Annotated in this window: 57 protein-coding genes, 1 pseudogene and 1 riboswitch (2 of these 59 only partly in view); of the genes and pseudogenes, 14 read left to right on the top strand and 44 right to left on the bottom strand. The window is 62.1% G+C overall.

Translation table 11 applies throughout. From position 1 onward, the window contains the following. The 8 genes from NPS58_RS16515 to glcD all read right to left on the bottom strand — a co-directional run. Window positions 1–691, bottom strand: the 5' portion of a protein-coding gene (locus NPS58_RS16515; RefSeq protein ID WP_274116425.1) for a bifunctional GNAT family N-acetyltransferase/nucleoside diphosphate kinase regulator. The gene continues 272 nt to the left of window position 1, outside the view; only the first 691 of its 963 coding nucleotides appear in the window; the start codon lies at window positions 689–691; its stop codon lies off the left edge, out of view. 78 nt (window positions 692–769) lie between these two features. Continuing rightward, window positions 770–1471 carry an arsenical resistance protein ArsH gene (gene arsH, locus NPS58_RS16510; RefSeq protein WP_274116424.1) on the bottom strand — a complete coding sequence of 234 codons (702 nt, stop codon included), beginning with the start codon at window positions 1469–1471 and terminating at the stop codon, window positions 770–772. Window positions 1472–1483: 12 nt separating this feature from the next. Continuing rightward, on the bottom strand, window positions 1484–1954 hold the full coding sequence (locus NPS58_RS16505) for an arsenate reductase ArsC (protein ID WP_274116423.1): 471 nt from the start codon (window positions 1952–1954) through the stop codon (window positions 1484–1486). A gap of 72 nt (window positions 1955–2026) precedes the next feature. Next, the gene (locus NPS58_RS16500) at window positions 2027–2374 is read right to left on the bottom strand and encodes a metalloregulator ArsR/SmtB family transcription factor (protein WP_274116422.1); all 348 of its coding nucleotides are present in this window, start codon (window positions 2372–2374) and stop codon (window positions 2027–2029) included. Between the two features lie 188 nt (window positions 2375–2562). Beyond that, on the bottom strand, window positions 2563–3147 hold the full coding sequence (locus NPS58_RS16495; protein ID WP_274116421.1) for a hypothetical protein: 585 nt from the start codon (window positions 3145–3147) through the stop codon (window positions 2563–2565). Window positions 3148–3342: 195 nt separating this feature from the next. After that, window positions 3343–4560: a glycolate oxidase subunit GlcF gene (gene glcF / locus NPS58_RS16490; RefSeq protein ID WP_274116420.1), complete on the bottom strand. Its 1218-nt coding sequence runs from the start codon at window positions 4558–4560 to the stop codon at window positions 3343–3345. A gap of 2 nt (window positions 4561–4562) precedes the next feature. Then, on the bottom strand, window positions 4563–5621 hold the full coding sequence (gene glcE / locus NPS58_RS16485; protein ID WP_425313081.1) for a glycolate oxidase subunit GlcE: 1059 nt from the start codon (window positions 5619–5621) through the stop codon (window positions 4563–4565). 5 nt (window positions 5622–5626) lie between these two features. Further along, on the bottom strand, window positions 5627–7126 hold the full coding sequence (gene glcD / locus NPS58_RS16480) for a glycolate oxidase subunit GlcD (protein WP_274116418.1): 1500 nt from the start codon (window positions 7124–7126) through the stop codon (window positions 5627–5629). 252 nt (window positions 7127–7378) lie between these two features. On the opposite strand from glcD, the gene glcC reads away from it, so the two are divergent. Both glcC and NPS58_RS16470 read left to right on the top strand, forming a co-directional pair. Continuing rightward, complete coding sequence (gene glcC / locus NPS58_RS16475; RefSeq protein WP_274116417.1) at window positions 7379–8152, top strand: transcriptional regulator GlcC; 774 nt, start codon at window positions 7379–7381, stop codon at window positions 8150–8152. Between the two features lie 72 nt (window positions 8153–8224). Further along, a pseudogene (locus NPS58_RS16470) lies at window positions 8225–8647 on the top strand (hypothetical protein). Between the two features lie 6 nt (window positions 8648–8653). On the opposite strand, the gene NPS58_RS16465 reads toward NPS58_RS16470, so the two are convergent. Next, window positions 8654–10864, bottom strand: coding sequence for an LTA synthase family protein (locus NPS58_RS16465; protein WP_274116416.1), 2211 nt, complete (start codon window positions 10862–10864; stop codon window positions 8654–8656). Window positions 10865–11100: 236 nt separating this feature from the next. On the opposite strand from NPS58_RS16465, the gene NPS58_RS16460 reads away from it, so the two are divergent. Continuing rightward, on the top strand, window positions 11101–12033 hold the full coding sequence (locus tag NPS58_RS16460; RefSeq protein ID WP_274116415.1) for a hypothetical protein: 933 nt from the start codon (window positions 11101–11103) through the stop codon (window positions 12031–12033). Between the two features lie 65 nt (window positions 12034–12098). Here the strand turns inward: NPS58_RS16460 and NPS58_RS16455 are convergent, their stop codons facing one another. From NPS58_RS16455 to NPS58_RS16445, 3 genes are all read right to left on the bottom strand, one after another. After that, window positions 12099–13136: an ABC transporter substrate-binding protein gene (locus NPS58_RS16455; RefSeq protein WP_274116414.1), complete on the bottom strand. Its 1038-nt coding sequence runs from the start codon at window positions 13134–13136 to the stop codon at window positions 12099–12101. A 350-nt stretch (window positions 13137–13486) separates the two neighbouring features. After that, window positions 13487–13711: a hypothetical protein gene (locus tag NPS58_RS16450; protein ID WP_274116413.1), complete on the bottom strand. Its 225-nt coding sequence runs from the start codon at window positions 13709–13711 to the stop codon at window positions 13487–13489. Between the two features lie 67 nt (window positions 13712–13778). Continuing rightward, window positions 13779–13988, bottom strand: coding sequence for a hypothetical protein (locus NPS58_RS16445; RefSeq protein WP_274116412.1), 210 nt, complete (start codon window positions 13986–13988; stop codon window positions 13779–13781). Window positions 13989–14194: 206 nt separating this feature from the next. Between NPS58_RS16445 and NPS58_RS16440 the strand changes: the two genes are divergently transcribed. Next, window positions 14195–14599 carry a hypothetical protein gene (locus tag NPS58_RS16440; RefSeq protein ID WP_274116411.1) on the top strand — a complete coding sequence of 135 codons (405 nt, stop codon included), beginning with the start codon at window positions 14195–14197 and terminating at the stop codon, window positions 14597–14599. Window positions 14600–14613: 14 nt separating this feature from the next. On the opposite strand, the gene yghU is transcribed toward NPS58_RS16440, so the two are convergent. Continuing rightward, window positions 14614–15453 carry a glutathione-dependent disulfide-bond oxidoreductase gene (gene yghU, locus NPS58_RS16435; protein ID WP_274116410.1) on the bottom strand — a complete coding sequence of 280 codons (840 nt, stop codon included), beginning with the start codon at window positions 15451–15453 and terminating at the stop codon, window positions 14614–14616. A gap of 225 nt (window positions 15454–15678) precedes the next feature. Between yghU and NPS58_RS16430 the strand changes: the two genes are divergently transcribed. Continuing rightward, window positions 15679–17127, top strand: coding sequence for a sensor histidine kinase (locus tag NPS58_RS16430; protein WP_274116409.1), 1449 nt, complete (start codon window positions 15679–15681; stop codon window positions 17125–17127). A gap of 12 nt (window positions 17128–17139) precedes the next feature. On the opposite strand, the gene NPS58_RS16425 is transcribed toward NPS58_RS16430, so the two are convergent. The 6 genes from NPS58_RS16425 to NPS58_RS16400 form a co-directional block, all read right to left on the bottom strand. Further along, window positions 17140–17814 (bottom strand): polysaccharide lyase family 7 protein, encoded by a 675-nt coding sequence (locus NPS58_RS16425; RefSeq protein WP_274116408.1) that lies wholly within the window; start codon window positions 17812–17814, stop codon window positions 17140–17142. A 126-nt stretch (window positions 17815–17940) separates the two neighbouring features. Continuing rightward, window positions 17941–19293, bottom strand: a complete 1353-nt coding sequence (locus NPS58_RS16420; protein ID WP_274116407.1) for a glutamine synthetase family protein — start codon at window positions 19291–19293, stop codon at window positions 17941–17943. A gap of 23 nt (window positions 19294–19316) precedes the next feature. Then, window positions 19317–19874, bottom strand: a complete 558-nt coding sequence (locus tag NPS58_RS16415) for a helix-turn-helix domain-containing protein (protein WP_274116406.1) — start codon at window positions 19872–19874, stop codon at window positions 19317–19319. Between the two features lie 12 nt (window positions 19875–19886). After that, the gene (locus tag NPS58_RS16410; protein WP_274116405.1) at window positions 19887–21176 is read right to left on the bottom strand and encodes an NAD(P)/FAD-dependent oxidoreductase; all 1290 of its coding nucleotides are present in this window, start codon (window positions 21174–21176) and stop codon (window positions 19887–19889) included. Between the two features lie 81 nt (window positions 21177–21257). Then, on the bottom strand, window positions 21258–21941 hold the full coding sequence (locus NPS58_RS16405; RefSeq protein WP_274116404.1) for a S24 family peptidase: 684 nt from the start codon (window positions 21939–21941) through the stop codon (window positions 21258–21260). Window positions 21942–22012: 71 nt separating this feature from the next. Further along, on the bottom strand, window positions 22013–22462 hold the full coding sequence (locus tag NPS58_RS16400) for a multidrug/biocide efflux PACE transporter (protein WP_274116403.1): 450 nt from the start codon (window positions 22460–22462) through the stop codon (window positions 22013–22015). 92 nt (window positions 22463–22554) lie between these two features. Between NPS58_RS16400 and NPS58_RS16395 the strand changes: the two genes are divergently transcribed. Then, window positions 22555–23418 carry a LysR family transcriptional regulator gene (locus NPS58_RS16395; RefSeq protein WP_274116402.1) on the top strand — a complete coding sequence of 288 codons (864 nt, stop codon included), beginning with the start codon at window positions 22555–22557 and terminating at the stop codon, window positions 23416–23418. A 37-nt stretch (window positions 23419–23455) separates the two neighbouring features. On the opposite strand, the gene NPS58_RS16390 is transcribed toward NPS58_RS16395, so the two are convergent. The 3 genes from NPS58_RS16390 to NPS58_RS16380 form a co-directional block, all read right to left on the bottom strand. Continuing rightward, window positions 23456–24646, bottom strand: coding sequence for a GGDEF domain-containing protein (locus tag NPS58_RS16390; RefSeq protein ID WP_274116401.1), 1191 nt, complete (start codon window positions 24644–24646; stop codon window positions 23456–23458). Between the two features lie 94 nt (window positions 24647–24740). Beyond that, entirely contained in the window at window positions 24741–25961 is a 1221-nt protein-coding gene (locus NPS58_RS16385; RefSeq protein WP_274116400.1) for an amidohydrolase family protein, read from the bottom strand. Window positions 25962–26064: 103 nt separating this feature from the next. Beyond that, entirely contained in the window at window positions 26065–26754 is a 690-nt protein-coding gene (locus tag NPS58_RS16380; protein ID WP_274116399.1) for a GntR family transcriptional regulator, read from the bottom strand. A gap of 495 nt (window positions 26755–27249) precedes the next feature. Between NPS58_RS16380 and NPS58_RS16375 the strand changes: the two genes are divergently transcribed. Together NPS58_RS16375 and NPS58_RS16370 are read left to right on the top strand one after the other, a co-directional pair. Next, window positions 27250–28779, top strand: a complete 1530-nt coding sequence (locus NPS58_RS16375; protein ID WP_274116398.1) for an NCS1 family nucleobase:cation symporter-1 — start codon at window positions 27250–27252, stop codon at window positions 28777–28779. A 24-nt stretch (window positions 28780–28803) separates the two neighbouring features. Then, window positions 28804–29532 carry an aspartate/glutamate racemase family protein gene (locus NPS58_RS16370; RefSeq protein ID WP_274116397.1) on the top strand — a complete coding sequence of 243 codons (729 nt, stop codon included), beginning with the start codon at window positions 28804–28806 and terminating at the stop codon, window positions 29530–29532. Between the two features lie 62 nt (window positions 29533–29594). Here the strand turns inward: NPS58_RS16370 and NPS58_RS16365 are convergent, their stop codons facing one another. Beyond that, entirely contained in the window at window positions 29595–30017 is a 423-nt protein-coding gene (locus NPS58_RS16365) for a glycine zipper domain-containing protein (protein ID WP_274116396.1), read from the bottom strand. 53 nt (window positions 30018–30070) lie between these two features. Then, the gene (locus NPS58_RS16360; RefSeq protein ID WP_274116395.1) at window positions 30071–30316 is read right to left on the bottom strand and encodes a hypothetical protein; all 246 of its coding nucleotides are present in this window, start codon (window positions 30314–30316) and stop codon (window positions 30071–30073) included. A gap of 284 nt (window positions 30317–30600) precedes the next feature. Between NPS58_RS16360 and NPS58_RS16355 the strand changes: the two genes are divergently transcribed. Continuing rightward, window positions 30601–30846 carry a DUF6021 family protein gene (locus NPS58_RS16355; RefSeq protein WP_274116394.1) on the top strand — a complete coding sequence of 82 codons (246 nt, stop codon included), beginning with the start codon at window positions 30601–30603 and terminating at the stop codon, window positions 30844–30846. Here NPS58_RS16355 and NPS58_RS16350 read toward each other — a convergent pair whose 3' ends face one another. Next, window positions 30847–32184: a sensor histidine kinase gene (locus NPS58_RS16350; RefSeq protein WP_274116393.1), complete on the bottom strand. Its 1338-nt coding sequence runs from the start codon at window positions 32182–32184 to the stop codon at window positions 30847–30849. Further along, entirely contained in the window at window positions 32181–32891 is a 711-nt protein-coding gene (locus NPS58_RS16345; protein WP_274116392.1) for a response regulator, read from the bottom strand. Before NPS58_RS16345 ends, NPS58_RS16350 begins: the two co-directional genes overlap by 4 nt. Before the next feature lie 164 nt (window positions 32892–33055). Here NPS58_RS16345 and NPS58_RS16340 point away from each other — a divergent pair, with 164 nt between their 5' ends. Next, a complete protein-coding gene (locus NPS58_RS16340; protein WP_274116391.1) occupies window positions 33056–33379 on the top strand; it encodes a hypothetical protein in 324 nt (107 codons plus the stop codon). Then, the gene (locus NPS58_RS16335) at window positions 33372–34079 is read left to right on the top strand and encodes a DUF3313 domain-containing protein (protein ID WP_274116390.1); all 708 of its coding nucleotides are present in this window, start codon (window positions 33372–33374) and stop codon (window positions 34077–34079) included. The genes NPS58_RS16340 and NPS58_RS16335 overlap by 8 nt, the downstream gene beginning before the upstream one ends. Here the strand turns inward: NPS58_RS16335 and NPS58_RS16330 are convergent. Next, window positions 34051–35880, bottom strand: coding sequence for an SLC13 family permease (locus NPS58_RS16330; RefSeq protein ID WP_274116389.1), 1830 nt, complete (start codon window positions 35878–35880; stop codon window positions 34051–34053). The genes NPS58_RS16335 and NPS58_RS16330 overlap by 29 nt on opposite strands. 135 nt (window positions 35881–36015) lie before the next feature. Here NPS58_RS16330 and NPS58_RS16325 point away from each other — a divergent pair, with 135 nt between their 5' ends. Both NPS58_RS16325 and NPS58_RS16320 read left to right on the top strand, forming a co-directional pair. After that, a complete protein-coding gene (locus tag NPS58_RS16325) occupies window positions 36016–36408 on the top strand; it encodes a hypothetical protein (protein ID WP_274116388.1) in 393 nt (130 codons plus the stop codon). A 66-nt stretch (window positions 36409–36474) separates the two neighbouring features. Continuing rightward, the gene (locus NPS58_RS16320) at window positions 36475–36825 is read left to right on the top strand and encodes a hypothetical protein (protein ID WP_274116387.1); all 351 of its coding nucleotides are present in this window, start codon (window positions 36475–36477) and stop codon (window positions 36823–36825) included. Window positions 36826–36828: 3 nt separating this feature from the next. On the opposite strand, the gene NPS58_RS16315 is transcribed toward NPS58_RS16320, so the two are convergent. From NPS58_RS16315 to NPS58_RS16285, 7 genes are all read right to left on the bottom strand, one after another. After that, window positions 36829–37521, bottom strand: coding sequence for a YoaK family protein (locus NPS58_RS16315; protein ID WP_274116386.1), 693 nt, complete (start codon window positions 37519–37521; stop codon window positions 36829–36831). Between the two features lie 19 nt (window positions 37522–37540). Then, window positions 37541–38626: a PAS domain S-box protein gene (locus NPS58_RS16310; protein ID WP_274116385.1), complete on the bottom strand. Its 1086-nt coding sequence runs from the start codon at window positions 38624–38626 to the stop codon at window positions 37541–37543. Between the two features lie 147 nt (window positions 38627–38773). Next, window positions 38774–39745, bottom strand: coding sequence for a PDR/VanB family oxidoreductase (locus tag NPS58_RS16305; protein ID WP_274116384.1), 972 nt, complete (start codon window positions 39743–39745; stop codon window positions 38774–38776). Window positions 39746–39804: 59 nt separating this feature from the next. Beyond that, entirely contained in the window at window positions 39805–41253 is a 1449-nt protein-coding gene (locus NPS58_RS16300) for an NAD-dependent succinate-semialdehyde dehydrogenase (RefSeq protein WP_274116383.1), read from the bottom strand. 51 nt (window positions 41254–41304) lie between these two features. Then, window positions 41305–42426 carry an aromatic ring-hydroxylating oxygenase subunit alpha gene (locus tag NPS58_RS16295; protein ID WP_274116382.1) on the bottom strand — a complete coding sequence of 374 codons (1122 nt, stop codon included), beginning with the start codon at window positions 42424–42426 and terminating at the stop codon, window positions 41305–41307. Window positions 42427–42593: 167 nt separating this feature from the next. Next, complete coding sequence (locus NPS58_RS16290) at window positions 42594–44192, bottom strand: BCCT family transporter (protein ID WP_274116381.1); 1599 nt, start codon at window positions 44190–44192, stop codon at window positions 42594–42596. Between the two features lie 194 nt (window positions 44193–44386). Then, window positions 44387–45478, bottom strand: a complete 1092-nt coding sequence (locus NPS58_RS16285; RefSeq protein ID WP_274116380.1) for a tartrate dehydrogenase — start codon at window positions 45476–45478, stop codon at window positions 44387–44389. Between the two features lie 97 nt (window positions 45479–45575). Between NPS58_RS16285 and NPS58_RS16280 the strand changes: the two genes are divergently transcribed. Then, window positions 45576–46493, top strand: a complete 918-nt coding sequence (locus tag NPS58_RS16280) for a LysR substrate-binding domain-containing protein (RefSeq protein WP_274116379.1) — start codon at window positions 45576–45578, stop codon at window positions 46491–46493. Window positions 46494–46567: 74 nt separating this feature from the next. Here the strand turns inward: NPS58_RS16280 and NPS58_RS16275 are convergent, their stop codons facing one another. The 10 genes from NPS58_RS16275 to NPS58_RS16230 all read right to left on the bottom strand — a co-directional run. Next, on the bottom strand, window positions 46568–48709 hold the full coding sequence (locus NPS58_RS16275) for a TonB-dependent receptor (protein ID WP_274116378.1): 2142 nt from the start codon (window positions 48707–48709) through the stop codon (window positions 46568–46570). A gap of 107 nt (window positions 48710–48816) precedes the next feature. Then, window positions 48817–49022, bottom strand: a riboswitch (cobalamin riboswitch). A 41-nt stretch (window positions 49023–49063) separates the two neighbouring features. Beyond that, on the bottom strand, window positions 49064–49621 hold the full coding sequence (locus tag NPS58_RS16270) for a GNAT family N-acetyltransferase (RefSeq protein ID WP_274116377.1): 558 nt from the start codon (window positions 49619–49621) through the stop codon (window positions 49064–49066). Window positions 49622–49704: 83 nt separating this feature from the next. Then, window positions 49705–50049, bottom strand: a complete 345-nt coding sequence (locus NPS58_RS16265) for a carboxymuconolactone decarboxylase family protein (RefSeq protein ID WP_274116376.1) — start codon at window positions 50047–50049, stop codon at window positions 49705–49707. A gap of 170 nt (window positions 50050–50219) precedes the next feature. Next, window positions 50220–51119 carry a lipid A hydroxylase LpxO gene (gene lpxO / locus NPS58_RS16260; protein WP_274116375.1) on the bottom strand — a complete coding sequence of 300 codons (900 nt, stop codon included), beginning with the start codon at window positions 51117–51119 and terminating at the stop codon, window positions 50220–50222. 137 nt (window positions 51120–51256) lie between these two features. After that, on the bottom strand, window positions 51257–52156 hold the full coding sequence (locus tag NPS58_RS16255) for a MurR/RpiR family transcriptional regulator (RefSeq protein WP_274116374.1): 900 nt from the start codon (window positions 52154–52156) through the stop codon (window positions 51257–51259). 88 nt (window positions 52157–52244) lie between these two features. Beyond that, on the bottom strand, window positions 52245–53009 hold the full coding sequence (locus NPS58_RS16250) for an ABC transporter ATP-binding protein (protein WP_274116373.1): 765 nt from the start codon (window positions 53007–53009) through the stop codon (window positions 52245–52247). Between the two features lie 16 nt (window positions 53010–53025). Continuing rightward, complete coding sequence (locus tag NPS58_RS16245; protein ID WP_274116372.1) at window positions 53026–54138, bottom strand: succinylglutamate desuccinylase/aspartoacylase family protein; 1113 nt, start codon at window positions 54136–54138, stop codon at window positions 53026–53028. A gap of 1 nt (window position 54139) precedes the next feature. Then, window positions 54140–54847, bottom strand: a complete 708-nt coding sequence (locus NPS58_RS16240; protein ID WP_274116371.1) for an ABC transporter permease — start codon at window positions 54845–54847, stop codon at window positions 54140–54142. Between the two features lie 13 nt (window positions 54848–54860). Next, the gene (locus tag NPS58_RS16235; protein WP_274116370.1) at window positions 54861–55550 is read right to left on the bottom strand and encodes an ABC transporter permease; all 690 of its coding nucleotides are present in this window, start codon (window positions 55548–55550) and stop codon (window positions 54861–54863) included. A 23-nt stretch (window positions 55551–55573) separates the two neighbouring features. Next, window positions 55574–55925, bottom strand: the 3' end of a protein-coding gene (locus NPS58_RS16230; protein WP_274116369.1) for an ABC transporter substrate-binding protein. 425 nt of this gene lie beyond the right edge of the window; the window shows 352 of its 777 coding nt (coding positions 426–777); the start codon falls outside the window, past its right edge — the gene reads right to left on this strand; it ends in the stop codon at window positions 55574–55576.

Genomic DNA, 55925 nt, shown 5'->3' with positions numbered 1-55925 from the left:
CGACAATGGCTCGCTCAAGCTCATGTTCGAGTTCAACCGCGGCCGGGCCTTGCTCGAGCGCGATTAGACTCTCGAGCCTGGCCTTGTCGATTTCAGTGATGTAGATCTCAGTGGAGTCGCTAGTGGCACCTTCACGCAAGAACCGCAGATAGCGCGCTGCCGTCATGGAAAATGACTTCAATGCCGGCGTTTCGCTCTCAAGCAGAAAGCCGCTGCGCAGAAAGGCTTTCAGCGAGCGCGCGTTGTCCGGGTGGATCTTGGCGATGAGCTTCTCGGCCCGCATGTCGAGGAAGGCCAGTTTCATGCCTTCGCGGATCGTACTGGCGCCAAGGTTACGGCCCCATTTGTCGCTGTCTCCGATGACCAGCACTATCTCGCAATTCGGGCCAGTCTTGATGAGACGAACAAAGCCCACGGGGGCGTCATGCCGGTCATAGGCCATGAAGAATCGGCCGCCCCGGTTGAATAGATGGGTCAGGATTGGCAATTGAGTCCGGTCGATGACTTGCTCGATGGAGCGGGAGACATGACGCGAATCGCTCAGATAGCAGGTGACGCGCTCATCCTCCAACCAATCCATCAACGTCAGCGCGTGTGCCCGAGTAATTTCAGGGCACAGCGAAATGAAAGGCTTGTTCATCTTCACCACACTTATTCGTAAAGGATGAAAGCCCTTCATGGCTATGGCCATGACGGTTCTTTCGGCAACCGGCTATTTTAAGATAAAACGCGCAGCCGAGGAACTCGTCACGGGGGTTTGACCCTCACCTCAGATTGAACGCTGGTTCACGCGCGTCATGAGCTGTTCGGCGCTTTCCTTGCGTTCCGAGTAGCGATCCACCAGAAAATCCTGGCGGTCGCGCAGCAGAAGGGTGAACTTCACCAGTTCCTCCATCACGTCGACCACTCGATCGTAGAACGCCGAGGGCTTCATCCGGCCAGCTTCGTCGAACTCCATATAGGCCTTTGGCACTGAGGATTGATTGGGGATGGTGAACATGCGCATCCAGCGACCCAGCACACGCAGCTGATTGACCACGTTGAAAGACTGCGATCCTCCGCAGACCTGCATCACCGCCAGAGTTTTGCCCTGTGTCGGGCGAATGGCACCGAGCGCAAGGGGTATCCAGTCGATCTGCGCCTTGAACACGGCTGACATCGCGCCATGCCGTTCGGGCGAGCACCAGACCTGACCTTCCGACCACAGCACCAGATCACGTAGTTCCTGCACCTTGGGATGATCCACTGGTACATCGTCGGGCAGTGGTAAACCGGAGGGGTTGAAGATGCGGGTTTCTGCGCCGAAGTGCTGCAGCAGACGTGCGGCTTCTTCGACCAGCAGACGGCTGAACGAGCGTTCGCGAGTCGAACCATAAAGCAGCAGAATGCGCGGCTTGTGATCGCCCGTGCGAGGCGGGATCTGTGCGTCGTCGAACAGGGAAAGGTCGAGGTTGGGCAAATGTTCTGACATATATCCTCCTGCTCAAAGAGCGCCTATCTGGTCCAACTCGCTTTTGAGTTCATCGCGGCTGAGCTTGTCGAAGGGTAGGGCGAGGAAGGCGTTGCAGCGTTGTTCGATGCGCGCCAGTGTGGCACGGAACGCAGCGTCAACCGCTGCTTCGTCACCCACCACATCGGATGGATCTTCCAGACCCCAGTGGGATTTCACGGCGGGGCCGAAATACACCGGGCAGCTTTCGCCGGCGGCCTTGTCGCACACGGTAATGACAATATCCGGCAGGTTGTTTTCAAAGACGTCATTACCCTTGCTGCTCAAGCCTTCGATGGAGATGCCGGCCTGCTGCAGTGTGGTCAGGCTGCGGGGCAGCACTTGTCCTTTGGGAATGCACCCGGAGCTCACCGCTTCGAAACCCTGTGGCGCCAGGTGATTGAGCATGGCTTCTGAAAGGATGCTGCGGCAGCTGTTGGCCGTGCACATGAATAGGACTCGCATGAATTACTCCGTGGCAAAGCGGCCGATAGAGGATTTCCGGACCGGGGTCGCAGCTGATTACATTGGCATGGGTCAGCAGCAGGCAGTATCGCGGACAGGGCGCCCGTCCATGTTCTGCAGGCGGGAAGCGTTGTTCTGTAGCCATTGCGCGTTGGCCAGCAATGTCACTTGCAGCATCTCGTGCACCCAGGCAGGAAGATCCGGATTGAGGCGGTAGTAAACCCACTGTCCCTGGCGGCGATCCAGCAGCAGGCCGCTGCTGCGCAGTTGGGCAAGGTGGCGACTGACCTTCGGCTGGCTGTCGTCGAGGGCACACATCAGTTCGCAAACGCAAAGCTCACCTTGGTTGGCAATCAGTAAGGTGGCGCGGGCGCGAGTTTCGTCGGCCAGGCTTTTGAATACTTCAGGAGGCGTGATCACGCTATGCGTCCTATGAATGTGGATAGTCGAATATACGGATATTCATATGTAATGGGCAAGTCGTTTGCGGGTGAACGACCACTTCTGGCCGAAAGGTGACTGTCGTGGCGCCCTGGCGTCGACATTCCTGGCGTTGTTCGACCCCTACAAGGTTTTCAAGCAGCGAGCATCGAGGTGGCTCCCCCTTTTTATCCAATCGCCCAGGCCTTCATGATGTTTTCTTTGAGCTTGAGGTAAATGAGAGGCGTACTTCCGGCCCACGTCGAGCCTCGGAAATCCTTGTTTATAAATGAGGCTTGAGCAAATTGGCCTACCCACTTTGGATTTAATTTTCCTCTGTGCGATAGGGGTAAGTGACTTGCATTTGTCATTCTGTTTGGATTGCCCGTCACTTTCGGATAAAACCCCATTTTTATATAAAATCCTTCGCTCCCGGTAAGCGGTGACAGCAGGGTGGTCCGCACATTCTGCTCATAGCCGAATTTCATCGCCGCGAAAACCAAAAGCTGCCCCAGCCCGACATATTGGTTTGGGTTATTTTTGGTGGGGTTGTTTTCATTGCCTTCGACGTACAGTGCGGAGATCAGCATGTAGTCGCTGCCGTCGGGCTCCCTGTAGATGGAGCAACGACCCGCCGCAACATCCTCGCGCCACTCGGTAGTCAATGAGAAATTCATTGCGGAGTGATCATGTTCAGGAGGGAACTCTTTGTCTTCGTTCAATACAAGCGTGAGGGGGGAGGCACGCTGGGGATATTTTTCAATGAAACGCATGGCAGTACCAAGTGGTTGGAGTTATTGAGCGTCGAGAAAACCATGCCAGACTTCCAGTGTCAGCAGTTACCGCTGGTTTACACCGGCAACCTACCTCCATTATCCAGGCGTTACAAATAGGTAACTAATACATCTCTTTGCAAGTCAGTCTCTTATCCTCCGGGAATGTTGTGCCCTTCGCTGTCGAGGGTCCAATTAACCCAGGGCTTCTTCGACCAGTTCGATCCAGTGCCGCACCGGCGTGCGACTGGCGCCGTCGAGGTGGGTTTGGCAGCCGATGTTGGCCGTGGCGATCACCGCCGGCTTGCCGCTTTCCAGAGCATCGAGCTTGTTGTCGCGCAGCTGCCTGGAAAGCACCGGCTGGGTCAACGAATAGGTCCCGGCCGAACCGCAGCACAGGTGGCTGTCGGGTACAGCGGTGAGCGCGAAACCGAGGCGAGTGAGCACGCCCTCTACCGCGCCGCCGAGCTTCTGTGCATGCTGCAGGGTGCAGGGGCAATGGAACGCCAGGCGCAGATCGGTGCGTACACCGAGTTGCTCCAGTGGTTCGGCGCCGAGCACCTCGACCAGGTCCTTGGCCAGGGTACTGACGCGCCGGGCCTTGTCGGCGTAGGCCAGGTCTTGCGCCAGCAGTTGGGCGTAGTCCTTGACGAAGGCACCGCAACCGCTGGCGGTTTGCACGATGGCTTCGGCGCCTTGTTCGATGGCGGGCCACCAGGCATCGATGTTCTGCCGCGCACGCTGCAAGCCTTGCTCATGGGCGTTCAGATGATAGTCCACCGCACCGCAGCAACCGACCTGCTGGATCGGCGTGACGCTGATTCCAAGGCGGTCGAGAACCCGCGCCGCGGCGGCATTGGTGTTGGGGGCAAGGCCTGGCTGCACGCAGCCCTCGAGCATCAGCACACGGCGCGCATGGCGGGGGGCCGGGCGTGGCTTGGCGGCAACGGACGTGCGCGGCAATTTGGCCTGCCAGTGGTCAGGCAACAGTGGACGGAACACCTGGCCGACCTGGATCAAGCCTTTGAATAGTGCGGCATGCGGCACCACGACACGCAGGCTGTCACGCATCGCGCGTTGCGCCAGCGGGCGGGGCACGGCGGCATCGACCACGGCGCGGCCGATATCCAGCAAGTTGTGGTACTGCACGCCCGATGGACAGGTGGATTCACAGTTGCGGCAGCTCAGACAGCGATCCAGGTGCAGTTGGGTCTTGGCGGTGACGTCGTTGCCCTCCAGCACTTGCTTGATCAGATAGATGCGCCCGCGCGGGCCGTCGAGTTCGTCGCCAATCAGTTGGTAGGTCGGGCAGGTGGCGTTGCAGAAACCGCAATGCACGCAGCTACGCAAGATGCGTTCGGCTTCCTCGGCGCGCGGCAGTTGCTTGGCGTATTCACTCAGATGGGTCTGCACGGCTACACCTCGGCATACAGGCGGCCAGGGTTGAAGATACCCTGGGGGTCGAGCTGGGATTTCAGCTGCCGGTGGTAGCGCAGCAGTGGCGGGGCCAGCGGATGGAACGGGCTGTCGCAGTGGCCGGCGGTGAAGCAGGTAGCGTGCCCGCCGACATCGGCGGCGATCTGGCGGATCTGCGCGGCATCGGCATCGGACTTCAACCAGCGCTGCGCGCCACCCCAGTCGATCAGTTGCTCCCCGGGCAGTACCAGCACGCTAGTATTGGTTGGAACCGACAAGCGCCACAGCGGGAGCGGGCTGGCGAAGAATTCCAGGCGTTGCTCACGCAGGTCGGCCCAGTACGCGCGCTCGATCAGTTCACCGCCGAGGTGCTCGCGGGCGGCCATCACCGAGCCTTCGCCCCCTTCCAGGCGCAGGTGCAAGGCCCGGCCATCATGACTGGCAGCGCTCAGTGGCAGGGGTTGCTGGCCCCACTCGGCGAGCTTGCGCAGGGCCATGGCGCTGTCCATCTCCAGGCGCAGGCTGAGGCACTGGCGCGGCTTGGGCAGCACTTTCAACGACACCTCGGTAATCACCCCCAGGCAGCCAAAGCTACCGGCCAGCAGGCGCGAAAGGTCGTAGCCGGCCACGTTCTTCATGACCTCGCCACCAAAGCGCAGGTGCTTGCCCGTGCCGGTGATCAAGCGGGTACCCAGCACCAGATCGCGAACCGCGCCGGACCAAGGTCGCCGCGGGCCTGAGAGGCCCGTAGCGAGCATCCCGCCGAGGGTCGCGGCATTGCCATGCAGCGCGGGCTCACAGGTGAGCATCTGCCCGGCTGCGTCCAGCAAGGCGTCCAGCTCGGCCAATGGCGTGCCGGCGCGGGCGGTGATCACCAACTCGGTCGGGTCATAGCTGACGATGCCGCGATGGGCCCGGGTATCGAGCACTTCGCCTTCAACGTTGCGTCCGAGAAACGCTTTGCTGTTGCCCCCCTGAATGCGCAGTGGCGTCGAGCGGTCGAGGGCGTGCTTGACGTGGTCGAGAAGTGCCGCACTGGCGTCGCAGTCATGCTGCATAACCATTAGAAACGCTCCAGGTCAGGGAAGGGCAGCTGGCCGTGATGGACGTGCACGGCACCGAATTCGGCGCAGCGGTGCAGGGTGGGTATGTTCTTGCCGGGGTTGAGCAGGCCGCTCGGATCGAAGGCTGCTTTCACCGCGTGGAACAGGGTCAGCTCATCGCTGTTGAATTGCACGCACATCTGGTTGATCTTCTCGCGGCCCACGCCGTGCTCGCCGGTGATGCTGCCGCCCACCTTGACGCAGAGCTCGAGGATCTTGCCGCCCAGCGCCTCGGCACGCTCCAGTTCGCCGGGCTGATTGGCGTCGAACAGAATCAAGGGATGCATGTTGCCGTCACCGGCATGGAACACGTTGGCCACACGCAGGCCGAATGCTTCGGACAGCTCGCGGATACCCCTGAGCACACCGGGCAGCTCGCGCCGCGGGATGGTGCCATCCATGCAGTAGTAGTCCGGCGAGATGCGTCCGACGGCCGGGAAGGCATTCTTGCGCCCGGCCCAGAACTTGACGCGCTCGACCTCGTCGCGGGCCATGCGCACCTCGGTGGCGCCGGCCTTGTCCAGTACCGTGCCGACACGCTCGCACTCGTCATGCACGTCGGCTTCCACCCCATCGAGTTCGCACAGCAGGATGGCCTCGGCTTCCACCGGGTAGCCGGCGTGAATAAAGTCTTCAGCGGCGCGAATCGCCAGGTTGTCCATCATCTCCAGGCCACCTGGAATGATGCCAGCGGCAATGATTTCACCCACCGCTCGCCCGGCTTTTTCCACGGAGTCGAAGCTTGCCAACAACACCTTGGCCACCTGCGGCTTGGGCAGCAGCTTGACCGTGACCTCGGTGATGATCCCAAGCATGCCTTCGGAGCCTGTGAACAAGGCGAGCAGGTCGAAGCCGGGCGAGTCCAGGGCATCGCTACCCAGGGTCATGCGCTCACCTTCGATGGTGAGAATGTCTACCTTGAGCAGGTTGTGTACGGTCAGGCCGTATTTCAGACAGTGCACGCCCCCGGCGTTCTCGGCGACGTTACCGCCGATCGAACAGGCTATCTGCGAGGATGGGTCCGGTGCGTAATACAGGCCGTAAGGCGCGGCTGCCTGGGATATCGCCAGGTTGCGTACGCCTGGCTGCACGCGGGCATAACGCCCCTCTGGGTTGATCTCGAGAATCTGCTTGAAGCGCGCCATTACCAGCAGGACGCCCTGGGTCACAGGCAATGCACCGCCCGACAGGCCCGTGCCGGCTCCCCGCGCCACCACTGGTACTTTGCGTTGATAACAGAGCTTGAGCAGTCGCTCCACGTGCTCGATGCGCTCGGGCAATACCACCAGCATCGGCGTGGTGGTGTAGGCAGAGAGCCCGTCGCATTCGTAGGGTTTGAGGTCTTCCTGAGCGTGCAGCACTTGCATGTCCGGCAGTTGCTCACGCAGTTCAGCCAACAGGGCGGCCTTGTCGACCTTGGGCAGTGCCCCGTCGATGCGCTCGTCGTACAGAATACTCATGGCAGGCTTCTCGCTTGACGTTGTTCTTGTGTGCAGCACCGGTAGCGAGCCGATCCGCTTGTTATGGGTTAGGTGTAGAGCGTTGAACGACCGTCGTCTATCGCTTCATGAACTGGTACGACCAGTTTTTTCAGGCGCGAAGCCAGTCATTGGATGCCAGATGCCTTATAACGAAAGGGTGCCGCAACTAAAGTGAGCGGCAGGTGAGTTACCCATCAATACTGGTACTACCAGTTGCCGGAGGTGCTTGGCATGCATGAAGAGACATCCGGCAAGCGTCGCCAGGTGAGCGATGTGGTGGCCGAGCGGGTTGAGCGATTGATCGTCGACGGTGTGCTCAAGGTCGGCCAGGCACTGCCTTCGGAGCGTCGCCTTTGCCAAAAGCTGGGAATATCCCGTTCGGCCCTGCGTGAAGGGCTGAAGGTGCTGCGCGGGCGCGGCATTATCGAGACGGTCCAGGGCCGCGATTCGCGGGTTGCCACACTGAACGGTCCGCCCAATGCCAGTCCGCTGATGCACCTGTTCAATTCGCAGCCGCGCACGCTCTTTGACCTGCTGGAGGTACGGGTGCTGCTGGAGGCCGAGTCAGCGCGTCTGGCGGCCTTGCGCGGAACCGATGCAGACTTCGTCCTGCTGACCCGCCGCTACGAAGAGATGCTCGCCGCTCACAGCCAGGCGGAATCGCTCGACCCGCGTGAACATGCCCGTCTTGATCATGCCTTCCACCTGGCGATTTGCGAGGCCTCGCACAATCCGGTGTTGCTGCACACGCTGCAGTCGTTGACCGACCTGATGCTCAGCACCGTGTTCGCCTCGGTCAACAACCTCTACCACCGGCCCAAGCAAAAACGCCAGATCGACCGCCAGCACGCACGTCTCTATCACGCGGTCATCGAGCGCCTGCCCGAGCAAGCGCAGCGCGCCGCGCGCGAACACATCAACGGCATCCGCGACAACCTCAAGGAGATCGAACTGGAGGAGCAACGCCTGGTGCGCGCAACCATGCGTCTTGAAGGGTGGACGTAGGGGGCATGAATCGGGCAGCCAAGCGACCCACCCGGCGCTATTCTGAATGAATAACCCCTTGGGGCATTTATCATGCGCAGGATGATGCTGTTACTCGCCGTCAGTGTCGTTGCGGCTTGCCAGACCCCGATTCCGGTTGCCGATCCACAGATGGCCTGGGTCGATTTCTCTATCCCCTTTCCCAACGACAGATAGCTGCTGGCCGAACGCCTGGATAAACAGCGCCTGCGCGATGGGCGCTATTTCCAGGTCACCCCCGGCAGTCACGAGCTGGTCGTTCGGTTCGACTACGAAGTCGCCGGTGGCGGGGGCATGGGCACGATGGGAGGCCCCACCGTACGTGTGTGCTACCTGACCCTCAATTACGCCCATTTCGAAGCGGGCCAGCGCTATGTCCTCGAGGGCCGCTCGATCGCGCTCACCCCCGAGGCCCGGTTGTACAACGCCAAGCGTGAGATCGTCACGGAGCTCAGCGATTTCTATTGCCTCATGTGAGGCGAATCAACTGGATTGAGCACTGAGTTCTTCAGAGAGTTCGTCGGTATTCTCGGATTGTCCGGCCAACTCGGTGATCACACTGAAGTCGCTGACCTCCACGGCGCCTAGCCCGTAGCCCAGCAGGTGGAAAGAAAACGCCTTGCGTGACTCAGGGTTGTCGAAACTGAAATCCATCTCCAGCGGCTTGTCGGCGGTCACCACCATTTCTGCGGGCAGGCCCAATGGCACATCCTGCTCCAGCTCCTTGGCCTTGAGCAGGATGTAGGCGTTCTGATGTGGGTCTACCGAGCGTACGGTCAGGCGCACCCGTGTCTGCGAGCCCTTGGGCATTTCCAGGTATTGGGCGCCGATGAGGTTATCGGCCCAGTCATCCTTGATCTGCGCTTGAAGCGGGATGATGGCGGGACTACCGAACTGGTAATGCTGGTTCAGCGGCGTGCGCAGCAACGATTGATCCAGGGCGGTGGCCCTCGCCGTGACCAGTCGAGCGCGTGAGCCCCCGTACTGGCCTACCAGGGTCTTGCGTTCGGCGATGAATCCTTCACTCGCGTACTGCTGGCAGCGCTGCTGGAAGTCGCACTCGGCAAAAGTGCCCTGGCCATCGTGGTAACGAAGCTTGCCATTGGTGTACGACATGATCTCGCGGCCTGTGGCGTAGTCACGGAACAGTGAGCGACCGCTCAAGGCCTTGGGAACGGGCAGGGCAAAATAGTCGAGGATCGACGTGCTCAAGTCGATATGCCCGTACACCCCGGACTTCACATGGGGCAGCTGATGCTGCTCGGGTGCGAGCATCAGGTTGAAGCCCCACGATGATGCCAACCGCACGCCATCAATGCCGTGGGATTCGTCCGAGGTAATCACCACCAGGGTGTCTTGCAACACGCCCTGGCTTTCCAGGCCGCCGAGAAACTCACCCAGGGCGTCGTCCAGGTACGCCACGGCGGCCTGCTTGGGGGTGTCGTAGCGTTGCAGGTAGTCATCGGGCGCCGAGTAGGGCTGGTGGGTGCCAACCGTCAGCAGGGTCAGCATCCAGGGCTGCTGTTGCTTTTTCAGCTGGCCGACGTAGTCCAGGGCCCCTTCAAAGAAGGCCTTGTCATCCTTGCCCCAGGGGAACTCCAGGTAATTGCTGTTGGTGAACCATTCAAGACCCAGGGTCGTGTCGAAGCCGATGTGCGGCATGATCTTGTCTTTGGCCATGAAGCGCAGGCCGGCGCCCTGCAGGTAGTGCGTCGCAAACCCGTTCTTGTGCAATTGAGCGGGCAGGCACGCCTGGTTGCGTTCATTCTGGGTCAGCATCTCGACGCCCTTGGGGGTGCCATTGTCGAGCTTGTCGTAGTCGCCGCAGAGCATTGCATACAGGCCGCGGATGGTCTGGTGGCTGTGCAGTACATAGTCCGGGGTGTTCATGCCGCGCTCTGCCCAGCGGCTGAGGTTGGGCATGAGGTTTTCCTGGTAGCTGCTGTGCAAGGCCTGGCGGTTGACGTCCAGGTAGGCGCCGGGGATACCCTCGAGTGCGATGATCAGTACGTTGCGGGCGATTCCCGGTGCGGCGAGCAGCTTGTGTCCTTCGAGGTCCAGCTGGGTGAGCCCGGCCATGTTCGGTGCGGCATCGACAACGTCGCCCTCCAGCCACTCTTCCATGCGGATCTGCACGTCGCCAACGCCTGCGGCCAGCAACTGATGAGGCAGGTTGTACACGTACCACTGGTCGGCGTCAGAGGGGCGCAGATGCTGGGCGCCCCAATGGCTGATCAACAGCAGCAGCGGTACTGCCCATGCGCTGCGCGGCAATCGCGGCAAGGGGGTGGAGCGCCCCAGCCAGTGCGTTGCCAGCCAGATCGCCAGGCCAAGCAGCAGGGCGACGGGTAGCCAGGGTTGCGCGAAACCACCGCCAGTGGAGTTTTCCAGAAACTGAGGGTCGACCAGGTAGTGCAGGTCTGCGGCATTTGGAAGCCTGCCCACAGCGCTGACCAGCTCGACCGTGGCCAGCGTCAGGACGCCCCATGCCAGCAACACAGGCAGCGCTTGCCACCAGGGGCGGCGATGCAGGAGTACGATGAGCAGGCCCGCAATCCCCAGGTCTGAAACAAAACCGAGCGGGTTCGACCAGCCCAGTGCCGCGCGCAGGCCCAGCGGTAAGACCAGCACCAGCCCGGTCAGGGCAACAAGGCGCGCAATGGGGTGCCGTAACAGGCGGCGGATGACGTTCACAAAAAACCTTCCAATCATCAAAACTTCACATAAGTATGCTCGATGGTACCAAGCTATGTGAAAGCTATCCGGGAAAATATCGAATCGCCCCGGTTTCGCAGGTACTGCTGTGCCCTGGACCTTGGAAGAACCTGCTGTAGCGTACGTCGGCCTGCAGTTAAAGGTTCTAGGAAACGTCCTATTTACTTCATTTTTACAATAGGGCTGTGGACAGCTTACTGCAGGAATATAAGTATTTGCCCCTGATGAATACAGGGTGGCTTGAAACGCGCATGTTATCTGATAAAGAACACCAGGCAGGTGATCTGCTGAAGCAAAGATTCCGGCGTAATAGGGCGCAACGCATCAATGCTGCAATGCTTCGGCAAGGTTCCTTGTGGTACGACAACTTCCTCACTAACAACTCGCTTCTGGATTATTTCGCGGTAGTGCTTCCCGGCGTCAGGTTTGGCCAAGGGCTGACTGACTTCAAGGACTTGGCCAATCACAATTATCGTTCGATCCTACAGGCCCTGGGCACGTTGGAGCGCGAAGAGTCAGCGTTTTTCGACGTGTTCATTCAGTCTGGCTTCTATGCCTGTCACTCTACCAATAGCGAACATGTGGTCAATGGCCAACATGATCTGGTTCTGCACTCAAGGCGCAAGTTGATCGAGGACAAAGTGATCTTCCCGAAGCGCAACACCGATAGTTGCGATCTGTTCGGGCTTGCCAATGACGATAATGTGTTCTTTTCATTGGAGGTCGGTCTGCCGCCCAGGAAAAATCCGCTCAGTGGTGCGGGCAGTCGATTCGGCAGGACGGTCTATAAAGTCCCGTTCCAACATCCGGTTTTTTCATCCTCGTCCCTGGTACTTCTCGATCAACTTGAAATGGACATCCCCACTTGCAGAATCAAAGGCATCAGTGACCAGGCGAAAACGATATTGAATGGTCGGTCCTATACCCGAAGATCAATCTGTTTTTATGGGAGCAAGTCATTGCCGGCACTGGCCTTGTCAGTGATATCGGTCGCCAGGCTCCTGGCGGAAAAAGACCGCATGGTACTGCTGGGCTTCAGGTCGGAAGGCGATCTCAATGAGCTTGTACGTAACCTGTTCAGGGTGGAGATCAGGGTCCCGCGCATGGTGGGCATCCGATTTGGCGATTACTACAAGTTCAAATTCTGATGGCATAGAAAAGCCCGCGCAGTGGCGGGCTCGGTGTCGATGATATCGTGGCGACCGTCAGGCCATCAGCGCGATGCCCAGGCGTTGAAACGTTGTTCCAGGTGTTCGCCATGGTCGGCCCAGAACAGCGCGTCCACTGGAATCTGCTGGGCAAGGTTCTCGGGCGCGGTGGGCAGCTCGGCGATGCGGGCCTTGTCGAGCAGCTCCATTGCCTGCAGGTTGGCAGCGCCGTAGTCGATGGCCTCGGCGAAGCTTTTCTGTTGCAGCGGCTCAAGCGAGAAGGCGATGAATTCGCGGGTTTTTTCCTGGCTGGAGGCGCCGCGCGGTATCGCCCAGGAATCGAATTCGTAGAGTCCCCCGGACCAGACGATCTTCAGGTCATAGGTTTTGCGCTGCTCGGCCGAGAGGCGCCCGTTGTAGACCGAACTCATGACCACGTCGCCCGCCGCGAGGTACTGGGGCGGCTGTGCACCGGCCTCCCACCACTGGATGTGCGGCTTGATCTGGTCGAGCTTGGCAAAGGCGCGGTCCTGTCCGGCCTCGGTTGCCAGCAAGGTGTAGACCTCCCCGGGCGCTACACCGTCGGCGATCAGCGCGAACTCCAGCGTCGACTTGGCCAGCTTGCGCAGGCCGCGCTTGCCCGGGAATCGCTCGACGTCCCAGAAGTCTTTCCAGCCGGTCGGGGTTTCTTTCAATTTGCTGGCGTTGTAGGCCAGTACGGTGGAGTAGACCAGGAAGCCGATACCGCAGGGCTGGATGGCGCCAGGAACGAAGTTCTGGGTATCGAGGCCGATCTGCGCCGGGTCGAGGGTCTCGAACATGCCCTCGTCACAACCGCGCGCCAGTTCGGCAGACTCGACCTCTACCGCATCCCACGAGACGCTGCGGGTGTCGACCATGGCTTTCACCTTGGCCATCTCACCGTTGTATTCCCCGGAAATGATCTTGCTGCCGCTGGCCTGCTGCCAGGGTTTGTAGAAGGCCTTTACCTGGGCCTCTTTGTTGGCGCCCCCGAAGGAAACGATGGTGAGGTCGGCCGCAAGGCCGTGGCTGGCTGTGATGATCCCCGTTGCCAGTGCTGCGAATTTCAGAGTTTTGATCATTATTGTTATCTCCTACTGTTCAAGGGTGATTGCAAATCACTCAAGACACCGGGATTAACCAGGCCTTCCCAGGCGAGAGACTTCCGGTTCTCGATCCGTTCGGCGCAGGATGGAGTGCATGTACCACCCGGCAACGAACAATAGTGTTTTCCTATGGTCCATTTTCTTGCCGTGTAAGGTGGCACGGAACGAAAGGTAGAAAAATTCTACTTTTTCTAATGTTTAGATAGGCACTAACTAAACTAATGCGGCGGGCGGGAATATCGATTCAAACGGGCCAGGGTGCGCCCAGTAAAAAGCCCGCCGAAGCGGGCTAATGCCGAGCGAAAAAGGGGAAAAGCTCAGCACTTTCAGTGTAGGTTGCTTTTCGCCGCTGGCGAGTGCACGTCGGCGGTCGATTCACTGATATCAACCAGCGCGGCCTCGATATTTTCCATGGCGTCGGCAATACGCTGCAGCGCTTGCTCCGGGTAGCCTTCAGTGCTCGGGGATACGCCTCTCATGCTGGTGGCCAAGGCCAGTTGGGCATCAGCGAGTCGGGAGAGTAGCGATAGGGTGCGTTTGTCCGAAACCATGGGCAGTCCTCCGGGCTATCGGGGCAGATTAGCGGGCGAGGGCAGAAACGAAAAGCCCGGTAATTACTCAATCATTCATCAGATTCGCAACGCCACGGGTGATGAACTCCAGGTTCTCGTCCAGCTTGGCCAAGGCATTGCGTATCTTCATCGACCCGTCGTGGGGCCCATGAATCTGTTCGATCCGGTTGGAGAGTTCCTCGACCGCCTCAGCGATGGCGAGTTGGTTTTCGTTGAGTTTGAAAATCAGCGATGGAATGAGGTTGTTGGTAGACATGGCCGGTTCCTCATGAAGTGAAGAAAATCTAGCAGGTTCTGATAAGCCCGCCGAGGCCGGCCCGCATGTACCGCACCTAAGTACTGAATCCAACCATCTACGCCATTCTTTGGTGCCGTTTCTGCGCAACTTTCTTGACGCGGTACAGGCCCCTGCCAATTCTGCGCTGACAAAACAACAACCACCACCGCAGAAGGACCTGAGCCATGCTTGGCTATTACGCGCAGTACAGCACGACCTACCTCACCGTCCTGATGACCCTCACCACGCTGTTCTTTGCCCTGCCGATTTTTGTCGCGCCCCTGGCATGGGCCAGGCTGATGCGCTGGACACTCCCCGAGCAGAAACACCTGGCCACTTACTTTGGTCGCTGCCTGGGCGCGTTCATCCTGGTGGTCGAGGCCTGCATGCTGCGCTCGGTCACCACCGGCACCCAGTTCAGCTATGCGTTCGACGTGCTGTTCGTGGTGTTCGCACTGATGTTCGTGGTGCATGTCTACGGCGCGGTCCGGCGCATCCAGCCGATCACCGAAACGCTGGAGATCGGCTTCTGGATGGCCTTGTTCGTGCTGAACATGCTGTTCTACCCGGCCACCTCGATCACGCTGTAGCCACAGCCCGCCGTTCAGTCCAGGTCCGAGGCCTGATGCCGCTCCGGTACCTGGCTGGCTTCATCACCCCAGGTGCGGTTGACCCGCAAGCCACGGATCACCGCAGGGCGCTTGGCGATCTCCTGCGCCCAGCGTTGCAGATGGGTGTATTCATGCACGCTCAAGAACTCGGCAGCCGAGTACACGTTGCCCAGCGCCAGCTGGCCATACCAGGCCCACACGGCGATGTCGGCGATGGTGTAGCAGTCGCCGGCAAGGTAGGGGCTTTCGGCCAGGCGACGGTCGAGTACATCCAACTGGCGCTTGGCTTCCATGGTGAAGCGGTTGATCGGGTATTCGAATTTTTCCGGGGCGTAGGCATAAAAGTGCCCGAATCCACCGCCCAGATAAGGGGCCGCGCCCATTTGCCAGAACAGCCAGTTCAGGGTCTCGGTGCGCCCGGCCAGGTCCTTGGGCAGGAAGCTGCCGAATTTTTCTGCGAGGTACAGCAGGATCGAACCCGACTCGAACACGCGAATGGGCGGATGTTCACTGCGGTCCAGCAGGGCGGGGATCTTCGAGTTCGGATTGACGGCAACGAAGCCGCTGGAGAACTGGTCGCCCTCGCCGATGCGGATCAGCCACGCATCGTATTCGGCGCCGCTGTGCCCCAGGGCCAGCAACTCTTCCAGCAAGATGCCGACCTTGACGCCGTTGGGCGTGGCCAGCGAGTAGAGCTGTAGCGGGTGCTTGCCCACCGGCAGCGCCTTGTCGTGGGTGGGGCCCGCGACGGGGCGGTTGATGTTGGCGAATTCGCCGCCATTGGGCGCTTCGTGCCGCCAGACCTTTGGCGGAACATAGGGGGCCTTGCTCATGTGACGAACCTCCTGGTGGGCAATGCGAAGGGCAAAAGTGTGCGCCCGCCAGCATACGCCCGGCAATGGCCACAGGGGCAAAATAGAGCATGCGAGGTTTCTTTTCCGCGTTCGATGCAGGCCAAATGATGTACGGCTAGAGTGTAGGAAAACGGTGGGTACGGGCTTGGCCGACGTTAGCCACAACGCACGATCAATGCCGTCAAACGTTGGCGAGCCGCTTCCATGAATGCAGCGTCATCCTGGTTCAAGCAACTGCCGTTTCGGGCACTCGCGCCCACCGCTGCGAAGGGCCAGTTCAATCTGCTGCGCTGGTTCTCGGTGATCAGCTTCATCATCATTGGCGCCGTGGCCATTGGTCTGGGCTCGCTGTCGACGCGTTTCTTGATGAACGAGAGCCTGGAGCGCGATGCGTTGTTGTCAGCCCAGTTCATCCAGGCCGTCGCCATCGGCGAGATCCGCCACCACGATTTGTCCGGCATGCAGATGGGCGCCATTCTCGCGCCGACGGTGTATGGCATGTTGAACGAGGAAACCCTGCGCAATCGGGTGCGGGCGCGTTCCGAATTTCTCGACCACCTTGCCCACCTTCCCGATTCGCTGCTGGCGACGATTTACTCGCCCGGGCGGATGGTGGTGTGGTCGACCAATCCTGCCTTGATCGGGCGCAAGATCATCGGCGACCCGGCCCTTGAGGCGGCATTCACGACCCGTGGCCAGGTGTCGGCCAAATACAACGAAGTCCAGCAACAGCGCTTCGAGCAGCAATTCATGCAGCCTCCCCGGGCGTTCTTCATCGAGAACTACATTCCGCTCAACGATGAGCAGGGCAATGTGTTGGCCGTGGTCGAGATCTACAAGGAGCCGGTGGACCTGATCGAGCGGGTCAACCGCGGCTTTCGCTTGATCTGGATGGCCACTGCGCTGGGAGGCCTGGCGATCTACGTGGGGTTGTTCTGGATTGTCTGGCGCGCCTCCAAACTGTTGGCATCGCAGCAAGACCAACTGGTGGCCAACAAGACCTATGGCGGGTTGGTCGAAATGTCGACTGCCGTGGCACACAGCATGCGCAACCCGCTGGCGAGCATCCGCACCAGCGCGGAACTTGCGCAGGGGATGCCTGGGCAGCCGGCGGGCAAGTACATCGACGACATCGTCAGCCAGGTCGATCGCATGTCGATCTGGGTGCGGGACCTGTTGCTGTGCCTGCGACCGCTGCGCGGCGAGTCTGAGCAGGTCGACCTGGTCGATGCGGTGCAGGGTACGCTGAAGGGCTTTGAACAGCAGATCGAACGTTTGAAAATCCAGCTGACCTTCGACCCCGTGCCGGTGCCCTTGGTGATCAACCACCCGTTGCTGCTGGCCCAGGTACTCAACAGCGTCATCGCCAACGCCATCGAGGCGATGCCCGAAGGCGGTCGCCTGCACCTGGCGACCTCCCTGTCTGCCGACGGGCAAAAGGTTTACCTCGCCATCAACGACACCGGCAAAGGCATGACACGCCAGCAGGAAATGGCGGCCTTCAAGTCGTTCTATACGACCAAGCAAGGCGGACTGGGCATCGGCCTGATCATGGTCAAGCAGATCATGGAACGGTTCGGCGGCGAGGTTCAGCTCGACAGTCGCGAACAGGCAGGCACGCGTATCTGCCTGTGCTTCAGGGTCAACGGCTGAAAGCGACGGGACTCAGTCGTGGCGCAGCTGCAAGGTACCGAGGATGCACACCGAGGCATCGTCGGAGGGGGTCGAGCTGGTGTAGTCGACCTGGTTGTAGACCCCGCCATGGAAGTTGAACGTGCGGGTACTCCAGCTGCTGTCCATTTGCAGGGCGCCGGTGCTGGCGCTCAAGCCGTTGCACCTGGCAGTGAGGGTAAGGGCCCCGTTGCCGGTCACTTCCAGTGTCACCGTAAAGGCAGCGCCCAGGGGTACGTTGCCCAGCAGCGTAACGCTGGCGGGCGCTGCCTGGTTGAAGCGCTGGCGAAAGCCGTAGCTGATCTTGCCCTTGTTCCAGAACACCTTGAGCGCGGGGCTGTCGTCGTCCTTCACGTGCAACTGCGAAATCACCACTTTTTGTGCATGGTTGACCCGGTTCAGGGTCATGACCTGATGGTTGCGATGCAGGGCGGCGCTGTCCAGGCTCCAGTAGAGCGGCTCTTTCCATTCGCAGCGGGTGCGATGGGTGCTTTTGCTGGAGGCGCCCCTGGTGGGGGCGGTAAAGCGCACCGCGCCGTCGGCGAGGCTGGCGAGCACCGCCGGGTAGCGTTCCAGGGCCTGGGCGCCGGTGAGTTCCAGGGCAACCGGATCGCTGGCGGATTTGGGCACGGGGAGGGTGATGGTGAGCTTGTTGATGTTGACAGACATGAGTTTTCTCCTGAAGGGCGCGACAGAATGTGTCGCGCTCAGGGTAAAACTAGCTGCGGGCTAAATATGCGTCAATGCATAAGCTAAATTAATTTAGCTTTGGCGGGCGGGTTTGCGATCAGGTTCTCAAAGAAACCACCGATACTCCCGCGCACTGATTTCATGCAAAAAGGCCAGGTGATCCTGGCGCTTGTTCTCGCAATACACCATCACAAACTCGCTGCCCAACCCTTGATTGACCGCCGGATGGTGGCGCATGGCGCTGACCGCGGTAAGCATGTCCTTGGGAAATTCGATGCCGCTGCCGCGGTCTTCATTGAGCGGGGCGATGGGCTCGCGGCCGGCGTCCAGCCCGTGCTCCATACCGCACAGGATGGCAGCCAGCACCAGGTACGGGTTGGCGTCGGCACCCGCCAGGCGATGCTCGATACGCAGGTTGCGTGGGTCGGACTCAGGGATGCGGATGCATGCATCGCGGTCTTCATAGCCCCAGCTGGCGCGACTGGCGGCATTGACCATGGCGCCGTAGCGACGCATGGCGTTGTGGTTGGCGGCGAAGACCGGCATGCAGTGCGGCAGCAGTTCCAGGCAACCCGCCACGGCATGGCGCAGCGGCTGCTGGTGATTGGCGGCCAGCAGGTTGTTACCCTCCTGGTCGTACAGGCTGACATGCACATGCATGCCGCTGCCCGGGGCCTGAAGGTAGGGCTTGCTCATGAAGCTTGCCCGCATGCCGTGCTTGAGCGCCACGCCGCGGGTGCTGCGGCAGAATAGCGCCGCCCAGTCGGCGGCGCGCAGGCCGTCATCGCAATGACCGAAGTTGATCTCGAACTGGCCTGGGCCAAGTTCCGCGGTGATCACGTTGGCGTCCACTCCTTGCTCGTTGGCCGCCTCGACCATCTCGCGCAGCACATCGGAGTAGCGCGACAGGCGCTCGATGTGCATGTTCGGCTGATCGTCGGCGTCATCGCTGAACGGGTCGCGAGGGAACTGCGGCAGGCCATCCTTGAGACTGCGGTCGAACAGGTAGAACTCAAGCTCGAAGGCCACCACCGGGCGAATGCCACGCTGCTCGAGGCGCTGCAGCACGCGGGCGAGCACTTCACGGGGTTCGAACTCGATGGGGGCGGGAGTGCCGTCGGAGCTGATCAGCATCTGACCCAGGGGCTGGTTCTCCCAGCGCACCGGCTTGAGGGTGCCGGGGATCAAGCGCCGGGGCGCATCGGGGTCGCCATCGTTGAAGCAGTAGTCGCCAATCGGGAACAGCCCGCCCTGGACGCCCAGCAGCACGCAGTTCTGCGGTAGCTTGAGGGGGCTGCCGGCGGCGACTTTCTCGAGCATGTCGATGGGGTAGCGCTTGCCATAGAAATGCCCGGGGATGTCCAGGCTGATCAGGTCGACATAGCGCACTTCGGGGAACCGGGTGCGAAATTCACGGACTTCAGTGAGCAGATCGGGAAAGCTTTTTGTTGTTGTCATCGATTGCGATCCTGCAGCGTTATTCAACGAAATACCCAGAGTACCCGGGTCGCTTGGTCGGTCAGGTTGGCGTAGCGGAACTGGCTGTGGGGCGGTAGCTGGAAACTGTCGTTGGGGTTCAGGGTCACGGGCTCTTCGCTGTCGTCGAGCCACAGGCTCAACTGCCCCTCCAGGACAAAGCCGCCTTGCTCGGAGCTGTCGTCCAGATGCCCTTCGCCGCTGCTGGCGCCTGGCGCCAGGTGGCTTTCGAGCATGGAGAACCCACCGGTGAGCTTGGGCGAGACCAGCACGTCGGTGATGCCGCCGGCGTAGTACAAGGTGCGGCGCTCACCGGGGCGGGTGACCCAGTCCAGCGCGCGGGGCTTGCTCAGGTTGTAGAAGTAGGTGGTGGGCACGTCCAGGGTTTCGCTGATGGCCGTCAGGTCGGCCACGGTGGGGCGCGACAGGCCACGTTCGACCTGGGACAGAAAGCCCACCGAGCGGTCGATGCGCTGGGCCAGTTCACCCAGGGTCAGGTTGCGGTGCTTGCGCAGGTCACGGATCAGGATCGCCAGGCCTTCGATTTCATCCTGCATGTCCATGGTGCTGTCCTCTCAAAGGTTGTCGCGCAGGCGGTACCAGGCCTTGGCCGCCGCTTCCAGGGGCGCGGCGAGCAGGTCGCCGCCGGGGAAGCGGCCGTTGTCGATGGCCTGGTACAACGCCAGCAGATCGGTGTCGCCGAGAATGGCATCGCTGACGGCGCGGGCGCCGGCCAGGGTCGGCAGTACGCCATGCCCGGAAAAGCCCTGCAACCAGTAGCGTTGGCCGCTGCTGCCGATGTCCGGGGTGCGTCGCAGGCTGCAGTCGAGGTGCCCGCCCCAGGCGTGCTCGATAGCCACGCCACGCAGTTGCGGGAATGCGCGCTCCAGCACTGGCCGGGTGGCGGCCGCCACATCCCGGGGAATGCCGCCCAGGTAGGTGCAGCCCCCGCCGAACAGCAGGCGGTGGTCGGGGGTCAGGCGGAAATAGTCGGGTACGAACTGGTTGTCGATCACGCAGCTGTTGCGCGGCAGCAGCGAGTGGGCCAGGGCCGGGTCCAAGGGCGCGGTGGCCACCTGGTAGGAGCCCACCGGTAGCAGGCGGCGCGACAGCTGCCGGTCGAGGCCATCGATGTAGGCATTGCAGGCCAGCACCAGTACGTCGCTGCGTACCTCGCCGTGCGCGGTGCGGGCCACAAAGCCGTTGGCGGTTTCGCGGTAGTCCACAACCCGGGTTTGCTCATACAGCTGCCCGCCTGCGGCCTCGATGGCACTGGCCAGGCCCTGGGCCAGTTTCAGCGGGTTGAGGTGGGCGCCTTCGGGGTCGTGGAGCGCGGCCTGGTAGCGGGGGCTGTCGATCCAGTCGGGCAGCTCGGTGCGTTCGATAAGGCGCAGCTTGTCGTAGCCCCACTTCTGCGCAGCCTCGCGCTGGGCTTCACGCAGCATCCCGACCCGGCGTGGCAACACTGCCGTCCACAGGCTGCCGGGGCAGTAGTCGATGTCAAACCCGTGGCGCTGGGGCAGCTCGCGCATTTCATCGGCAGCCCAGCGCATGCTGTCCCACAGGCGGCGGGCGCGCTCATGGCCCAGGGCCTTTTCCAGTGGCGGCATGTCGCACGACCAGCCCAGCAACGCCTGCCCGCCGTTACGTCCCGACGCCGCCCAGGCCACCCGGCTGGCTTCCAGCACCGTCACCCGCTTGCCAGCCAGGGCCAGGCGCAGTGCGGTGTGCAGGCCGCTGAAACCGGCGCCGATGACCAGCACCTCGGTGTCGAGGTTTTCATGCAGGGTGGGGCGCAGCGGGAGGGCGGTGGGGAAGGTACGGGCGTAATAGCTGGCGACATGCTGGGCGGATTGCTTGAACATGGCGGGTCTCGTGAATTTTTATTGGTATATTTTCATGAAAAACTACCAGATAAATTTCACGGATCCAACCCCTATCGAGTTTTACAAGCGTCGTGCGTTCCACACCAGCAGTACCCGCGCCTGGATATGCAGCTTCTCCAGGGCAGCGCCTTCGATCATCAACGGTGGATACAGGGGGTTATCGGAAATCATCCGCAAACCGCCGCCCGTCAGGCGCTGCAAGCGTTTGACGAACAGGTCGCCGTCCAGGCTGAACACGTAGACAGCGTCGGTGCGCACCTCATCGACACCGCGGTCCACCAGCAGGGCGTCGCCATCGTTGAAGGTGCCAGCCATGCTGTCGCCTTGGCCGCTGATGATTGCCAGGTTGGTGAGGCTCGAATAGTGGATGCCCTGGCCGCGCAACCAGTCCTGGTGCACGGTCAGGTCGCGGATCACCTCGATGTGGCTGGGCGCAGTGTTGCCGGTGCCCATGGAGCCGCGGATATCGAAGTGGGGGATGGTGATGAAGCCTGGTGCCGGTTGTGTCGGGGTGGCGGGTTGCATCGGCGTCGTTTGTTGCAGCACATCCATCCAGCCTGGCGCCAGGCCCTCGGCGGTTTCGATGCGCCGTGCCACCTCGTCCCCGAGGTTTTTCTCGGTCTTGTGCGAGAGGATCTGGCTCAAGTGCGCCGGGCTGATGCCCCAGCGCCCCGCGCAGGTGGCCTTGCGCTGGACGCCGATAAGTTGGAGCAGGTTGGTCTTGCGGATGTCGTGAATCTTCATGGGCACCGGCTACCATTATTTAGCTGAGTGCTAAACAGGCTAAACCAAAAGGCGCCCCCCGGCCAAACCGCTCATTGCGTCTGCAAGGCACCGCTGCGTGGTTTGACCAGGCGCTGGCGCAACAGGTCGTAGGCCCAGTTGTAGGCCATGGTGTAGGGCAGCATGAAGACGAAGAATCCGATCTCCAGCGTGAACGCCTGCAGCAACGACAGATTGAGCATAAGCGCCGCAATCGGCACACCGATCACCACAAAGCCGATCTCGAAGCCGCTGGCATGCAGGGCCCGGACCTTGACGGTACGGGTCACCCGATCGGCGGGCCAGAAGCGGTCGAACACCGTGTTGTAGAGCATGTTCCAGAGCATCGCCACGGTCGAGAGCACCACCGCCAGGGTACCCACCTCCAGCATCGAGCGGTTCAGCAACCAGCTGCCGATGGGGGCACAGATCAGCACGGCAATGGCCTCGAAGCCCACGGCGTGGACAATTCGCTCGGCAAAGGATTTGTTGGAGGCAATCATGACAACACCTGGACGATTGATTTCGGTGGCATGATTTTCATCGCTTTTTTGCGTATGTTAAAAATAGATTCCATCGATAAAAGCGATACACCATGCGCTATTCACCTGAAGCTTTGCAGGCCTTCGTCGAAGCGGTCGCCCTGGGCTCCTTTTCGGCGGCGGCGCGTAAACTGCGCAAGAGCCAGTCCACGGTCAGCGCCGCCATTGCCAACCTTGAGGCCGACCTTGGGGTCAGCCTGTTCGACCGTCGGGCCCGCCACCCGGTGTTGACCGAAGCCGGGCGCAAGGTGCTGGGCCATGTGCAGGAAATTCTCGCGGCCAGTGAGCGGTTGGACGAACTGAGCATCCGCCTGGCAGACAACGTCGAGCCGCGCCTGACCCTTGTGTTGTCCGACATGTACCAGCTCAGCCCGGACAATCACGTGATGCGTCAATTCGAGCAGCGTTACCAGGACATCGAGCTGGAGTGCATGATCGCCGAGGCGGGAGATGTGCTGAGCCTGCTGCAAAGCGGGCGGGCACACCTGGGTTTGCTGGCGGCGCAGCCGACGTATCCGCCGGACATCGCCGTCCGGCGTTTGCCGGGCCATGCGCAGATGGGCATTTTTGTGGCGCGCGAGCACCCGCTGGCAAGTCACCAGAGCCTGACCCAGGCGAACCTTGCCAGCCATCGCCAGCTTTACCTCAACACCTGGGCCGACACTGAAAACAAACCTCAGGGTCGGATCTGGTCGGCACCGGATTACTTGTTGCTGCTGGAGATGACCGAGCAGGGGTTTGGCTGGGCCGAACTGCCCCACGGGTTGGTGCAGCAGTATGGTCATGGGCAATTGGTGGAGTTGCCCCTGGCCGGCTGGCCGCGGCCTATTGCGGTGGATGCGGCGTGGTCGCGGTTGACCCCGCCGGGGCCGGCCGGCTTGTGGTTGCTGGACTGGCTAACCGGACACAACAGCTAAGGGCAGGCACCCGCGACCGGCCGCAATGCGGCCGTAATCAGGGCGACACCAACTTGGCACACTCATTGGAGAGCAGCCCCCTCCCACCATACAGTTGCGCCCGGTTTCGACCCTCATCCTTGGCGGCATACAGCGCACTGTCCGCCATCGAAAGCAAACGTGGCAGATCTTGCCCGCCTGTACTGCCAACGATACCGATACTCACGCTGAGCAACCCAGGCTCCAACAATGGCAGGGTGTAGAAATTGCTGCAGATTCGCTGGGCCACCAGCAACGCTTGCGCTTCATCGGTATTGGCCAACAAACAGGCAAACTCTTCGCCACCGATACGGCCAAACACATCCCCCTGGCGAATGTTCTGGCTGGACACCTGGCTGAAGGCAATCAACGCCTGGTCACCGGTATGGTGGCCATAGTTGTCGTTGAGCCGTTTGAAATGGTCCAGATCGCACAGCAACAAGGCCACCGGCTCTCCCCGGCGGGTGCAGTCGGCCAATAGCCGTTCGCCACGGGACAGGAACGCACGGCGGTTGCCGATACCGGTCAGCGGGTCGGTGTAGGCCGCCGCCTTGAAACGCAACTCTGTACGCTCGCGCACCATGGCCAGGGTGACGTAGGCAATGCCGATGGCGTAGAGCATCGATTCGAACAGCAGGAAGGAGAAAAACCGCGTGCCGCTTCCGGTACCGGCCAGCGCATGCTCCAGCGAGATCCCGTGGTCGGCGAAACTGCGTATCGTGTAGAAGAGGGTGTGTATCAGCATCAGTACCAGCGCAGGCAGGTAGCTGGCTTCAAGGTGCTTGCGCTTGCGCCACAGTTCGATCATCGACAGGCCCGCATACCCAGCGGTGAGCAACGAGTACAAGGTCACACGAACGCCCAGGTCCTGGTAGAACCCGGGTGTCAGCCCCCACACCAGCCAGAGCAGGGCGCCGGCAAGGATGCCCGGCAGGTGCGGCGACCGTCCCCCGAACACACGCATGGCGGTCCAGTTCATCGCCGCCCCCAGCAACAGCACGACGTTGCCCAGCACCAGGGCAATGAAGTCGGGGGCCGTGCCGCGAAGGCTGACCAGCGATACCCCGAGAGCCGCAAGCAGCAGCATGCTGGCCAAGTACCCCAGGGTCCGCTCACGCGTTCCGCGGCTCCAGGCATGCAAGGTCAGCAGCCCCATCAGCGCGAAAATGAACACGGCCACCAATAACAGGGTCGGGATGCTCAACAGCACGTGTAACGCTCTCCATGCGGCCCGGCGGCTCGATTCAGCGGCATGCTAGCTGAGCGAGTGGTACTTTGCTATCACTGACTGCCCTGCGAAGGCTTCAGCAGATGCCACCTGCTGCCTGCGCGGGCTGGACGTCGAACTGCAGCCCCACCGGCGCCGGGCACAGCTGGCCGCGGCGCACCAGGCGTCGTTCGGCCGGCACGGCGGCGACTGCCGCCGCCGCGTTCGGCGCCTTGAGGATGATGAAGGTCGCCTCATTGCCGACCTTCAGGCCGTAGTCGCTTTTCTCCATGAGCGTAGCGCCGGCCGTAGTCGCCATCGCCAGTGCAAGGTTCAGCTCTTCGTCGCTGTAGAAACCGGAGCGATACCCGACGAGCATGGCGCGCTGGAGCATGTCGGCGTTGCCGTAGGGCCACCAGGCGTCCTGAATGTTGTCGTTGCCGGTGAACACGTTCACCCCGGCAGCACGCAGTTGCAGTACAGGCGGGAAGGGGTGGTCGCCCGGGGCGTTGGTCATGATCGAAATACCGGCCTTGGCCAATATTGCCGCCGTGCGCTGCACGACATCCCGTTCCACCTGGCCCAGGGCATAGGCATGACTGACGCTGACACGCCCCTGCAAACCGGCTGCGCAGGTGCGCGCGGCAATCCGCTGCAATTGCTCGATGCCTTGCAGGCCGGGCTCGTGCAGGTGGATATCGACCTTTACACCATGGCGCTCGGCAATCCCGAACACCACGCCCAGCTGGCCTTCGGCATCGCCATCCAGCGTGGTGGGGTCGATACCGCCGATTACCTCGGCGCCCTCGGCGATGGCCGCTTCGAGCACGTCGGCGGTGCCCGGGCACGACATCACCCCGGCCTGGGGGAAAGCCACCAGCTCGATGTCGACGATGCCGCGCCATTTTTCCCGGGCCTGCATGACCGCATGCAGGTTGCTCAGGCCGGTGGTGGCATCGACATCCACATGGCTGCGCATCGCCACGGTACCGAACGACACCGCCTGGCGGATCAAGGCATCGGCGCGCTCGACCATCGGCGGCGCCAGGGCCAGCTCGCGCTTTTCCACGGCCAGGCGCTCACGCAGGCTGGCGACGGGCTGGTGCGGGTGCCAGCGGTCGCCAACAAAGCTTTTGTCCAGGTGGATATGCCCGTCGACAAAGCCGGGCAGCAACAGGTGCCCGCCAAGGTCGATGCGCTCTGCACCTTCAAGGGGACCCAGGTCGGCGCCCAGGCGAGCGATACGGCCATCGGTGACGGCCAGGGAGAGGGGGCTGCCGTCGGCGGCGACGGCATTGACGAAAACACGATCAAACATTTCAGGACCTCTTTGGGGAGCGCGCCCACCCTATTAAAAGCCCTGGTGCCTTTGCCAATTAAATATCGGGATCGATATCAGTCGGATCGTGAATGGCCAGGGTTCAGCCGCCCAGCAGGTGCTTGAGCGGGTGGTAGTCGGCCTTCAGGGTTTGTGTGGCCTTGAGGATGGCTTCTTCGATGCCCCGCAGGTGCGTACACACCAACTCGATGGCCGCCGACTGGTCGCCCGCTTCGAGGAACTCGATCAGGCGCAGGTGTTCGTTGCCACGGCAGGCTTCATGGCGTTCGTCGTCCAGGGTCGAGGCGTACAGCGAGCCGCGTTCGATCAACTTGCGGAACCAGTCCAGCAATACCGGGTTGTCCAGCACCTCGGCCAGGCGCAGGTGGAATTCCCCGAGCAAGTTGACATAGCGGGCGTGGTCGCCTGCATCGGCGGCGGCTTCTTCCTCGGCCACATGTTGGCGCAGGGGCTGCAGCAGGTCTTTGTCAGGGCGGCGGCACAGCTCGGTGACAATACCGATCTCGATCAGGCGGCGGGTTTCGAACACCGAACGGATATCTTCGTCGCTGGGCAGTGACACCCAGGCGCCCTTGTTCAGTTCGGTGGACACCAGGCCATCGCCTTCAAGTTGCTTGAGCGCCGCGCGCACCGATGTGCGGCTGACCTTGAACAGCTCCGCGAGCGACGACTCACCCAGTTTCATGCCGGGGCGCAGGGTGCGCTTGCGGATCGCCTCGTGGACCCCCAGGTAGACACGCTCAACGGTCGATGCGGGGAGTTTTTCCGTCATTACCAGCTCCGATATTCCTTGATCGCACCAGCATGCCGTAAATGTGCCGAGACAAAAAGTTGCAGCGTGAAATTGTGCGCCATCGCGGGGCAAGCCCGCCCCTGCACCCAGGTAGGAGCGTGCTTGCCCCGCGATTTTAGAATTGTGTACCCGCGTATCACGCAAATGGATACACGTTACGGTAATTCGTTACGACAATTCACATTGTTGTCACCTGGGCATTTGACCGTTCGATCAGTTAAAGACCCTTTCAGCAGTCGTTGAAGCAAATTTTTTAATCATGAAAATCAATTGTTTATAAGCATTTTTCGGGAAGTGGCAAGTACCGTTTCGACTCCCTTTGGCACATATATTGTTCCTCGAAAATCGTAATACAAGAATTGTATGCAATCTTTGTATGCATGGCGCCAAGGCGCCCGACAGCGGTCCCAACTCTTCAAGTCCAACAATAATGTGCTGTAGCACCTCAGATGCTGCAGCAGGAGCCCGGGGAACATGCAATTGGATACTTCCAAACATCTGGACAGTGCGTACCTGCCGCCCGACGCTGCCGTCTCTGCCCTTGCCTCCGGGCACGGTGGCCTGAGCCCGAAGCTGCACAACGCCGACCTTGCCCCCACCAAAGCCGCAGGCCGGCGCTGGGGCGGCTACAGCATCTTCGCGCTGTGGACCAACGATGTGCACAACATCGCCAACTATTCCTTTGCCATGGGCCTGTTCGCCCTCGGTCTGTCGGGTTGGCAAATGCTGGCGGCCCTGGCGGTGGGCGCGGCGCTGGTGTACTTCTTCATGAACCTGTCCGGCTATATGGGCCAGAAAACCGGGGTACCGTTCCCGGTGATCAGCCGCATGAGCTTCGGTATCTATGGCGCGCAACTGCCGGCAATCATCCGTGCGGTCATCGCCATCGCCTGGTTCGGTATCCAGACGTACCTCGCCTCGGTGGTGTTGCGGGTACTGCTGGTGGCGATCTGGCCGACCCTGGCCAGCTACGACCATAACGCCATACTCGGGCTGTCGAGCCTGGGCTGGGCCAGTTTCGTCGCCATCTGGTTCGTGCAGCTGGTGATCCTGACCTTCGGCATGGAAATGGTGCGCAAGTACGAATCCTTTGCCGGCCCGGTGATTCTCTCTACGGTGCTGGTGCTGGCGGTATGGATGTACCTGCGGGTGGACGGCAACCTGGCCTGGTCGGTGGGCGAGCCGCTGACTGGCGTCAAGATGTGGACCCAGGTGTTCGCCGGCGGTGCCCTGTGGCTGGCCATCTACGGCACGCTGATCCTCAACTTCTGCGACTTCGCCCGTTCTTCGCCGTGCCGCAAGACCATCCGTGTCGGCAACTTCTGGGGCCTGCCGGTGAACATCCTGGTGTTTGCGGTGATCAGCTTCGTGCTGTCCGGGGCGCAGTTCAGCATCGATGGCACGGTGATCGACAGCCCCACCCAGATCATTGCCGCAATCCCCGACAAGACCTTCCTGGTGCTCGGTTGCCTGGCGTTCCTGATCGTCACCGTGGCGGTGAACATCATGGCCAATTTCGTTGCCCCGGCGTTCGTGCTCTCAAGCCTTGCCCCGAGCCGCCTGAACTTTCGCCGCGCCGGCCTGATCAGCGCCACCCTGGCGGTCCTGATCCTGCCTTGGAACCTCTACAACAGCCCGCTGGTGATCGTCTACTTCCTCTCGGGCCTGGGCGCGCTGCTTGGCCCACTGTACGGAATCATCATGGTCGACTACTGGCTGATCCGCAAAGCCCAGGTGCATGTGCCAGACCTCTACAGCGAAGCGGCCAGCGGTACCTACCACTACACCCGCGGGGTCAACTACAAGGCCATCGCCGCCCTGGTGCCCTCGGCCATCGCCGCCGTGCTGCTGGCGCTGGTACCGGCGTTCAGTGACCTGACGCCGTTCTCCTGGCTGTTCGGGGCGGCCATTGCCGGTGGCGTGTACTACCTGATCTCCGATCGCAAAAAACACTACGTGGACTGTTCCGGCGAACACTTCGCCGTCGACAGCGCCCAGCACTGAGCGTCACGCACAAGGAATAGACCGATGAGAATACTGGTAGTCAACGTCAACACCACCGCGTCCATCACCGACGCCATCGCCCGCCAGGCGCGCACCGTCGCCTCGCCGGGCACCGAGATCGTCGGCCTGACGCCGCGCTTTGGCGCGGAGTCGGTGGAAGGCAACTTCGAGAGTTACCTGGCGGCCATCGCCGTCATGGAGCGGGTGCTCAGCTACGACCAGCATTACGACGCGGTGATCCAGGCCGGCTACGGCGAACACGGTCGCGAAGGCTTGCAGGAACTGCTCAACGTGCCGGTGGTGGACATCACCGAGGCGGCTGCCAGCGTGGCCATGCTGCTGGGCCATCGTTATTCGGTGGTGACCACCCTGGACCGTACCGTGCCGCTGATCGAGGATCGGCTGAAACTTGCGGGCCTGGACAGCCGCTGCGCATCGGTGCGGGCCAGTGGCCTGGCGGTGCTGGAGCTGGAGGAAGACCCGCAACGGGCTATCGAGTCGGTGGTGCGGGAGGCCGAGGAGGCGGTGCGAGTCGACAAAGCCGAAGTGATCTGCCTGGGATGCGGCGGCATGGTCGGGCTGGATGAACGCATCCAGGCGCGTACCGGCGTGCCGGTGGTCGATGGCGTGACGGCGGCGGTTGCCTTGGCCGAGTCGCTGGTGCGCTTGAAGTTGAGCACCTCGAAGGTGCGGACCTATGCGCCACCACGACCCAAGCAGATCCTGGGTTGGCCGCGGGCTTTGCTGGGTTGAAAAACGATCGTGGGGCAAGCCCGCTCCTACCCTGTAGGAGTGCGCTTGCCCCACGATGGCTATCAGCGATGTTTATGCTTGTGTTTATGCTTGTGCTTGTGACCGCCACCACCGGAATCATGGCGATCATCGTCGGCAATGTTGTTACCCAGCGCACCGCCAGCGGCGCCACCCAGGCCCGCGCCGATGGTCGAGCCGGTCTTGCCGCCCACCTGGTTGCCGATCACCGAGCCACCGGCCGAACCCAGGCCGCCGCCAATGGCCGCCTCCGTGCGGTTGCCCTTGCGAGCCCCCACCGCACTGCCGGCCGCGCCACCCACACCGGCACCAATGGCCGCGCCGGTGCTGCCACCGATCTGCTGGCCAACCACATTACCCAGCGCGCCACCCAGGCCACCACCAATGGCAGCGGTGCCGTCGCCGGCGGCCAGGGCACCCTGGGAGAGCACAATGCCCAATGTCAGAACAGAAAGTGAAATACGCATGATGTGAACCTCAGGCAACACGGTTGTCAGTCAGGAGAAAAGGCAGCTGGCGATCAATCGTCATCGTCGTCGTCATCATCGTCACGGCCGCGGCGGCGGTCATTGTCGTAGTAGCGGGAGCGGTCGTCGTCGCGGTAGCGTTTGTCGTATTTGCGGTGGTCACGGTCGTCGTCCCAATCGGGGGACCAGCGAAGCCCGCGCCGCTGCTTATTATCGTCGCGGTCGTAATCGTGGTAGTAGCAACCGGCCGTGGACAGGACCGTGGCGACTACGGCAAAACGGGCGAAGTGTTTCAGCACTGTGGATCCTTTATCCGCACAGCGGAGGGTGGTTAAAGACTCAGACCATGATTTCGGTTTTTTGTTTCCGACGGCCCGTTGCGACACAGCGCCACGCAGGCAAAAAAAAGGCTCACACCAGGTGAGCCAAAAACAACGTTCTGAAGGGAAGAAGCCCTAGGCTAGGCGAGCGCCGTTAAGTGGGCGTTAACGCGCTGGCGGCCAAACAAGGCAGGAACCCTCGGCGATTGCCGGCCTCACAGTTGTAGGTCCCCATAAAGGGAAGTGCCACCCAGGAGGCTTTCATGAGCAACCACAACCGCACCGGTCCCCATTCGTCCGAGCATGCAACCAGGCCCGCTGACCTGGGCTTTGATCCGGATTCCCCCGATGTGAGCGACCCGCAGGTCGATCCGGCCGGGCCTGCCAAGGCGCCGAACAACCCCCGGCATGACCGCACCGCGCGTGAAAACGAGTACAGCCCGGACTTCAAGTCAGAGCCTGAAAAAAAACCCAACCGTGATGCCGATATCGATACCGACGGCGGCTGATCACTCATCGCGCGGCAGCTCGATGCGTGCCCTCAAGCCCCCGCCAGGCTGATTGCTCAAGGTCAGTTCGCCGCCTTGCTCGCGAATCACCGTGCGTGCCGCCGGGAGCCCCAGGCCGACGCCGCCGGTGTCGCGGTTGCGGGAGCTTTCCAGGCGAAAGAACGGCACGAATACCTCTTCGAGCGCAGCACCCGGGATCCCCGGGCCCTGGTCGCAGACGTCGATGAACAGGCTGTGCGCGGTGCTGCTCAAGCGAATGCCGGGCGGGCTGGCATATTTGACCGCGTTGTCTATCAAGTTTGTTACCGCGCGTTTCAAGGCCAGCGGGCGACCGAGGTAGACCAGGTTTTTTGGCCCCTCGAAGCGCACATCGATGTGCTGGTCGCCGTAGTCGTCCACCAGCGTCTGCAGCAGCTCGGCGAGATCGAAAGGGGTGGCGGTTTCCAGCCGGGTTTCGTCGCGAAAGAAGTTCAGCGCGGCATTGATCATGCTCTGCATCTCATCGACATCGCGAAACAGCTTGCGCTGTTGCTCGGCGTCCTCGATGAACTCGCCGCGCAGGCGCATGCGTGTCAGCGGCGCGCGCAGGTCATGGGAGATCGCCGCCAGCATCTGCGTGCGCTCGGCGATAAAGTGCTGGATCTGCGCTTGCATGGTGTTGAAGGCGGTAATTGCCTGGCGCAGTTCATGGGGGCCTTCCAGGCGGATCGGTGGTGCGCGCAGGTCGCTGCCGAAGCGCCGCGCTGCGCGGGCGAAGCGCTGCAGCGGGCCTGCCAGCTGGCGGGTGCCGATCCAGGCCACCAGCAAGGCGGCGATCAACGCCAGGATGCCGATGATGGTAAAGCGCATGCCCACGCTCAGGCCCCAGCTTCGATAGGGTGGGGTGAAGGCCAGCCAGCTGTCGTCGCCCAATTGCATGACCAGCTTGTAGTGCGCATCCGGGGCGTCCCGGGGCCAGTCGTCGGGCTTGTAGACCGCGATCTGGCGCGGCGGGCTGGCCAGCAGGCGCTGCAGTTCCGGTACGTCTTCAACGGCAAGCACCTCACCGGCGCCGGGCAGCTCCAGGTTTTCGCGCCGGGGACTCCAATACACATGCAGCATCGGGTTGCTGGCTGCTTCGGCCAGGCGTTCACGCTGATCCGGTGGGGCCGCCTCGACTACCCGGGTAACCACCGCCATTTGTTCGATCAGGCCGATCTGGCTCAAGGGTGGGCGAGCCCACACGCCTGCCAGTTGCACAAAGAGGATGTTCAGCGCCACCGAGGTCAGCATGGCGGCAATGATGGTCAGGGCGATGCGTCTGCTGATGCTGTCGCGGTGCATATCCAGGCGGATCACGAGCGGCTCACCTTGGCGTCGAACAAGTAGCCGCCGTTACGCACGGTGCGGATCAGTGCCGGACGCTTGCTGTCGGGTTCGATCTTGCGGCGCAGGCGGCTGACCTGCACGTCGATACTGCGGTCGTACGCTTCGTACCCCTGGCCCCGGGCCAGGTCGATCAACTGCTCGCGGCTGAGGATGCGCTGCGGGTGCTCGAGAAACACCAGCAGCAAGTCGAACTCACCGGCCGAGAGCGGCACCATCACGCCCTGGGGGGTGCGTAGTTCACGGCGGGTCACATCCAGCTGCCAGTCGTCGAAGCGGATCAACGGCCGGGTTTCCTCGTGCTGCGCGCGCAATTGCTCGCCGGCGCGGCGTTGCACCGCGCGCAGGCGTGCCAGCAGTTCGCGGGCATCGAAGGGTTTGCCCAGGTAGTCGTCGGCACCCAGCTCGAGGCCGACGATACGGTCGCTGAGCTCGTCCATCGCGGTGAGCATGATGATCGGGATGCCGGTGCTGGTGCGCAGTTTCTGGCACAGGTTCAGGCCGTTTTCACCCGGTAGCATCAGGTCGAGGATGATGGTGTCCGGGCGCTGCTGTTCAATGGCCGCCCACATCGCCGTGCCATTGGCGGCCAGGTCGACTTCGTAGCCGTGCATGACAAAGAACTTCTTCAGCAGGGTACAAATTTCCACGTCGTCGTCGACAATCAGCAGTCTGCTCACGTTTTGGTCCAGTGGGGCCTGAAAAGTGCGTATCTAAAACCATTCTGCTCTGCCGGTCATTTATTTCAATCGCGTAACAAAGCTGCAGGCGCGATACAAAGCGGACATCTGCCAGCAAAAGCCGTGCGTGATCCTTTGCGTCGTCCAAAACAAGGGAATATTTCATGCCGGCACAACCCCCGATCGACGGCCTCGACTGCAGCCAGTCCCTGACCCTCGACCTGCGCACCCAGGATCTGTGGCGCAATGCGCTGCTCAATTACCAGGACTCGCGCCTGGAACTGTGCAGCAAAGGGACCCACATGCTCCTCAGCCACTACTTCGAGCGCTACAGCCCCGCCAGCAGCCAGTGGATGGAGTACAGCTACAAAGTGTCGCTGGCGGAGCTGGTGCACTGGATCATGGCCAACGGTCAATTGAGCGTCGAGCGTTCGGGGACGGCGCCTGGGCCTGGAAAAAAACAACGTGAGAACCCACGACATGCGTAAACAAATAATCGCGCCCGCACTGTGCCTGTCGCTGTTGATGGTCGGCTGCAGCCAGAACAAGGTATCGCCCAAGGAGTATTCCGGTTTCCTGCGCAACTATGATCAGTTGCGCGAGTTGAAGACGGCATCGGGGGATTCGGTATTGCGCTGGGTCAGCCCCAATTTGCATATCGAGCGTTACAACCAGGTCTACATCGCACCCAGCCGGTTCTACCCGACCCCAAAGCCCAGCGAGCGGATCCCGGCGTCGACCCTGGCAGCCATCACCACCTACTACGACGCTGCCCTCAAGCGTGAGCTGGGCAAGGTGTTGACGCTGGTCGAGCAACCGGGGCCCAACACCCTGATCATTCGCCCGGCGATCACCTCGGTCGGCGCCCATACCCAGTCACTGCACTTCTACGAGTACCTGCCGGTGACCCTGGTGGCCGCCGGGGTCAGCAGCGCTGTGGGCATCCGCGACCTGGACAGCGAGATTGCCACCGAAGCCGCGTTTCTCGATGGCGGCAGCCGCGCCGTGGTCGCCGAAGTGGTGCGCAAGGGTACCGGTTTGCCGCTGGAGAACGACGATCAGGTGATGACCGCCGATAACCTCAAGATAGTGCTCGACGGCTGGGCACAGGACTGGCGCCACGCCGCCGAAATGCTCAAGCAGCAGAAAACCGCCGCCCTCACAGGGCAAAAATCCACGGCACCATGAATACGCTGACCACCATTACCAGCAAGGTGAAGGGCACGCCGACCTTGACGAAGTCGGCGAAGCGGTATTGGCCGGGGCCCAGCACCAGGGTGTTGACCGGTGAAGAAACCGGCGTCATGAACGCGGCCGAGGCGGCCAGGGCGACGATCATCGCGAACGGGTAGGGCGAGGCCCCCAGTTGCTCGGCGGTACTGATCGCCACCGGCGCCATCAGCACGGCGGTGGCGGTATTGGAGATGAACAGGCCGATGATCGCCGTGATCGCGAACAGGCAGGCGAGGATCATGTAGGGTCCGGCCTCGCCAAGCACCTGCACCAGGGCGGTCACCGCCAGGGCGATACCACCGGTTTTCTGCAGCGCCAGGGCAAAGGGCAGCATGCCGACAATCAGCACCAGGCTCTGCCAATGGATGGCCTTGTAGGCGCTGGTCATGTCGATGCAGCGCCCGGCGCCCATCAGCAAACAGCCAATCAGCGCAGCGATGACATTGGGCACCACGCCGCTGATCATCAGGCCGACCATCACCCCCAGGCTGATCAACGCATAGGGCGCCTGGTTCAGGGCAGGGGCCACGTTGTCGACTTCTGCCGGCAGGCTCAATACCAGAAAGTCCCTGGGCTGGGCTTGCAGTTGGCGCACTGCTTTCCAGGGGCCGATCACCAGCAGGGTGTCGCCCAGCTTGAGCTTTTCTTCCACCAGTTGTTCTTCGATGGCGGTTTGCCCGCGGCGCAGGCCGACCACGTTCAGGTCCCAGCGGGTACGGAAGTTGAGCTCCAGCACACTTTTGCCGATCAACTGCGAGCCGGGCACCACCGCCACTTCGGCCATGCCCACGGCGTGGGACTGGTCGATGAAGTAGGCGGCCTTGAAGTGCAGGGGCTCGAGCTGCATGGTCTGGCACAGGCTGCGCAGGTCATCGCGGGGGGCGAACAGGTCGAGCAGCAGGACGTCGCCCTCGTGCACCGTGGTGCTGGAGTCGGGGCTGATCACCCGGGTGGTGAACTTGTGCTGGCGCTCGATGCCGACCACGTTGGCGCCATGCACGGTGCGCAGCTTCAGCTCGCTCAGGCTGTGGCCGATCAGTGGCGAGCCCGGGCGTACGCGCAGGCGTCGTTCGCGGCCGGCCAGCTTGTAGTCGATGACCAGGTCCAGCAGGGTGCGGCGGGTCTGCGGGCTGCCGTCCTTGCGCACCTCACCGCTGAGCCAGTGGCGGGTCAGCAGCATATAGCCCACCCCCAGGGCGAGGATCACCAGGCCGAACGGGGTGAAGCTGAAAAAGCTGAAGCCCGGTTCACCGTGGCGCACCAGTTCGCTGTGCACCACCACGTTGGGCGGCGTGGCCACCAGGCTGAGCATGCCGCTGATCAAGCCGGCAAAACTGAGCGGCATCATCAGGCGACTGGGCGAGACCTTCATGCGCGCGGCAATGCTCAGCACCACCGGAATGAAAATGGCCACCACCCCGGTGGAACTCATCACCGACCCCAGCCCGGCCACGCAGACCATCAACAGCACCAGCAAGCGCACCTCGCTGTTACCGGCACGGTCGGCCATCCACTCGCCGATACGGTAGGCGATGCCGGTGCGCACCAGGCCTTCGCCGATGACAAACAGCGCGGCGATCAACACCACGTTGGGATCACTGAAGCCGGCCAGGGACTCTTGCACGGTGAGAATGCCGGTCAGTGGCAGGGCCACGATCACCAGCAGGGCAACCACGTCCATGCGGGGGCGGTTGGCGATGAACAGGGCGACACTGGTAAACAGCAATCCCAGTACCCAGAGCAGTTCGTCGTTCATGCAATCTTCCTGATTCGTGAAGCTGCAAAGTCTGGCAGAAAATCACATCGAGTTTGTCGACATGTTGCAGGGCCAGAATGGTCCGGGGGTTTGGTGGTAAGTTTTTCGCTTTTCCAACATTCAAGGAACGAAAGTTTGAGCCAAGACACCACTGACTTGAAACGCACCGCCCTCGTACTCGGTTTGATCGGTTGCATCACGATGACTGCCTACATCATCCGTTTCCTGGTCCAGACCCAAGGGTCTTACAGTGTGGATTACGAGTTCTTGCTCCACATCAGCCTGTTAGTCTTACTGGTTTCATTGTCTTTTCTTGGCGCCATCATGCTCAATCACAGCAAGCCAGAATGCGCGGTGATTGGCGGCCAGTTACTGTGGGCAATAGCAATTATTGCGCAGCCGATATTTGGCTTCACCCATGAGGGGCTGCTGAGCGTGGCGTTTCTGTGGGTGGCCGGATGTCTAGGTTTGAGGATTGGCTGGGTCAGTAGAAAAACGACTAAGGAAAAAACCGATGCGGCAATGTAAAGCCGTTTGCTGACGTTATTGACAGCACGGTGATAGAGTCGGCGTTTTTTCCGACAGGGGTGTGTCATGCGGGTAGTTTTGGCGGTAGTTGCTGCAGCGTTGTTGGCCGGGTGTGCGTCTTCGACCATGGAGGCGGCGCGGGACAAGGCGCCGACCAAGAGCTTCAGCTCAAGCAAGCCCGCCGACCGCGTAGCGCAGTGCATCCAGTTCGGCTGGCAGGACGAAGCGGTGTTCGGCGTAGACGCCAGCGGCTACCTGGAGCCGAACAAGCAGGGCGGTTTTACCGTCTACACCCGTGAGGCCGAATCGTTCGCCGACATCCAGCCCCAGGGCGCCAGCAGCGCAGTCAGTTACTACGCCCAGCACAGCGACAGTGTTGCCCTGCGCCGCATGGCCGCCCTGGCCACCTGCCTGTAAGGCTCAGCGCGGCATATAGCGCAGCTGCCAGCGCCGGGGAATTCTCAGCGAGATCAACCCCAGCGCGGCAGCAAGCCCTGCACTGAACAGCAGGGCGGCGAGGTCGAAGACCTGTTCCAGCAACACCCCGGCGATGGCACCGACGAACATCCCGGTCCAGGGAATCAGTTGCACTCGCCAGCCCTGCCGGCGTTCGCCCAGCAGCGCCCGGCCAAGGCCGCGGCCGAAGCGCGACAGCGCGCCGGTGACGTAGGTCAGGCCGATGGGCAGGCCGTTCACTTCCTCGACCACTGCGTTGATCATGCCCATGGCCGTCACTGCCGCCACCAGCGCCGGCAATTGCCAGGGCAACAGGCCGGCCACCGCCAGCAGGGCTGCGATCAGCGACAGCAGCGGCCAGGGCCGGCGGCCACTCAGGCGGGCGATCACCACGCCCAGGGCGTTGCCCAGCACAAAGGCCAGCAATACCGCGCCGATGCGCAGCACCAGGCCCAGCTCACCTTCACCCAGCGACACCGCCAGGCGCGTGGTGTTGCCGCTCATGAACGAGACGAAATCGCCCGTGGCCATGAAGCCGATGGCGTCGGTCATGCCCGCCAGCACCGACAGTGCGGCGACAAAATACAGCCCGACCCGGCCGCGCAGCCTGGCCACGTGCAATGCTCGGGCTGAGGTGTACGAGGTTCCCGGCAGCATCCGCCATCCTCCCTGCGGGTCAAGCGTTCTGTTGGGCCAGGCGTGCTTCAAGGCTGGCGATGTGCGCTTCGAGACGCTCGTGTTCGCAGCGTTCGGCGCCGATGTCCTCGAACACGCTGATCAGGTGGTCTGGCTCACCATCGGCACGGCGTTGCAACGAAGTGCGCGCGCGGACCCAGATGTAGCGGCCATCTTTGTGGCGCACGCGTTTTTCCACTTCATAGCGAGCGATTTCGCCGGCCAGCAAGCGCTGCAGCAACTGCAGGTTGGCGGCCAGGTCGTCGGAGTGGGTGAGTGCCTGGAAGGTCATCCCGTAAAGTTCATCGGCACGGTAGCCGAGCAGCTCGCACAGGCTGTTGTTGACCCGCAGCCAGGTGCCATCGGGGTCGATATAGGCCAGGGCGCCCCAGGCCAGTTCGAAGATCGCCCGAAACCGCTCTTCGCTGTTGCGCAGCTCGGCTTCGGCGACCATGCGCTCGGTGTTGTCCATGCTGATGCCAACCATCTTCACCGAGCGGCCGGCACTGTCGCGCACCACCGTGGCCCGGGATGAAATCCAGCGCTGCTCGCCGTCGGGGCGGGTGATGCGAAAATCGCATTCGCAGCCGGTGCCGTCGGCCACCGTTTCGGCGTACAGCTGTTGCATGTGGGTGATGTCTTCTTCGGGCAGGTGCGCCCAGAAGTCTTCGTTGCGATGGACCGGCCAGCCGTACACCTGTTCGACGTTGGGCGAGTAGGTGACTTCGTCGCTGATCAGGTTCCACTCCCAGGTGACGATGCGCGCGCCTTCCTGGGCCAGCTTCATGCGGGTTTCGCTTTCCATGATCTCGGCGGTGTAGCGCCGCCGCAGGTCGGTCATCGGCAGTTCGACCACCTGGTGCTGCTGGACGTTCTGCAGTGCCTCTTCGCCGTAACGCAACCAGATCCAGTTGACCTTGAGGAACTCGGCCAGCTTGCGCAGGTTGTCGTAATCGATTTCGCCGCCGCGGGTCCATTTGTGCACCGCCGTGCGCGAAATACCCAAGGCTGTCCCCACGGCTTGCAGGGTCAGCTTGTGATGCTCGAGCTGTTCCTTGAGGCGGAAGGCGAAACTGTTTTCCATCATGGGGCAGGGTGTCCTGATCGGGGCCAAGAGCCTGCCAGTATACCTAAGCTGTCAACTTTTGGTTGACGCCGGCAGGAGCGGGCTTGCCCCGCGATAGCGATCCTCCACTCACATCGCATCGCGGGGCAAGCCTGCCCCTAGCTGAGGTTACAGGTCCAGCACCAGGCGGGCCGAACGGGCGCGCGATACGCAGAGCATCATGCTCTGCTGCGCGGCTTTTTCTTCATCGCTCAGGTACTGGTCGTAGTGCTCGGCTTCACCTTCCAGGATCGCCGTCTCGCAGGTGCCGCACACGCCTTCGCGGCACAGGCACTCGACTTTGGCGGCCTTGGATTTTTCGATGGCCTGGAGAATGCTCATGCCTTCTTCAACCTGCAGTTCAGTGCCGGAGCGGGCCAGTACCAGGGTGAAGGCGCCGCCGGTGACCGGCGCTGCGGCGAACTGTTCCCAGTGCACGCGCTGCTCGGTAATACCGGCCTTGGCTGCGGTGGCGATCACGGCATCAATCAACGGCTTGGGGCCGCATACGTACAGGTGGGCATCGTCAGCCAGGCCGGCGCAAAGGGCGGCCAGGTCGAGCTTGCGGTCGAGGCTGTCGATGTAGAAACGGGTATTGCCCGCATGCGGGCCGCTTTCCAGCTGGTCCTGGAACGCCCCGTGCTCGGGCGCGCGGAAAGCGTAGTGCAGTTCGTAATCGGTGTTGCCGCCTTCGAGTTCGTGCAACTGGGCCAGGAACGGGGTAATGCCGATGCCACCGGCGATCAGCACGTGGCGGCCGGCGCTGGGGTCCAGGGCGAACAGGTTGTTGGGCGTCGAGATGGTCAACGCGGTGCCGACTTCCACCTGCTGGTGCATGAACGCCGAGCCGCCCTTGGACTGCTCTTCAAGGCGTACGCCGATCTGGTAGCTGCGGGTGTCGCGCGGGTCGCTCATCAGCGAGTAGGCGTTGCTGTACTGGCTGCCGTCGGCACCCTGCATCTGCACGATGACATGGCTGCCACCGGTAAAGGCGGGCATCGGCGCGCCGTCTTCGCGGGCCAGGGTGAAGCGCTTGATCAGCGGGGTTGCCTGCTGTACGTCGGTGACGCGCACGCTGAACATTTCATATTTGTTGGCCATGATTCACCTCGACTGCAGGGGGACGCGGCAGGCCCTGCCGCGTCCCGGAACCGGCGCGCTCAGATGGCGAGGCACAGGTATTTGATTTCCAGATAATCTTCGATGCCGTACTTGGAGCCTTCACGGCCCAGGCCCGATTGCTTGATGCCACCGAACGGCGCGACCTCATTGGAGATCAGCCCGGTGTTGACGCCGACCATGCCGTACTCCAGCTGCTCGGCTACCTTGAACACCCGGGCGATATCGCGGCTGTAGAAGTAGGCCGCCAGGCCGTACTGGGTGGCGTTGGCCAGGGCAACCACTTCCTCGTCGGTGCTGAAGCGCACCAGGGCTGCCACCGGGCCGAAGATTTCTTCTTCGAGCAGTTCCATGCCGGGGCCGACATTGGCTAGCACGGTCGGCTCGAAGAAGTTGCCACCCAGGGCGTGGGCCTGGCCGCCCAGCACCAGTTCGGCGCCTTTGCCCACGGCGTCGTCGATCAGGCTGCGAACCTTGGCCACGGCCTTGTCACTGATCAGCGGGCCGATCTGGGTGCCTTCGGCGCTGCCATGGCCGACGCCCAGCTGGCGTACGCGCTCGATGAAGCGTTCGCTGAACTGCGTGTAGACGCTGTCGTGGATATAGAAGCGGTTGACGCACACGCAGGTCTGCCCGGCGTTGCGGTACTTGGCGATCAGTGCGCCTTCGACGGCGGCGTCGATATCGGCATCGGCGAACACAATGAACGGCGCATTGCCGCCCAGTTCCAGGCTGACTTTCTTGATGGTTTCGGCGCACTGGCCCATCAGCAGGCGACCCACCGGGGTCGAGCCGGTAAAGCTCAACTTGCGCACCGAAGAGTGGCCGGTGAACTGCGCTCCAATGGCCGGAGCATCGCCGGTGACCACGCTAAACACGCCCGCCGGTACACCGGCACGTTCGGCAAGCTCGGCCAGGGCCAAGGCGCAGAACGGGGTTTCGTTGGCCGGCTTGACCACCATGGTGCAGCCTGCGGCCAGGGCCGGAGCGACCTTGCGGGTGATCATCGCCGCCGGGAAGTTCCACGGGGTGATGGCGGTGCACACACCGATGCCTTGCTTGATCACCAGCAGGCGCTTGTCATTGGCGGGGCTCGGGATCACATCGCCGTAGACGCGCTTGCCTTCTTCGGCGAACCACTCGACGAAGGAGGCGGCGTAGCGGATTTCACCCAGGGCTTCGTGCAGGGGCTTGCCCTGTTCGAAGGTCATCAGGCGGGCCAGGTCCTGCTCGTGTTCGAGCAGCAGTTCGAACCAGCGACGCAGGATCTGCGCGCGGTCCTTGGCGGTTCGCGAGCGCCAGTCGGCCAGGGCCGCTTCGGCGGCCTCGATGGCGCGTACCGCCTCGGCACCGGCCATCAGTGGCACGCTGCCCAGCAGGTTGCCGTTGGCAGGGTCGGTCACTGCCAGGGTGCGGGCGTCATCGGCGTCGCACCATTGCCCGGCAATGTAGGCCTGCTGGCGGAACAGCTTATTGTCATTGAGATTCACGCAAGGTACTCCCAAGCGCGCCGCAAGCCGTGTGGCCTGCGGCGCCGGTTATCAGTCGTCGAGATGGGCAACAGCGATCAGGTTGTGGAAGTGGGCGATGCCGTGCTCGCTCATGCCGCTGCGCTGGCGGTCGGCCATGATCCGGCCCTGGCCGCGGTAGCCGCGGGACTTCAGGCCTTTCTGCACGCTCTCTACCAGGCGCAGGTCTTCAGGGCGGAACACCTCGCGGTACCAGTCGATCAGCTTCTGCTGCTCTTCGGTGATGTCCTTGTTGAGGAAGTAGATGTCGTAGTGCTGCAGGGTGGTTTCGGCATCGACCGGGAACTCGTAGATCACGGTCATGAAGTTCGCTCCTGGCGGCACGTTGAACATGGTGCACGGCCAGGCCCAGAAGCCGGCGAACGACGGGTCCTTGACCGACTCATCGAACTTGAACGATTGCTCCGACGGCTTGGCCAGGCCGTACTGCAGGGTCCAGTTGCCGTGCATGCTGTGGCTGTACTGGCCAACGTCCACCGAATCGGAAAAGCCTGGGTGGGCCGGGGCGCAGTGGTAGCACTCGAGGTAGTTGTCGACGATCGACTTCCAGTTGGCCGGGGTGTCGCTGACAAAGCGAGCCGCCAGGTGCAGGTCGTCGATCACGCCGCAGGCCTCGCGCATGCGCGCTTGTAGGCCTGGCAGTTGGTCTTCGACGGTGCCGGCATCCATGTCCATATTGATGAAGATGAAGCCTGCGTACTCTTCGACGCGCAGCTGCACCAGGGTCGAGTTCTCTTTGTCGAAGTTCACCACGTTGTCGCAGTTGCGCGCGTGGGCCAGCTCGCCGTCGAGCTTGAAGGTCCAGGCATGGTACGGGCAGGTGATGACGTTCTTGGCCTTGCCGCTGCCGCTGAGCAACTGGTGGCCACGGTGCGGGCAGACGTTGTAGAAGGCGCGCAGCACGCTGTCGCGGCCACGGACCACGATGATGCTTTCGCCGATCACTTCACGGGTGATGTAGGCATTGTTCTCGGCGACTTCGCTGCGGTGGCCGACACAGATCCAGCTGCGGGCGAAGATGGCTTCTTTCTCGTGCTCGAATACCGAGGCCTGGGTGTAGAAGTTGGCCGGAATGGTGAACGCCTCTTCGGCGTTGGCGCAGAAATCGGCGGGCAGGCGTTTGAAGTCATTCATGATGGGTTCTCACAAGCTCGGTTTTTTAGTTATCAGTTAACGCGTATCTGTCAGTTAACAAGTCAGGCAAAAAAATTTGCCTCCCGTGTAGGAGCGGGCTTGCCCCGCGATAGCGTTCTGTCAGCTATATCGCTATCGCGGGGCAAGCCTGCTCCTGCACGGGGTGTTCAGTGCACGGCGGCAGCGCTGCGGGGTGCTTTTTCAGCGGGCTCTTCACCGGCCATGCGCGCCGCTTCTTCTTCGATGCGGAAGGCAGGCATCTGGCCGTAGTCTTCGAACATCCATTTGAAGAAGCCGTAGATCTTCACCAGCAAAATCACCATGAACGGGATCGCGGTCAGTACCACGGCGGTTTTCATGGTCGATAGCGAAGCCTTGGCGAACAGCATGGCCAGCGGCACCAGGGTCAGCACCACGCACCAGAACAGGCGGTGGGTCGGTGTCGGGTCGTCGCCTTCACGCAGGTTGCGGGTGCTGGTGGCCGCTACCGCATAGGCCGCGGCGTCCATGTGCGAGGCGCAGAAGATCGCCATGATGAACAGGTACACGCCCAGGAACACCTGGCCCCATGGCAATGCCAGCAGCAGATGGGTCACCGCCGATTCGCCGCCTTGCTCGCTGAGCATTTTCGGGACGTCCACGGCACCGGTGATGAACTGGTGCATGCTGTAGCTTTCCAGCGCGCCGAAGAAGAACCAGCAACCGAAGCTGCCGCCCATTAACAGGGCAAGGACCACTTCCTTGATCTGCCGGCCACGCGATACGCGGGTCACGAACATGGCTACGCCCGGCGCGTAGGACACCCACCACAGCCAGTAGAACACCGTCCAGTTGCGGGTGAAGGCACCATCACCGGCAGGGTCGGTGAACAGGCTCATGTGCACGTAGTTCTGGATCATCAGGCCAATGGAGTTGGCAGTGTTGTTGATGGTGAACTGGGTGGGCCCCACCAGCAGTACCACCAGCGCGAACACCAGCGCGCCGATGCAGACCATCTTGCTCAGGCGCTGCAGACCACCGTCGATACCGATGTAGGAGCTGAGCGAGAACAGCACGGCCACGCCACCGATCACCATCAACTGCACGGTGAAGGTGTCCGGGGTGCCGGCCAGGTCATGCAGGCCACGGGTAAGGGTCGAGGCGGTGAGGGCCAGCGACACGGTCAGTGCGCCCATCATGGTCAGCAGGAAGATCAGGTCGACGCTGCGGCCCACAGGGCCGGTGGCCTTGAAGCCGGTCACAGCTTCGACGATCGAGGCCAGGTTCAGGCCGCTCTTCTTGCGCACGTGGAAGTGATAGGCCATGGCCAGCGAGGCCAGGGCATAGATCGACCAGGCGCTGACGCCCCAGTGGAAGAACGAGTAGCTGATGCTGTACTCGAGCGCCTGGGGGGTGGCGGCGGCGATGTTCAGGCCCGGGGTCTGGTAGTAGTAGGCCCACTCCATCACACCCCAGTAGAGGGTCGAGGAACCCATGCCGGCGCAGATGAACATGAACACCCAGGTGGCGGTGGCGTATTCAGGCTTGCCACTGCCCAGGCGGATATTGCCGTATTTGCTGAAGGCCAGGTACAGCACGGCCAGGGAGCTACCGAACACCAGCACCTGAACGCTGGTACCGAAGGTGCGGGTAGACAGTTCGAACAACTGGTTTGCCGCGCTTTCGGCCTCGGCCGGGAAGGCTGCAAGGCCAATCACAGTGAGCAGCACGGCTATCAGACTCACGGTGATCAGGAACACATCAATCTTTTTATTCTTGTGCGACATCATCGTCTCCTGGACGTTGGCGTACTTATATACCCGGCAGGCAACCGGGGTGTTGCGGTGTTGCTCCTTCCTTGGCTGTTAACTAGAGGTTAACGTGAATCTTTTGGTTAACAGATTTTGCATACAATCCACTGCGCTCGCAAGAGGGGTGGGGCCGTTTTGTCAGACAATTCTGATAATCGGCCCCGCCGGGATCACGCCTCGATCAGATCGGTGATCGCCTGGCCCACTTGTTGGGTGGATTTCTGCCCACCCATGTCACGGGTGGTGTCGCCCGCCGCGATGACCTGCTCGATGGCCTTGAGGATGTCGTCGTGGGCGGCTCGGTAGCGTGGGTCGCTGCCGTCGTTGCCAAGAAAATCGAGCATCAGTGCCCCCGACCAGATCATCGCGATCGGGTTGGCGATGTTCTTGCCGTAGATGTCCGGGGCCGAACCGTGTACCGGCTCGAACAGCGACGGGAATTTGCGCTCGGGGTTGAGGTTGGCCGATGGCGCGATGCCGATGGTGCCAGCGCAAGCCGGGCCCAGGTCGGAGAGGATGTCGCCGAACAGGTTGGAGGCCACCACCACGTCGAAGCGATCCGGCTGCAGCACGAAGCGGGCGCAGAGGATATCAATGTGCTGTTTGTCCCAGCTGATTTCCGGATAATTGGCAGCCATGGCGGCGGTGCGCTCGTCCCAGTAGGGCATGCTCACGGCCATGCCGTTGGACTTGGTGGCCGAGGTGACGTGCTTGCGCTCGCGGGTCTGGGCCACATCGAAGGCATACTTGAGGATGCGGTCCACGCCACGGCGGGTGAACACCGACTCTTGCAGCACGAACTCGTTTTCGGTGTTTTCGAACATGCGCCCACCCAGGGACGAGTATTCGCCCTCGGTGTTCTCGCGGATCACCACAAAATCGATGTCGCCCGGCTCACGACCGGCCAGCGGGCACGGCACGCCGGGGAACAGGCGCACCGGACGGATGTTCACATACTGGTCGAAATCGCGGCGGAACTTGAGCAGCGAGCCCCACAGCGAAATGTGGTCCGGAACCTTGTCTGGCCAGCCGACGGCGCCGAAGTACAGTGCGTCGAAATCCTTGAGCTGTTCGAACCAGTCGTCGGGCATCATCTTGCCGTGGGCCAGGTAATAGTCGCAGCTGGCCCACTCGAAGAATTCGAAGCTGATGTCCAGGCCATGCTTGCGGGCAGCTGCCTCGACTACACGGATACCTTCGGGGAGAACTTCGTTGCCGATGCCGTCGCCTGGGATGGCTGCGATTCGAAATGTCTTGCTCATGGGGCGCACTCGTTGTCTAGGGAACAGATGCGAGCCATGCTATAAGGGCTGGATTCAGAGATAATCTCGCCTTTCATAGATTCTTAGTGCACGAAACGTGAATAATCTGCCGAGCCTCGACGACCTCAATATCTTTCTCCAGGTGGCCAAGCGCGCCAGCTTCGCGGCGGTGGCCGATGAGCTGGGCATGTCGGCGGCCTTCATCAGCAAGCGTATCCGCGTGCTTGAACAGGACCTCGACGTGCGCCTGCTGCACCGAACCACCCGGCGGGTGACGGTGAGCGAGGAGGGCGAGCGGGTGTACCAGTGGGCCCAGCAGATCTTCGACGCGGTGCAGCGCATGGGCGACGATATCAGCGCCCAGCATCGCGAACCGGCAGGCCAGCTGCGTATCGCCAGCAGCCTGGGCCTGGGGCGCCGGTTCGTGGCCCCGGCGCTGTCGGAACTGGCCGAGCGGTATCCGCGCCTGGACATTCGCCTGGATGTGCATGACCGGTTGGTGGACCTGATCGAAGAGGGCGTCGACCTGGACATCCGCGTCGGCAATGTCATCGCCCCCAACCTGATCGCCAAGCCGCTGGCCAAGAACCGGCGCGTGTTGTGTGCTTCACCGGCCTACCTGGCGCGGCGGGGCACGCCCAAGGTGCTGGCCGAGCTGGCCAGTCACGATTGCCTGGTGATCAAGGAGCGTGACCACCCTTTTGGTATCTGGCAGCTCGAAGGGCCCAATGGCGAGGAAAGTGTGCGGGTGACCGGCAGCCTGTCGAGCAACCACGGTGAAGTGGCGCACCAGTGGTGCCTGGATGGGCGAGGGGTGTTGCTGCGTTCGTGGTGGGATGTGCACGACAGCCTGGCCGATGGGCGGTTGGTGCAGGTACTGGGCGAGTATCACCAGCCAGCGGATATCTGGGCGGTGTACACCTCGCCCTTGGCCAGTTCGGCCAAGGTACGGGTGGCGGTGGAGTTTTTCCGTCAGTATTTCTCCGAGCGCTACAGCCTGCCCGAGTTGGGTTGACGGTTCGGGCCTTATCGCCGACAAGCCGGCTCCCACAAAGATTCCCTGTGGGAGCCGGCTTGCCGGCGATGGGATCAGAAGGTGTAATCCAGCGTCGCAAAGTACGCGCGTGGCTCACCCATGATCCACTGCTCGCCACTGTGGGCAACGGCTGCGTAACGGCGGTCCAGCAGGTTGTTCACCTGCAACCCCAGTCGCACATCCGGCAGTACCTGCCACCCCAGGTTGGCATCGACCACCGTGAAGCCCGGCACGGTCTGGGTGTTGGCGGTGTCGGCATAGCGCTCGTCGACATAACGCAGGCCCATACCGGCATCCACGCCATGGCTGAAGCCCTTGTTCACCCACAGATTGGCGGTGCGCCGTGGCACGTTGCTCGGGCGGTTGCCGGCGCGCGAGACCGTCTGGCCTCCCACCGTCTGGTCGAAGTCATCGTATTTGGCGCGTACCACCGAGGCGTTGGCCGAGACATGCCACTGGTTGGCCAGGGCCAGCTCCAGGGTGGCCTCCAGGCCATCGGAAGTCTGCTGTCCGGCCTGTTCCTTGAGGTGGGTGACAGGGTTATCGACCAGCAGCTTTTCCTTGACGATGTGGTAGGCCGCCAAGGTCCATTCGCCACGGCCGTCCCAGAACAATTGCTTGAGGCCGAGTTCGGTCTGCCGGGCTTCGGTCAGGTCGAAGTTCTGCTGGGTCGGGCTCAAGCTGATCAGGTCGCTGACGCCATCTTCGCTGGTGGAGTACTGCCCATACAGCGACAGCTCGTCAGTCACGGCAAACACCAGGCCGGCGCGCCAGTTGCCGCCGCCGAGGCTGCGGTCGGAGCGGGTGTTGTTGACCAGGTTGTCGCGGTCGATATGGTTCTGGTCGCGGCGGATACCGGTGACCAGCGACCAGCGCTCCGTCAACTGGGTACGGTTCTCTGCGAACAGGGCGAAGGTGCGGGTGGTGCTGTGGGATTGCGGGCGGGTCGGGTCCTGGCTGTGGAAGTAGCCCGGTGCCGGGGCCCACGGATCGATGTAGTCGCCGCCGATGTCGTTGTACGGTGAGTTGCTGTCGATGCCGAAACGGATGCGGTTGTACTCGGCGCCGACCACGGTCTTGCTGGCCAGGCCGAACAGCGAGTGGTCGAAGGTGAAGCTCTGGCGGTCGCCGATCTGCTCCTGGTCGTGCTTGATCTCAAGGTAGCTGCCACGTTCCAGCTGGCCCAGGTCGCTGTGCCAGGTGTAGTCCTCGGCGTTGCGCCAGTGGCGACGGCTCTTGATGTAGTACAGCTGGTTGCTGGCACTGATCGAGTCGCTGATCGCCCAGTCGGTGTTCAGCCGGGTCCATTCGTCGTGGTAGCGCTGCACGTCGTCGCGCACGTTGTAGTTCTTCTTGCCCAGGCTGTCGCGGGAATGGCCGTCGATCAACGGTGTACCGAAGTAGTTCATCGGCTCGGCATCGCCGCGCTCATGGGCCAGGGTAAAGCTCAGGTCGTCGGTGGCGTCGAAGCGCAATGCAGCGCTCATGGCCAGGCTTTTCGAGTCGCCGCGGTCGACCCAGCCGTTGCCTTGCTGGTCGTTGAGGGTGACCCGGTAGCTCAGGCGTTCGCTGAGCGAGCCGCCGCTGTCCAGGCCCAGTTGCTGACGGTCGTAGGAGCCGTAGCCCAGGCGCAGGTGATTGCGGACTTCACCGGCGAACGGCTTTTTCGGGATCACGTTGATCACCGCACCCGTGGCGCCTTCGCCGTAGAGTACCGACGCCGGCCCGCGGATGATGTCGATGCGCTCGACCATCCAGGGGTCGACCGGGAAGGTCTGGGTGCCGGCACCGGTGTACATGCGCGAACCGTCGAAGAGGGTCATCACTGAGCCATGCCCGGTAAACCCACGGGCCGACAACGCGGTGTTGCCGTTGCCCGGCGTGCCCACCGAGCTGATGCCGGGCGAGCGAATGACCGCGTCCTGCACGGTGGCGTTGTTGCGACCGTCGATGGCCTCGGCGCCCAGGCTGCTGGTGCTGGCCGGGGTGTCCATGGCGCTCAGGTTCAGGCGCGAGCCGGCGGGCAGTGGCGTGGCCAGGCTGATCGTTTCGTTGTCGCTGGTGCTGGTGATGGCCGTCGAGGGCAGGGCCAGGGCAGAAGGGCTGTGTTCTTCGGCAAGGGCTGGCAGCGAGAGCGCCAGGCAAGGGGCCAGGGCATTGGCTGCCAGGGTGTGAAGCTTGGAATTACGGGACATGTCGTTCCACAGTCAACAGGAAGAATGAATCCCGGAGGGAACAACGCATGGAGGAATTGCGCGCGCAGGCGAACGCAACCCGGCCTGCGCCCGCCCACCGCGGGGTTGCCAAACAAAAGTTCCAGGCCGGTCTCCGGGCTTGCGAGGGTCATGAAGGCCTTCACCTTCCCATGCCGAGGCACAGTGGTGTTTCGAAGGCTTCGCTCGCTTACCGTTGCGGGGGCAGCGCCGGACTGATCACCTGAGTGACGCACCGGCTTCCCGTTTCACCCTGCGCACGGCGGCGCAGGACACCTGAAACTGGCGCGCATGTGAACATCGAATGCATTGCTAGTCAAATGTACGGCAAACTCATCAACGCCCGCGCTTGCGCGACACCACTGCCTCGATGTTCTTGCGCCCGATCAGCTTCGGTTGTGCAGGCTCTTCCAGCCACTTGTACATCACCAGGCTGTCCACCAGCCCCAGCCGAGCGTGGCGATATGCCCGCGGCAGGCGCCCGACGATTTCAAAACCGAGCTTGTGCCACAGGGCCACGGCCGCTTCGTTGCTCGACACCACCGAGTTGAACTGCATGGCCAGGAAGCCTTGCTGGCGCGCCAGTTGCTGGGAGTGCTCGCACATCAGGCGGGCCACGCCACGACCGCGGGCGGCCTCGCAGACCATGTAGCCGCAATTGCTCACGTGGCTGCCGGGGCCGGCGGCATTGGCCTTGAGGTAGTAGGAACCGAGCAGTTGGCCGTCTTCCTCGGCCACCAGGGTGTGCAGCGGCGATTCCAGCCACAGATGACGTGCCTGCTCCTGGCTCAGGGCCGGGTCGAAGGCATAGGTTTCGCGGGCGCCGACAATGGCCTGGAAGGTCGGCCAGAAGTGTTCGAAATCAGCGGCGGTCATGGGGCGGAGGGTAATCATGGCGGTTCCTGGCAACGTGAACCGCGAGTCTGAAAGCGTTGGTGCCGGCATGCAACTGTTTGTGCAGGCCGGCACCCACGCGGTCAGTTGTCGACCTTGTTCACTGCATCCATCGCCCGCGCCGAATACACCAGCGCCGCGCCGGCATTCATGGCGACGGCCACACCCAGCGCTTCGGCGATTTCTTCACGGGTAGCGCCTTGCTTGACCGCCTGCGCCGAGTGCACAGCGATACAGCCATCGCAGCGGGTCGTCACCGCCACGGCCAGCGAGATCAGCTCGCGGGTCTTGGCATCCAGGTGGTTGGTCTTGGCCCCGGCGCCGCTGGCGGTCATGTAGCCATTGACCGTGTCGGGGGACAGTTGCTTGAGGTCGCCGATCCCGGCCATCAACTGCGTACGGTAGGCGTTCCAGTCCATCATGCTCATCGTCTTCACCTTGTGCTGTTGGCAACATGAACAGTGAAGCTAGTTTTTTAATCGGCGGGGCGCCGTTGGTCGATGGGTCACAAAGGCTAGGACTTTGGTAGGAGGGGGCTTGCCCCGCGATAGCGATGGGGCTGGAAGATCGCTATCGCGGACAAGCCCGCCCCTACCGGTCAGATGTAGATGAACACCAGCAGCAGCGCTGCCACTACCGCCCATTTCTCCAGGTAGTAACGGGTACGGTTGCGCTTTTTCATCGCCTTGCCACGCTCACGTATCTTGTAGATGCGGGTGAACAGGCGATTGATGCCACCGGTCTTGTCGCCGGCATCGTTGGGCGCCGCCGCGGCGGCCATTACCTTGCGGCTGAACCAGCGGTTGAAAGCGGTCGCCCAGCGGTACTTGAGCGGGCGCTCGACATCGCAGAACAGGATGATGCGGTTGTGCTCGGTCTGGTTGCTGGCGTAGTGGATGTAGGTCTCATCGAACACCACCGCCTCGCCGTCGCGCCAGGCGTAGTTCTCGCCGTCCACGCAGATGTAGCAGGCGTCGTCGTTGGGCGTGTCCAGGCCCAGGTGGTAGCGGTAGGAGCCGGCATACGGGTCGCGGTGGCGAACCAGCTTGGACCCGGGCGGCAGGGTCGCGAACATCGCCGCCTTGACCGTGCCGATGCCTTGCAGCAGCTCGGTGGTACGCGGGCACAGCTTCATGGCAGACGGGTGGCTCTCGCCGTACCACTTCAGGTAGAAGCGCTTCCAGCCACTCTTGAAGAACGAGTTGAAGCCAACGTCATCGTAGTTCTTCGAGCTCTTGATCTCGCCGACATGCAGCAATTGCTGGGCTTCGGCGCGGATTTCTTGCCAGTTGTCCTGCAACGGCTTGAGCTCGGGAAAGCTCTCGACCGGCAGGTAGGGCTTGGCCGGGAGCTTGGAGAACAGGTAAAGGAAGACGTTTACCGGCGCCAGGAAGCTTGAGTGATCACCCAGCTGACGGGTGACTTTGTGCCGGACCCGCCCGCGGAAATGGACGTAGGCAATCGAGAATACAAACAATAGAACGAGAAAAATTTTCATGGGCGGATACTTGTCGATGTGGCGATGCGCCATGGCATAAGCCAGCCAGCATAAACAATCGCGACCGCAGTTTGTACTAAATGTTACCGCTCGGACGCTCGACGTTAGTCCCACACGCAAAGGTTTGCCTTAACGATTCAGCCTCGGTTTTTACCCGGAAGGTGCAGATAGGACATCACGCTTTCCGTCAGCTCCGTGGCCAGTTTCACCGCTTCTTTATTACGCGCCATAACCCCGGCCACAAGGCCTTCGATCAACGCCAGAACGGCAATATTGGAACTGGTCAGCACCGGATGGTCTGCCGGGGCGAACAGCACGTGACGGGCGATGGGGGCCAGGGGGGAGGCGGGCGAGTCTGTGATTGCCAGCACGGTGGCGCCACGCTCATGGGCAAAGCGTGAGAGCTGCAGAGTGTCCAGGGAATAGCGCGGCAGCGAAATGGCCAGCAGCACATCCTGCTCGGTGATCGCTGCCAAGCGATACGCGGCGTTCTCGTTGCCGCCCTCCATGCTGATGGCGCAGGCATCGGCACAGAAGGGCACCAGGGTCGAAGCAGCAAGCCCGGCCAGGTAGACGCTGTTGCCAAAACCGAGCACATACACCTTGCGCGCTGCAATCAGACTGCTGACGAAGGCTTCGAAGGTGTCGGCCTGGTTGTTGCTGCTGGTGGTGGCCAGGTTGCTGGCGGCGCTCTGGATCTGCTCATGCAGGCCGAACTCGCCATCGGGGCGCTGGGCCAGCTCGTTGCGCAGTTTATCCACCGGCGAGACCATCTGCTGCAGGGTCGTTACCAGCTCGGCTTTCATCCCGCTGTAGCCGCCCAGGTCCAGGGCTTTGGCCAGGCGATTGACCGCTGCTGGCGAGGTAGAGGTGGCCTGGGCCATTTCCTCGATCGTCAGGGTCGCGGCCTTGAGGGGGTGGCGCAAAATATAGTTGGCAACCTTGCGCAAGGAGGGTTGCAGTTGCGCAAGGTTTTCCGACAGCTTGCGCATGACCGGCGAGGCATAAACGGTTGTGGTTTTCGAGGGGCTAGGCATCCGGCTGATGATTCCCTGGCAGATGGACGGCGTGCGTCAGTGTATCCGAAGCCGCTCCCCGGCGTGGAGCCGGGAAGGGCGCAGGCGTTTACTTCAGGCTGCCGGCAAGGAACTGGCGCAGCCGCTCGGACTGGGGCCTTGCCAGGACTTCGCGCGGGTCACCGCGCTCCTCGACCAGCCCCTGGTGCAGGAACAGCAGTTGGTTGGAAACCTCCCTGGCAAAACCCATTTCATGGGTGACTACGACCATGGTGCGGCCTTCCTGGGCCAGGTCCTGCATGACCTTGAGCACATCGCCCACCAGCTCCGGATCGAGGGCCGAGGTCGGTTCGTCGAAGAGCATCACATCGGGCTCCATTGCCAACGCCCGGGCAATCGCCACCCGCTGCTGTTCGCCGCCGGACATGTGCGCAGGGTAGGCATCGCGCCGGTGGCTGACGCCCACCTTGCTCAGGTAGTGCTCGGCCTTGTCCCTGGCTTCCTTGCGATCGATACCCAGCACATGCACGGGGGCCTGCATGACGTTTTCGATCGCGCTCATGTGCGACCACAGGTTGAAGTGTTGAAAGACCATGCTCAGCCGCGCGCGTATCCTTTGCAGCTGGCGCGGTTCAGCAGCCTTGAGGCCACCGCGTGAGCAGGCGCGCAGTTTCAGCGCCTCGCCGTTGAGCACTATCTGCCCGGCGTCGGGTTGCTCGAGCAGGTTGATACAACGCAGGAAGGTGCTCTTGCCCGAGCCGCTGGAGCCGATGATGCTGATCACATCACCGGCTTTGGCGTGCAGCGAGACACCCTTGAGTACCGGGTGGCTGGCGTAGCTTTTGTGCAGATCCTGAATTTCCAGTTTGTTCATGGCTAAGTACTCGGTCTCAGTCGCTGAGCAGGCGACCCTGGCGGATGGGGGTGTTGCCGGCGACTTTGGCCAGCCACAAGCCGGGTTGGGCGAAACGCAGGCGTTCACGGGCATAGAGAATGCCGTCGGTGCTGGCCTTGACGACGCTGTAGCGATCACTGATCGGGTCGATGACTTCGAACAACGGATCACCGACCCGTACGGCGGCACCGAGCGGTTGCAGGAAGCTCACCACGCCCGGGTGTTCGGCATAGGCGTACTGGGCACCGGCAAAGGGCGTCGCCTGGCAGCACTGCGCGGGGGCTGCAGGCCAAGGTCCGTTGATCAGGCCCTGGTCGGCAAGATAACCAAGAATCTGTTCGGCGCTGGCCTGGCAGTCCTCCCGGTCGGTATCGGCCATGCCGCGCAGTTCGACGGTGGTTGCGACGCAGGCCAATGGTATGTCCGCCTCGGGGAATCGTTCTGCCAGTTGCACCCAAGGCACAGCGCAGGCCTCATCGAAGGCATTGCCGCCGGCGTCTTCAGCCAGCAAGGCTGCGCCCGCCTCAAGACGCGCCGCCAGCGAGCGCAGGCGCGGCCAGTTCTGCGGCAGGGCGTAGAGCAACATGACCGATTCGAAGTCGCAGTGCAGGTCCAGTACCAGGTCGGCGTCGCAGGCCTGCTGCAGGAGCAGACGACGCAGGCCGTCGAGTTCCGACTGTGCCGTTGGCAGCTCGGCCAGGATCTGCAGCATGGCGCGGCGGATCCGGTCGATGTTGGCGGGGCCATCGCTGTCGAGTTGGCCCTCCAGGCGCTCGGCCAGCGCCTGGGTCAACGCCGGAAAATCGCGGTTGAAGTTCTTGCCGCTGTTGAGTTCGAAGCGGCCCTGGTGGGTTGCCTGGAACATCTGGCCGATGCCGATCGGGTTGGCCAACGGCACCAGCTCGATCACCCCTGTCAGACGGCCCTGGGTTTCCAGCTCGCCCAGGCGTCGCTTGAGCTCCACGGCCACGCGCATCCCCGGCAGTTCGTCGGCGTGCAGCGAGGCCTGGATGTAGGCTTTGCGCGGACCGCTGCCGAAGCGGAACAGGCTCACGGTGCGCTGCGTGCCACAAGCACTCCAGGGCAGTATGTGGTCAATTTGCTGCATATCAGGCTCCTTGCTGCGAGCGTGGGGCGAGGTAGGCCAGCCAGCGGCGTTCGGCCAGCTTGAACAGACGCACCAGCATGAATGTCAGGACCAGATAAATGAGCCCTGCGGTAATGAACGCCTCGAAGGGCAGGTAATAACGTGCACTGAAGGTACGTGCAGCCCCGGTGATGTCGACCAGCGTGACGATCGAGGCAAGGCTTGTGGTTTGCAGCATCATCAGCACTTCATTGCTGTATTGCGGCAGGGTTCGACGCAGGGCCGAGGGCAACAGGATTCGCCGGTACAGCGTCAGGCGCGACATACCCATCGCCCGGGCGGCCTCGATCTCGCCACGCGGGGTCGACTTGAGGCTGCCGGCCAGCAGTTCGGCGCTGTAGGCGCTGGTGTTGAGGGCAAAGGCCAGGCAGGTGCAGAAGGTTGCGCTGGACAGGTACGGCCATAGCACGCTCTGGCGCACGGCTTCGAACTGGGCCAGGCCGTAGTAGATCAGGAACAGCTGCACCAGCATGGGTGTGCCGCGGATCACGTAGGTATACAGCCAGGCCGGGTAGCGCAGCAGGCATGAGCGTGACACGCGCATCAGCGCCATCGGCACAGCCAGCAGCAGGCCCAAGGCCAGGGAAATCAACAGCAACTTCAAGGTCAGTACGATGCCGTTCAGGTACAGCGGCAGGTTCTGCCAGATCAGCGAATAATCGAGCGTCATGGCGTGCGTCTCCTCACAATTCGGCGGCTTTGAAGCCGACCGAGTAGCGTTTTTCCAGCCCCCGCAGGAGCAGCAGCGACAGGCTGGTCAACAACAGGTACAGGGCCGCTACGGTCAGGAAGAAGGTGAATGGCTGATGGGTCGCATCGGCTGCATTCTTGGCCTTGAACATCATGTCTTGCAGGCCGATCACCGAGATCAGCGCGGTGGACTTGGTCAGTACCAGCCAGTTGTTGGTGAACCCCGGAATCGCCAGGCGGATCATTTGCGGCACGCTGATCTGCCAGAACACCTGCGCAGCGCTCATGCCATAGGCCACACCGGCTTCGGCCTGCCCCTTGGGGATGGCCAGGAAGGCGCCGCGAAAGGTCTCCGACAGGTAGGCGCCGAAAATGAAGCCCATGGTGCAGAACCCGGCGATAAAGGGATTGATGTCGATGTACTGCTCGTATCCCAGCGCCAGCGCCAGGCGGTTGACCAGGTCCTGGCCGCCATAAAAGATCAGCAGAATCAGCACCAGGTCGGGGATGCCGCGTACCACCGTTGTGTACACCTCGCCCAGTGTTGCCAGCCATTTGACCGGCGACAGCCGGCAGGCCGCGCCGATCAGGCCCAGGGTAATGGCCAGGGCCATGGCGCTCAGGGCCAGGTTGATGGTCAGCCAGGCGCCATCGAGAATGCTCGATCCGTAGCCGTGAAGCATGATGAAAGTCCTCGGCGGCAGGCTTATTGGCCGTAGATATCGAAGGGGAAGTACTTGCTTTGCACCTGCTGGTAGGTGCCGTTGGCGCGGATCGCGGCGATGGCCGCGTTGAGCCTGGCCAGGTTGGCCGTGTCGCCCTTGCGTACGGCAATCCCGGCGCCACGGCCGAAGTACTGCGGATCGTTGATGTCTGGCCCGACCAGGGCGAACCCCTGGCCTGCAGGTGTTTTGATAAAGCTCTCTTCGGTATTGACGATGTCGGCGAGGGTGGCGTCCAGACGACCGGATGCCAGGTCCAGGAACGCCTCGTTCTGCGAGGCGTAGCGCACCACCTCCACACCCTGGGTTTCGAGTTGTTCGGTGGCGAAGCGGTCG

Origin of the sequence: Pseudomonas putida (assembly GCF_028682455.1) — a bacterium.
Classification (GTDB): domain Bacteria; phylum Pseudomonadota; class Gammaproteobacteria; order Pseudomonadales; family Pseudomonadaceae; genus Aquipseudomonas; species Aquipseudomonas putida_AA.
The sequence above is the reverse complement of the archived record's forward strand: the minus strand, read 5'-3'. Positions and strand labels throughout refer to the sequence as shown.

Excerpts from the sequence above, each read along its gene's own strand:
- arsH (WP_274116424.1), bottom strand. The coding sequence starts at position 1,471 with ATGTCAGAACATTTGCCCAACCTCGACCTTTCCCTGTTCGACGACGCA.
- NPS58_RS16505 (WP_274116423.1), bottom strand. The coding sequence starts at position 1,954 with ATGCGAGTCCTATTCATGTGCACGGCCAACAGCTGCCGCAGCATCCTT.
- NPS58_RS16495 (WP_274116421.1), bottom strand. The coding sequence starts at position 3,147 with ATGCGTTTCATTGAAAAATATCCCCAGCGTGCCTCCCCCCTCACGCTT.
- glcE (WP_425313081.1), bottom strand. The coding sequence starts at position 5,621 with ATGCAGCATGACTGCGACGCCAGTGCGGCACTTCTCGACCACGTCAAG.
- glcD (WP_274116418.1), bottom strand. The coding sequence starts at position 7,126 with ATGAGTATTCTGTACGACGAGCGCATCGACGGGGCACTGCCCAAGGTC.
- glcC (WP_274116417.1), top strand. The coding sequence starts at position 7,379 with ATGCATGAAGAGACATCCGGCAAGCGTCGCCAGGTGAGCGATGTGGTG.
- NPS58_RS16455 (WP_274116414.1), bottom strand. The coding sequence starts at position 13,136 with ATGATCAAAACTCTGAAATTCGCAGCACTGGCAACGGGGATCATCACA.
- NPS58_RS16450 (WP_274116413.1), bottom strand. The coding sequence starts at position 13,711 with ATGGTTTCGGACAAACGCACCCTATCGCTACTCTCCCGACTCGCTGAT.
- NPS58_RS16445 (WP_274116412.1), bottom strand. The coding sequence starts at position 13,988 with ATGTCTACCAACAACCTCATTCCATCGCTGATTTTCAAACTCAACGAA.
- NPS58_RS16440 (WP_274116411.1), top strand. The coding sequence starts at position 14,195 with ATGCTTGGCTATTACGCGCAGTACAGCACGACCTACCTCACCGTCCTG.
- yghU (WP_274116410.1), bottom strand. The coding sequence starts at position 15,453 with ATGAGCAAGGCCCCCTATGTTCCGCCAAAGGTCTGGCGGCACGAAGCG.
- NPS58_RS16430 (WP_274116409.1), top strand. The coding sequence starts at position 15,679 with ATGAATGCAGCGTCATCCTGGTTCAAGCAACTGCCGTTTCGGGCACTC.
- NPS58_RS16425 (WP_274116408.1), bottom strand. The coding sequence starts at position 17,814 with ATGTCTGTCAACATCAACAAGCTCACCATCACCCTCCCCGTGCCCAAA.
- NPS58_RS16420 (WP_274116407.1), bottom strand. The coding sequence starts at position 19,293 with ATGACAACAACAAAAAGCTTTCCCGATCTGCTCACTGAAGTCCGTGAA.
- NPS58_RS16415 (WP_274116406.1), bottom strand. The coding sequence starts at position 19,874 with ATGGACATGCAGGATGAAATCGAAGGCCTGGCGATCCTGATCCGTGAC.
- NPS58_RS16410 (WP_274116405.1), bottom strand. The coding sequence starts at position 21,176 with ATGTTCAAGCAATCCGCCCAGCATGTCGCCAGCTATTACGCCCGTACC.
- NPS58_RS16405 (WP_274116404.1), bottom strand. The coding sequence starts at position 21,941 with ATGAAGATTCACGACATCCGCAAGACCAACCTGCTCCAACTTATCGGC.
- NPS58_RS16400 (WP_274116403.1), bottom strand. The coding sequence starts at position 22,462 with ATGATTGCCTCCAACAAATCCTTTGCCGAGCGAATTGTCCACGCCGTG.
- NPS58_RS16395 (WP_274116402.1), top strand. The coding sequence starts at position 22,555 with ATGCGCTATTCACCTGAAGCTTTGCAGGCCTTCGTCGAAGCGGTCGCC.
- NPS58_RS16385 (WP_274116400.1), bottom strand. The coding sequence starts at position 25,961 with ATGTTTGATCGTGTTTTCGTCAATGCCGTCGCCGCCGACGGCAGCCCC.
- NPS58_RS16380 (WP_274116399.1), bottom strand. The coding sequence starts at position 26,754 with ATGACGGAAAAACTCCCCGCATCGACCGTTGAGCGTGTCTACCTGGGG.
- NPS58_RS16375 (WP_274116398.1), top strand. The coding sequence starts at position 27,250 with ATGCAATTGGATACTTCCAAACATCTGGACAGTGCGTACCTGCCGCCC.
- NPS58_RS16370 (WP_274116397.1), top strand. The coding sequence starts at position 28,804 with ATGAGAATACTGGTAGTCAACGTCAACACCACCGCGTCCATCACCGAC.
- NPS58_RS16365 (WP_274116396.1), bottom strand. The coding sequence starts at position 30,017 with ATGCGTATTTCACTTTCTGTTCTGACATTGGGCATTGTGCTCTCCCAG.
- NPS58_RS16355 (WP_274116394.1), top strand. The coding sequence starts at position 30,601 with ATGAGCAACCACAACCGCACCGGTCCCCATTCGTCCGAGCATGCAACC.
- NPS58_RS16340 (WP_274116391.1), top strand. The coding sequence starts at position 33,056 with ATGCCGGCACAACCCCCGATCGACGGCCTCGACTGCAGCCAGTCCCTG.
- NPS58_RS16335 (WP_274116390.1), top strand. The coding sequence starts at position 33,372 with ATGCGTAAACAAATAATCGCGCCCGCACTGTGCCTGTCGCTGTTGATG.
- NPS58_RS16330 (WP_274116389.1), bottom strand. The coding sequence starts at position 35,880 with ATGAACGACGAACTGCTCTGGGTACTGGGATTGCTGTTTACCAGTGTC.
- NPS58_RS16320 (WP_274116387.1), top strand. The coding sequence starts at position 36,475 with ATGCGGGTAGTTTTGGCGGTAGTTGCTGCAGCGTTGTTGGCCGGGTGT.
- NPS58_RS16315 (WP_274116386.1), bottom strand. The coding sequence starts at position 37,521 with ATGCTGCCGGGAACCTCGTACACCTCAGCCCGAGCATTGCACGTGGCC.
- NPS58_RS16310 (WP_274116385.1), bottom strand. The coding sequence starts at position 38,626 with ATGATGGAAAACAGTTTCGCCTTCCGCCTCAAGGAACAGCTCGAGCAT.
- NPS58_RS16305 (WP_274116384.1), bottom strand. The coding sequence starts at position 39,745 with ATGGCCAACAAATATGAAATGTTCAGCGTGCGCGTCACCGACGTACAG.
- NPS58_RS16295 (WP_274116382.1), bottom strand. The coding sequence starts at position 42,426 with ATGAATGACTTCAAACGCCTGCCCGCCGATTTCTGCGCCAACGCCGAA.
- NPS58_RS16290 (WP_274116381.1), bottom strand. The coding sequence starts at position 44,192 with ATGTCGCACAAGAATAAAAAGATTGATGTGTTCCTGATCACCGTGAGT.
- NPS58_RS16285 (WP_274116380.1), bottom strand. The coding sequence starts at position 45,478 with ATGAGCAAGACATTTCGAATCGCAGCCATCCCAGGCGACGGCATCGGC.
- NPS58_RS16275 (WP_274116378.1), bottom strand. The coding sequence starts at position 48,709 with ATGTCCCGTAATTCCAAGCTTCACACCCTGGCAGCCAATGCCCTGGCC.
- NPS58_RS16270 (WP_274116377.1), bottom strand. The coding sequence starts at position 49,621 with ATGATTACCCTCCGCCCCATGACCGCCGCTGATTTCGAACACTTCTGG.
- NPS58_RS16265 (WP_274116376.1), bottom strand. The coding sequence starts at position 50,049 with ATGAGCATGATGGACTGGAACGCCTACCGTACGCAGTTGATGGCCGGG.
- lpxO (WP_274116375.1), bottom strand. The coding sequence starts at position 51,119 with ATGAAAATTTTTCTCGTTCTATTGTTTGTATTCTCGATTGCCTACGTC.
- NPS58_RS16255 (WP_274116374.1), bottom strand. The coding sequence starts at position 52,156 with ATGCCTAGCCCCTCGAAAACCACAACCGTTTATGCCTCGCCGGTCATG.
- NPS58_RS16250 (WP_274116373.1), bottom strand. The coding sequence starts at position 53,009 with ATGAACAAACTGGAAATTCAGGATCTGCACAAAAGCTACGCCAGCCAC.
- NPS58_RS16245 (WP_274116372.1), bottom strand. The coding sequence starts at position 54,138 with ATGCAGCAAATTGACCACATACTGCCCTGGAGTGCTTGTGGCACGCAG.
- NPS58_RS16240 (WP_274116371.1), bottom strand. The coding sequence starts at position 54,847 with ATGACGCTCGATTATTCGCTGATCTGGCAGAACCTGCCGCTGTACCTG.
- NPS58_RS16235 (WP_274116370.1), bottom strand. The coding sequence starts at position 55,550 with ATGCTTCACGGCTACGGATCGAGCATTCTCGATGGCGCCTGGCTGACC.